This is a genomic window from Roseateles sp. FW301-B2 (assembly GCF_058788955.1).
On the sequence record NZ_JBYTBE010000010.1, the window covers coordinates 112,209 to 156,016 of the forward strand.

Consider the following 43,808-nt stretch of genomic DNA (forward strand, 5'->3'; position numbering starts at 1 on the left):
GAAGGCCACGCCACCCGAGTGACCCGGGCAATGCCAGGAGTAGGAGCCGTCCTGCGCATAGTCCATCAGTGCCTTGAAGAAGGGCGGCGCCAGGCCGTCGAGATAGCTCTTGGCCTCACGGATGATGTGACGCGCCACGAACTCCGGCGTGTCCTCGAACATATGGATAAAGCCATGCAGCTCGCGCAGCACGTCGTTGGGCAGATGCTGGGACGTGCGCGTCTCGCCATAGACGTAGATCGGGATATCGGCGTTCTTGAAGCGGATCTCTTCGATGAACTTGCGCAGGTTCAGCACCGCCGGGTCCAGCTCGGGGCCGGGCGTGAATTCCTCGTCGTCGATCGACAGGATGAAGGCGCTGGCTCGGCTTTGCTGCTGGGCGAACTGGCTCAGGTCGCCGTAGCTGGTGACGCCCAGCACCTCGAAGCCCTCTTTCTGGATCGCATCGGCCAGGGCGCGAATGCCCAAACCCGAGGTGTTCTCGGAGCGGTAGTCCTCGTCGATGATGACGATGGGGAAGCGGAAACGCAGCATCGGGGTGCCTCCGGGAACAGGGCAAGAAATTGGAAGGCGCGAAGTGTAGGGCCAGGGGCTGACAGCGCAAGAGTCAATGGCGCTTTGTCGCACAAACAGGACGGCTGCCGCCCCGTACACTCAAATCACATCATGAACGAGAGAGGGTGACATGGACATGAATCAAGCCACCTTTTGGTGGATCGCCTGCGGCGGGCTGATTGCCGTGGAGCTGGCCACCGGCACCTTCTACCTGCTGATGCTGGCCCTGGGCGCCGCCGCCGCTGCCCTGGCGGCGCATCTGGGCCTGGGCGGCACGGCGCAGATGCTGGTCGCCGCCCTGGTGGGAGGCACGGCCGTGAGCCTTTGGCATGTACGCCAGCTGAAGCAACGCCGCGCACAGCCGCCCGTGTCGGCCAACCCGGACATCAACATCGATATCGGCCAGTCGGTGCATGTGAGCCACTGGGGTGCCGAACGCACCGCCAAGGTCAAATACCGCGGCGCCGAGTGGCAGGTGCGCTATACCGGCAACGGCCAGCCCGGCGCCGGGCGGCATGTGATACGCGGCATCGACGGCGCCTGCCTGCTGGTGGACGCCGCCGAATCCAGTCACTGATCGATCATCCAGAACACCAAACGAGGGGAACAAGCAATGGAAGTCATCGCACTGGTCATCCTGGCCGCGGCCGTCATCTTCGTGATGCAGTCGATCAAGGTCGTCCCGCAACAGAACGCCTGGGTGGTGGAGCGCCTGGGCAAGTACCACGGCACGCTGGCGCCGGGGCTGAACTTTCTGGTGCCCTTCGTGGATCGCCTGGCCTACAAGCATTCGCTCAAGGAGTTTCCGCTCGACGTTCCAAGCCAGGTCTGCATCACCAAGGACAACACCCAGCTCACGGTAGACGGCATCCTCTATTTTCAGGTCACCGACCCGATGCGCGCCAGCTATGGCTCCAGCAACTACATCGTCGCCATCACCCAACTGGCCCAGACCACGCTGCGCTCGGTGATCGGCCGCATGGAGCTGGACCGCACCTTCGAGGAGCGCGACGCCATCAACAGCTCGGTGGTGCAGGCGCTCGACGAGGCCGCGCTCAACTGGGGTGTGAAGGTCTTGCGCTATGAAATCAAGGACCTGACCCCGCCGCCCGCCATCCTGCACAGCATGCAGGCGCAGATCACCGCCGAGCGCGAGAAGCGTGCCCTCATCGCCGCCTCCGAGGGCCGTCGTCAGGAGCAGATCAACATCGCCACCGGCGAACGCGAGGCTGCGATCGCCCGTTCCGAGGGCGAGAAACAAGCCGAGATCAACAAGGCCCTGGGCGCGGCGGCCGCCATCACCACCGTGGCCGATGCCACCAGCGACGCCATCCGCAAGATCGCCGCCGCCATCCAGCAGCCCGGCGGCGAGCAGGCGGTACAGCTCAAGGTGGCCGAGAAGGCCGTGGATGCCTATGCCCAGCTGGCCCAGAAGAACAACACCATGATCGTGCCGGGCAATATGAGCGAGGTCTCGGGCCTGATAGGCACGGCGATGGCCCTGATGCACAAGGTGACGCCCAAGCCCTGAATTTTGCCGAAGGCCCAAAAATCTGCGCTATGATGGCGGGCTTCGGAGAGGTGGATGAGCGGTTTAAGTCGCACGCCTGGAAAGCGTGTGTGGGCTAATCCCCACCGCGGGTTCGAATCCCGCCCTCTCCGCCAGGAATAGCAAAAAGCCCGTGCCAGCCACGGGCTTTTTTTTTGCCCAAACAGCCCAGCGCAGCACGCGCGAGTGTGTCAGTAGACGCGGCGCCAAGCCTGCTCAAGCGTTCGGGCAGCGGTGCGCCACAGTGGCGAAGCCAAGGACACGGCTGTGGACGGCGCCGGCGGATAGATCAAGGGCTCTCGCAAGCCGCGCACATTGAAACAGTCGCTGTTTTTTTCGAGAAACTCGCACAAGCGATGCAGCCGCTTCACCAGCACCTTGTCGACATTCGACAGGTTCGCGTTCAGCAGTTCGAAATTGTGCGAGAGGATGACAAGCGCTGGCATTTGTTGTTCTAGCGCCTGCCATAGCAAACACTCCAACTCATCAGATGAGCACGCCGTCAGCTGGGTATGTCTCAAACCCCGCCCGTCGTTGTAGACGGTCATGGGGAGTTCTTGAACGCCTTGAATCATTGCCGGCCATGCGAGCAGTTGGCCAGGGCTGACCCCGCTGCTGGGGCCGAACATGGAGGCGTTGTAGCTGCTGTCGATGAAAATCTCGTTGCGCAGCAATGCGGTCAGCGTATCCGCGTTGAAGGCAAAGCTTCCGGCTCGAAAAGCGGTGGGACGAGGTGCTCCAGCCCGCATCAGCCATTCAATACCGGTCGCTATCAGGCTAGTTTGCTCTTCCAAACTGTAGTACCTGAGGTGCTGGCGTTTGCCCCGGACGTTGGGTAGCAGCGCCTGCCTCGCCTCGTCCACCCACTCCGGATGCATATGCAACTGCGCCTCATGCCCCGAAGCTTCAATCAGGCCAACCATTTCCTCCAGGGGCCCCATGCCAAAGCGCCCCGCAAACAGCGGCTCGACGAAGCAGACCGATTTCAAGCCGTGCGCGCGGAGCACATCGAGCTGATACGGCAAGCCATATGTTCCAGACAAGCCGTGCACGTAGCGTGCGAAAGCGTCCGGGAATTTTTGATCGATGTTCTCCCAGCCATCGCACCACACTTCAACGTCGATGGTGTAGAAGACATCAAGCATGGCTACTGAGCGCGGAGTGCTTCACGGTCGGCCGAAGCTCGGGGCGGGGCGATATGTCCATGACGTTCCGATTGAGCATTTTCGATATCGCGGTCGTTGAACGAGAAGTACCGACTCTCTTCGCGTGGCCGCAGGGCCACGCCTGTGGGGAACCAACAGATGAGGGGCTCGGCATGTTCAGCCCAGCGCACGCAAGAGACGTCGCACCTGCGCTTTCAAGCCAGCCCTTTCAAGCACCGCGCCGACCGACGAAGAAAACCTGTCCAACAGCCAATGCGCCCGGACCAGCATGCGATGGCGCCAACTCGGCCGGAACAAATAGGCGTCGGCAAACTCATCCACGTCCGTGGCGAACAACTGCTTGTAGGGGGCATCACCGACGCCAAAGTCAAACACCTGGAAGCGCCCGAGGCGAAAGAGATCTTCAACGATCAGGTACAACAGCACCGACCCGGGCGACAGCGCTGCAGCATCTTCGAGATAGCCGATCACATCGTAGGTCAGGCGTGTGCCGGAGCCCGAACACCATGCGAAGGCGATCGCCCGCCCCTGATCCCGCAGCAGATACCCGCGGGCGTCACCGCGGGACGCAAGCGCACGCATTTGCTCAACCAGCTTTTCGTCGTAGTGCAGGCCGGATTGCAGCAGGCGGCTTTGATAAGTCGTCTGTGAGATGGCCGCCGCCTCGCGCAGAAATGCATCCATCGCCTCAGGCGTGCTGGCAATCTCCAGTGCCCCGCCTGGATTGCGATCCTGCAGCTTGCGAACCGAGCGCTTGAGGTTGTAGCGCGCCTTCGAACTCCACCGATTCAAATAGGCTTCAAATGCTCCGGCGATACGCACATAGTGCAAGCGTTCGGTCTTGGGCACATAGCAAATCCACGGCCCCAGGCGGCTCACGCCCACATCGAATTTGCCGACCGCGCCACGCTGCAGCCAGACACCCTCGGCCGCCGCATTCAACTCTGCCGGCGTCAAGATATCTGCTCCGCCTTCGGCCTCGACGCCCATGTGAACGACCTGCAGCCGGGGCCTCCAACTCGCGAGGTGAAACTCACCCAGCAGGTACTTGAAGCGAACTCGACTCAGCGCGCTCATGCCTGCCCTTGCAGCCAGGACCAGGAGCCGTCTCGCAGCACCAAGCAGCCGCACAGAATGCGCGCGTCCACGCGACCCAGGCGGCGAAAGCCGGCCTTCTCAATTGCGCCCATGGACACAGCGTTGTCCTCCAGTACCTCGATGTAGATGGGCTGCTCGCCCGCAGAGCGCAGTGCTTCGACGGTTCGAACCAATGCCCCGCGATACAGGCCGCGCCCGCGGTGGGTGATGTGGGTCTCACATGAGCCGATCAGGTTGGCATCGTCCGGCAAGCCGAGTACGGCGCGCTGACGCGTTTTGAGCGGCACGGCGCCCCAGCTTGCCGCCTCGCCATCGCGCCAAACCACGTACAGCCCATCTTCCGCCGCCAAGTCGGACAGAAAGCCGCTTGCGCCTGCCGCGCGCAGCCGGTCGCACTCGCCCAACGACAGGTCGCGACGTTTGCTGTACCAGCGGTACTCATACCCCTCAGGCATTGCGCCGCCTTCCCTGCCGCTCACAGTATCGGCAGAGAACACCACACTCACCCATCGTTTGAAAACCAGGCGGCGGAACAGCAGCCTGGCAAGCACCAGGGGGCCACCGCTGCGCCAGACGAGAGACAACCTTTGCCAATGGTGCATGTCAGGAGTTGCTAGTTCGGGCGGCGACAGAGCTCGGTCGCCGGAAAGATACTGGCCATGACCAAGGCATAACCGCGCCACACGATACCGCGGGGCGTGCCCTGCGCTGCGCAATTCATGGGTGTGCCAGTTGCGCACACTTTAGACCAAACCTTTGGCGCTCAGGGAGGGCGCAGGTCTGCCATCACGCCCACTGCCGGACACCAGCGACAACGGCCGCTCGACCAGAAGAAACAAGGCAGCCGTCGGTAGCAGGCTCAGGCCGAACATCAGAGGCAGCAGTGTCAAGAAGTACCAAGCTTCGTGCCCGCCCGGAGGCAGCAGCTTGCCCAGCAGCAGGAAGCTGGCTTTGAGTGCCAAGCCGTGCAGCAGGTAATAGGAATAACTCATATTGCCCAGCCATCGCAGCGGGGTCCACGAGAAACGACGCGACAACCACATTGCTGGATCGCGAAAGCAGGCCAAGCACAGAACGAAGAATGTCACGTAGAGGATGCTGATCTTCAACGCGAACGCGGCCGGTCCGCCCCAGGGCAGCCATGTGGCAGCCAAGCCCAACAACAAGGCCAGCAAGCCGGCCGTGCCACCCGGGCGACCAGCGCGAAGAAAGGGGAGTGCCTCGTACACCAGGATGCCGGCCACGAACATGATGAGGCGCACATGGCCACCATAGCTGGCGCAATACGCGATCGTGAGCAGGCTCAGGCCCAAGAAGAATGTGGCACGCCAAGCCGGGCTGCGTTCGCGCAAGCCAAGCGCCCAAATGATCAGCGGGATCACGAGGTAATAGAACATCTCGTAGCTCAGCGACCACGCAACCGTGATCATGGGCTCGATCGGGAACAGTCCGGGCAGCAGCAGCAGGTTTTGCAGCAGGTAGGCCGTTGCACCGAGCGCCGAGCCGGGTATCTTGCTCTCGGCAGGAAATGCAAACGACAAGCCCAGATAGACCGCAAACACCACCAGGAACGCGGGGTAGATGCGCACGACGCGACGCCAGATGAAACGTCCGAAGGCCTGTGGCCGCGCGATCAGCGAGCCATAGATCAGGTAGCCGCTCAACACGAAGAATAGGTCAACGCCCGTGTTGCCCACTGCGTGGAGCTTGCCTCCCAGCCCAAGCAGTTCAGGGCTGTTCGCCACCCACGGCTGGACGAGCGTCACATAGTGCACCAGAAACACCAGAAACACGGCAAGGCCACGCAAGCCCTCCATGGGGCGCACATTCTGAGCGCTGCCCCCGCGGGCAAGTTCAAAGCGACTGGACAGCCAGTTCATCGAACGGGCCCGATACCACGCGCGGTGATGCTGCAAGCGTTGAAAGTCAAAGTTTTCATCTGTTCGTCTGTGCCTAAACGAGCGAGCGGCCCGATGCCGCTGCCACAATGCAAGCCATGGCTTCCCCAACCTGCATTTGAACGCATGAGCGCGAAGATCAAGACCATATTGTTCTCGACCTTGTACCCGAGCAGCGTTCGACCTGGCCACGGGATTTTCATTGAGACCCGATTGCGCGAGCTACTCAAGAGCGGGCAAGTAGAAACCCGTGTGGTTGCCCCGGTGCCTTGGTTCCCCTTCAAGCATCCACGCTTCGGCAGCTACGCCAAGATGGCGGCCACGCCACACTTCGAGGAGCGTCACGGCATTCGGGTACACCACCCACGCTACTTCTTGCCACCCAAGGTCGGGCAGAACATCGCACCTTATGTGCTTGCCGCGGGAGCCCTCCCCACGCTGCGCCAACTGATCCGCGAGGGCTTTGATTTCGACCTCATTGACGCCCATTTCTTCTACCCCGACGGCGTCGCCGCCGCTATTTTGTCGCACAAGCTAGGCAAGCCCTTCGTCTGTTCGGCACGCGGCTCGGACATCACGCTTTACAAGGGCTTCGATCGTGCGCGACTGCTGATCCAACGCACGCTCCGGCAAAGCAAAGCCAATATCGGCGTGAGCGCGGACCTGGTGCAGCAAATGATCGAACTGGGGGCACCGCCAGAGAGCACCCACGTCATGCGTAACGGCGTCGACCTGCAGCGCTTCACGATGCTGGACCGACAGGAGGCCCGCCAAGCCTTGGGCATCACTCATCCAGGACTGCTGCTTGTATCGGTGGGCAACTTGGTGGAGTTGAAGGGGCACGACTTGGCGATCCGCATGCTCGAGGCATTCCCTGATGCGCGCTTGGCGATCGTGGGCTCCGGGCCGGAGCGAGCGCGCCTGGAAGCGCTCACGGCGTCGCTCGGCCTGGGCGAGCGCGTCATGTTTGCGGGCCAGCAGGCGCATGAAAGGCTCAAGCTCTGGTTCAGCGCCGCCAACGCGCTGGTGCTGGCCTCAAGCCGGGAAGGCTGGGCCAATGTGCTGCTGGAAGCCATGGCCTGTGGCACACCGGTGGTGGCCACGCGCGTCAACGGCACACCCGAGGTCGTCGCCAATGACGTGGCCGGGCGGCTCGCTGAGGTCAGAGATGTACCCCACTTGGTGGCGGCGCTGCGCTCGCTGCTGGATAGCTACCCGGAACGCGCGGCTGTACGCCGCTATGCTGAGGGCTTCTCGTGGGACGAGACCACCGAGGCCCAATGCCGGCTGTTTTCCACCATCTCCGGCAAAAGTTTGTAGCGAGCCGCGCGAGCAGCCCCGTCACCTCGGCTAAGCTGCCGGGCGCGTGCCGCACGCTCAATTTACGGTGCGCAAGCAGCTGCTTTCACAGCCCTTGGCCCACCAACAGCCAGCCCAATAGCGAAAGAACAAGCGATGGACGTCTCTGCCGTTGTGCTCTCATTCAACTCGAAGCGCTATATCGAGACCTGCGTGCGCAGCTTGGTGCAAAGCTATGACGCCTGCGCGCTGGCAGGCGAGATCTTGGTGGTAGAGAACGGCTCCATCGACGGCAGCGTCGACGTCCTGCGCGGACTGCAAGCCGAGTTCGGTGCGCGCCTGAAGGTCTTCTATCTGCCTCAAAACACAGGCACCACGCGCTCGCGCAACCTGGCCTTGCGCGAGGCTCAGGGAGCTGCCATCCTGATCCTGGACTCGGACGCCTATATGAATCCGCAGGCGCTGGCGGCGATGCTGGCGTACCAGCGCGCCCATCCGCGGGCCGGCATGGTGGCGCCCAAGCTGATCTATCCCTCGGGCAAGTTCCAGCTCAGCGTGGATACCTTTCCCACCATTGCCCGCAAGGCACAACGCTTCTTTGCGCTGCGTAGCCTGGAGGCACGCGAGCCCCCCAGCGCGGCGGGCCCGGTGGACTACGCTATCTCGGCCTGCTGGCTGCTCAGCAGTGCGGCGGTGCGGGCCACCGGCCTGTTGGACGAGCGCATCTTCTATTCACCCGAGGACGTGGACTATTGCATCCGCCTCTGGCGCGCCGGCTTCCAGGTGCATTACTTCCCCGAGGTCTCGGTCGTGCACGATGCACAGGAAATCTCCCGCCCCAAGGGCCTGGGGATCAACAAGTTCACCATCCGGCATGCCAAGGGCCTGGCGTATTTGTTCGCCAAACATCGCTACTGCTTGTCCCTCGGCGGCCTGTACCGTCGCCTGGGCCGCTTTTCTTGATTCGGGCCGCGCGCAATATGAAGGTTCTCCACGTCTTTGACCACTCGCTGCCCTTGCAAGACGGCTATTCGTCCAGGAGCTGGGCCATCCTCCAGGAGCAGCAGGCGCGCGGCTGGACGGTCTACCCGGTCACGGGGCCGCGCCAAAAGTCCGAGAACAACGGCCAGGAGATCGTGTCCGGCCTGACCTTCTATCGCACCGCGGACCGAACCTCGTTCTGGGGAGTCCTGCCGGTCCTGAAACAGTTCTGGGCCGTGTGGCTGATGTACCGGCGCCTTGCCGAGCTGATTCCGCAGTTGCAGCCCGACATCCTGCACGCCCATTCACCGGCACTGAACGGCCTGGCCGCGCACTGGGCAGCCAAGCGCTTCGGTCTGCCCTTGGTGTACGAGGTGCGTGCCTTCTGGGAAGACGCGGCGGTGGATCAAGGCACCAGCAGCGAGCACGGCCTTCGCTACAAGCTCACGCGCGGCCTCGAGAATTTCGTCTTCAGGCGCGCCGGCCGCGTCACCGCGATTTGCGAAGGGCTGAAGAAGGACATCGACGCCCGCGGCGTCTGCACCGCACCGGTCACGGTCATTCCCAACGCGGTGGAATATGAGCGCTTTGCCAAGGAGCTTCCGCGCGACGAGGCGCTGGCAGAGAAATTCGGACTCACGGCCGGCTACACGCTGGGATTCATTGGCTCCTTCTACGACTACGAGGGCCTGGACGACTTGATCAACGCCATGCCTGCCCTGGTGGCCAGGAAGCCGGCGATCAAGCTGCTGCTGGTGGGCGGCGGCATGCAGGACGAGGCCTTGCGTACCCAGGTGCAGCGCTTGCAGTTGGGCCAGCATGTCATCTTCACCGGCAAGGTGCCGTATGCGGAAGTGGAACGCTATTACTCGGTGATCGATGCGCTGATCTACCCGCGCAAGTCCCTGCGCTTGACCGAGCTCGTCACACCGCTGAAACCCCTCGAGGCCATGGCTCAGCGCAAGGTCTTTGTCGCCTCGGACGTGGGCGGGCACCACGAGCTGATACAGGACCGCGTCACTGGCGTGCTCTACCAGGCTGGCAACGAAGCTTCCCTGGTCGCTGCCGTCGACGAGCTTTTGAGCGCACCCGAGCTGCAGTCCAAGCTGCGTGCAAACGGCCTGGACTTCGTCAAGAACGAGCGCAACTGGCGACGCAGCGTAGAACGCTATGTGGAGCTCTACGGCGCCCTGCTCAAGCCACTCGGCGCCGGGCGCTGAGCCCTGCACCGTATCCAGGCATCAAACCAGCACCTCGACCACGCCGGGGTGCCCTAGAAAGCCCTGCGGGCTGGCACTCGGCCCATAGGCGCCCGACTGGAAGACGACGGCCAAATCACCGGGCTGACCGGTGGTCAATTCCATCTTGTCCGCCAACAGATCCAGCGGCGTGCACAGCGGGCCCACGACCGAGGCACTCTCCAGCGAAGTCTCGCCACGCCGTTGGCTGATCATGGCCGGGTAGTTCTTGCGTATCACCTGGCCAAAATTCCCCGAGGCCGACAGGTGGTGATGCAAGCCGCCATCGGTGACCAGAAAGACCTGACCCCGAGAAACCTTGCGGTCGATGATGCGGGCGACATACACCCCAGCCTCGCCCACCAGATACCGGCCGAGCTCGATCACCAGATGCGCCTGCGGCAGCTCGCGCGCCGCCCGCTCCACCAGACCCTGAAGATTGGCGCCAATGGGCGCAAGCTCCAGGGGCTGCTCACCGGGGAAGTAGGGGATGCCGAAGCCGCCACCTAGATTCAGGAAGCGCACCGGCGCTGGCGCACTTTCGGCCAGGCGGAGCGCGAGTTCATAGGATTTCTGCTGCGCGTCGCAGATCGATTCGGCCTTCAAGTTCTGCGAGCCGGCGAACAGGTGAAAGCCTTCGAAGGCCAAGCCCAAACGTCCGACCTCGGTCAACACGGGCGGCAGCGACTCGGCATCGATGCCAAATTGCTTGGGGCCGCCGCTCATCTTCATGCCCGAACCCTTGAGCTCAAAATCCGGGTTGACGCGCAGGGCCACGCGCGCCGGAAGACCCAGGGCCTGCGACGCTGCGGCCAGCACGGGCAACTCTCGGGCAGACTCCACATTCACCAGCACGCCTGCGGCCACCGCCTGGCGCAATTCGATATCGCGTTTGCCCGGTCCGGCGAAGCTGATTTCGCGAGGGTCAGCACCGGCATCCAGCGCCACCTTGAGCTCGCCGGCCGAAGCCACATCGATGCCATCCACCAGGCCGGCCATCAGGCCCACCAGTGCGGGCATGGGATTGGCCTTCATGGCGTAGTGCAGCTTCACGCTGGCTGGCAGCGCCGTGCGCAACTGCGTCACACGTGCGCGCAGCAGGCCCCGGTCGTAGGCATAAAACGGCGTCTGGCCGACACGCTCAGCCAGCACCGAGAGTCTGTGGCCGCCGACCGTCAATTCGCCGCCCTGTACCGGGAACTGCGCCATCGGGGCATGTACGGGGGGACGGCGCAGCGTCGTGCTTTGATCTGTCATGTTGCTTGGGCTCAGGTGTTGCGTTCCACCCAGGCGGTGGAAAGCAGCTTGCGATCGATCTTGCCGTTCGGGTTGCGGGGCAAGGGCCCCGCCTGTTGCTCGATGCCTGCCGGCACCATATACGCGGGCATCCGTTTGCGACACTCGCTCGAAAGTGCCGCCATGTCGATCTGCTCGGTGCCTGCCAAAGGCGTCGCGATGACCTGGATGGCTTGGCCCATTTGCGGGTGATCCACGCCAAAAGCCACGCATTCGCCCACCAGGCGGGTGGCATAAAGCACCTCCTCCACCTCGGTCGGGCTGACACGGTAGCCCGAGGTCTTCATCATCTCGTCGCGGCGGCCAATGAAGTACAGATAACCCTCGGCATCGCGCCGCACGGTGTCGCCAGAGAACACCGCGTATTCCGGGAGTTGCAGGCCCGCGGCACGGCCGGCAACGCCGGCCGGCAGCAGCTTGTAGCGCTCCGCCGTCTTCTCAGCATCGTTCCAGTAACCCAGGCCCACCAGCGCTCCGCGATGTACCAACTCGCCCGGCTCGTCTGCATCGCAAGGTGAACCGTCCTCGCGCAACACCAGGATCTCGGCATTCGGGATCGCCTTTCCGATCGAGTCGGGCCGGCGGTCAACCTCGGAGGGCGGCAAATAGGTCGAGCGGAAAGCCTCGGTCAAGCCATACATCAGGAAGGGCAAGCTGTGCGGCGCGCGCTGCCTCAACAAATCCAGGGTCTCACGCGGCATGCGGCCACCGGTATTGGCGAAATAGCGCAAGTGCTCTGCCACGGCCGACGGCCATTCCAGCTGCGTCAGCTGGATGTAGAGCGGCGGCACGGCGGTAAGCCCGGTGATCTTCTCGCGCTCCATCGCCTTCAGGACATCACGAGGCAGGAGGTAGTTGAGCAGCACCACGCGCGCGCCCACATGGAAAGCCGTGGTGAGCTGGCTGAATCCCGCATCGAAGGACAAGGGCAAGGCCGCCAGCAGGCTATCGGTCGGCCGGTTGTCAAGATAGCTGGCCACACTCTTGGCTCCGGCCACCATATTGCGGTGAGACAGCACCACGCCCTTGGGCTTGCCCGTGCTGCCCGAGGTGTAGAGGATCGCCGCCATATCGGTATCGATGACGCGGTGGCTAGGCCGAGCGGGACTGGCCAGCAACTCCTGCCAGCTCAGACTCGGCACGACGCTGGCCGCTTCGGATTCCGGTGCCGCTTCGGTCAACACCACTTGGCGCAGGCTCGCGCACTGCGCCAACGCCTCCGCGAGCAGACCCATGCGTTCCGGTGAGGTCACCAGCACACGCACGTCGCAATCACGGATGATGAATGCCACCTGCTCAGGCTTGAGCAGTGGATTCAAAGGCACGAATACCGCGCCCGCGGCGGGAGCGCCGAAACTCGCGATCACGCACTCGAAGCGCTTTTCGAGATAGATGGCCACGCGCTCGCCGCGAGCCAGGCCCAGGGCCATCAAACCGGCGGCAAAGGCCTCAACCGCACCATTCAAATCCGCATAATTCAAATGCGCGCCCCCATAAGACAGGGCCGGGGCGTGCGGGCTGCGCTGAGCCGAAACGGTGATCAATTCGTGGAGCAGCGTAGATTCGAGTATGCGCATGGTGATGGCCACAAGGCGGCATGGGCCGCGGGCAGTTCAGTGCAAAAAGTATCGCACGCCACCGCACCGGGCCAAGACCATGGCGCGCATGCCGCGTGCACAGCCGCCGGCGCGCCAGGGCGCCCCTCCGCGACGAGGCATCGGTGTGATGCAGACGCCATTCGCTGCACCACATGATTCATCTTGAACAACGCGTGCCCGCGCCTGCCCAGCCCCGCAAAAGCGGGGGGATGAGGGGCATTTCGCTCACCTACAATCCGCCCTTCTCTGAAACCGGCTTGAGGATTCGACGCAATGAGTATCAACAACGACGTCCTGCGAATTCTGGACGAAGTACTCAGCCTGAATGGCCGGGCCAGCTCCTTCACGCGTGAAACTCATTTGCTCGGTGCCATCCCCGAATTGGATTCCATGGCCGTGGTTTCCCTGCTCACCGCGCTCGAAGAACAGCTGGGGTTTTCCGTGAGTGACGACGAGATCGATGGCGACATCTTCGCGACCGTGGGCTCACTGAGCGATTTCGTCGACGCCAGGCTTTGAGGCCAGCGCGCATCTGCGAAGCAGCAGCCCCGTGACTTGCCCCGCCCCTCGCGAGACGTTTTTCCTGCCTGCGTCCCAAGGGCAGCGCCTGTGCGTGCACTACCCCGCCGTCGGCACTCCGCGCGGCCGGATGATCTATGTCCATCCCTTCGCCGAAGAGATGAACAAGGCACGCCGCATGGCCGCCCTGCAGGCCAGTGCATTTGCAAGGGCAGGCTACAACGTGCTGCAGATAGACCTGCTCGGCTGTGGCGACAGCAGCGGCGACTTTGGCGACGCGAGTTGGGACGCATGGATTGATGACGTCTTGCTGGCCGAGCGCTGGAGCAAGCAGCACGCCAGCGGCCCGCTGTGGCTGTGGGGTTTGCGCGCGGGTTGTTTGCTGGCCTGCCAGGCGGCTGAGCGCCTGCAGGGCGAACACCATCTCCTCTTTTGGCAGGCCCCTGCATCGGGCAAGATCCTGCTGCAGCAGTTCCTGCGGCTCAAGCTTGCCGGCGAGATGCTTGACGGCGCATCCAAGGGCGGCATGGAGGCATTGCGCCAACAACTGAGCGCTGGACAAGCGCTTGAGATCGCTGGTTATGCCCTGGCGCCAGCGCTGGCCCAAGGCCTTGAGGCCGCGCAGCTGAATCCTCCCAGCACCCTGGGCCGGCTCGAGTGGATAGAACTCTCGACGCGACCCGACGCCACCCTCACGCCTGTGGCAAGCAAGACGCTGGCGCAATGGCAAGGCGCCGGCCATCGTGTTCGCAGCCATGTGGTGAACGGCCCTGGCTTCTGGCAGACCACGGAGATCGAGGACGCACCGGCATTGCTGCAGGCCAGCCTGGCCGCCGTGCAATCGGAGGCCTTGGCGTGAGCGGCCATCATGAGTCGGTGCTGGCTTTTCGCTGCGGCGATGAACACTTGGCGGGCATTCTCAGTACCCCAAGCGTGGCGTCGGATATCGCGGTGCTTGTGGTGGTCGGTGGCCCGCAATACCGCGCCGGCAGTCACCGTCAGTTTGTGCAACTGTGCCGCCGCATCGCCGACGCGGGCCACACTGCGCTGCGCTTTGACTACCGCGGGATGGGTGACAGTGGCGGTCCATTGCGCAACTTCGAGCATGTCAGCGACGACATCGGTGCGGCTGTTGATGCGCTGCTAGGCGCTGCACCTGGACTGCGCCGCGTCGTGCTCTGGGGGCTGTGTGATGGTGCTTCCGCCGCCCTGCTCTACCAACAAGAGCGGCGCGACCCGCGCGTTGCCGGCCTTTGCCTGATCAACCCCTGGGTTCGTTCGGACGCGAGCTTGGCGCGCACGCACCTCAAGCACTACTACCTGGATCGACTGCGGCAGCGCGAGTTCTGGCTCAAGCTGCTGAGCGGCAAGGTGGCCGGTCAAGCCCTCAAAGGGCTGTTTGCCAGCCTACGTGCAGCGCGCAGCGACAAGCAAAGTCAGGCCGGCTCAGTCAGCAGCTATCAACAGCGCATGGCGGCGGCCCTGCGGGGCTTTGACGGCCCGGTGCAGATCCTGCTCAGCGAGCACGACTACACCGCCAAGGAATTCGCGGATTGCGCCAACAGCGATCCCGACTGGATCACCGCCATGCGCCACGCCCGCCCGCTGATACGGGAGATGGCTGGCGCCGATCACACCTGCTCGCAACGGTCCGCGCAAGAGATGCTGGAACGATGGAGTGTGGAGTGGCTGAACGGCGCAATGATGCACAAGCCGCAACAGCAGGCATGAGCAGCGATTCGGGTTTCGCCTCGGGTCTGCGCTGGGTGGCTGCGGGGCGCCTGTCGGCACAATTGATTTCATGGCTCGGCACGATTTACGTGATGCGAACCTTGGTGCCGCAGGACTACGGCCTGGCAGCAATCTGTTCCAGCATCATTGCGATCGTCATGATCGTTGCCGAATTTGGGATGGGCGCCAGCGTCATCCAAGCCAAGAAGCTGGAGGACGCACAGATCCGCAGCATCTTTGGCGCCTCACTGCTGTTCTCGTTTTCCTGCGCGGCCATGCTGGTGTTGGCGGCGCCGCTGCTGACGTGGTTCTTCCGCGCGCCGGAGGCCATCAACCTGATTCGTGCCTCGGCCCTGCATCTGGTGCTCTCACCCTTGAGCACCATTCCCGAGGCCATCTTGCGTCGCGACCTGCGCTTTCGCGGCGTCTCCGTCATCGAATTTGTCACCGGCATTTCGGCAAGCCTGGCAACCGTGGCAATGGCTTGGTATGGCGCCGGCGTCTGGTCTATCGTGACCGGGCCGCTGGTTGGTGCCCTGGCTCGTGTGATCATGATCAATCTGCTGGCGCCACAGCGCCTTGCCCCCAGCCTGAACCTGCGGCCTGCCGCCGGCATGCTCGACTTCGGTTTCAAGGTCGCGATCTCAAGATTGGCCAGCACCGTTTTTGGCCAAAGCGATGTCCTGATCGCGGGACGTTTTCTCTCCAAAGCTGCGCTAGGTGAGTACTCGGTCGGGATGACGTTGGCGATGTTGCCCGTCAGCAAGGCGATGGGCATTCTGAATCAGGTTACCTACCCCACCATCGCCAAGATGCACCGCGAAGGCCAAAGCCTGCAGCCCGTGTTGCTTGAAGGCTTGCGGCTCTTCGCTTACGTACTCGTACCGCTGCTATGGGGAATGGCGGCGGTGGCGCCCTGGTTGATTTCCAGCCTGATCGGCCCGCATTGGGAGCAGGCGGTGCTGCCGATGCAGATCGTCTGCCTGGCGCTGCCGCTGCGCATGATCAGCGTGCTGCTCTCCAGCGTTTTGCAGGGCATGGGGCAGGCGGGCATGGAGGTGCGCAACACCATGACGGGCGTGGTGCTCTTGCCCCTGTGTTTCCTGGCCGGAGCCCCCTTCGGCGCCACCGGCTTGGCCCTGGCCTGGCTCGTCGGCCTTCCCTTGCTCATCGTCGTCAACCTGCACCGCGCGCGCGACGTGATGAAGCTGACGATTCGCGACGCATTGCTCGCGCTGTCCAAGCCAGTCGCTCTGAGCGGCGTCATGGCAGCCAGTACACTCGCGCTCGGTCACGGGCTCGGCCCGCAGCTCTCTGACTGGCTCAGGCTCAGCATGCTGGTGCCATGCGCCATAGCGCTCTATCTGATGCTGCTGTGGACGCTGGACAGACCTTGCGCGATCAAGCTCATTTCTTTGCTCAAGATTGGCCGTTGAGCGGCCAACTCGAGATGACGATTTAAAGGAAGGTACACATGGCGATCTTTCTTGGCGCGATATCCCTGCGCGGTGCGCCACTTGCAGAGCCGCTGGTGCGAAGCCTGCAGAGTGCCATGGCCCGCGCGGGCGATGTGCAAGTACATCAAGACGGCAGCTGCGCCATTGCCTATGTGGACCTCGGCATTTGGCCCGGGGCATCGAGCCGCTCAACAGCGACCGAGTTCGCCGTCGTTGCCGCAGACCCCGTCCTTTGCGAAGGTTCACACGCACTGCGCCGCGGCGAAGCCATTGATCGCTTGATGCAACGGGTACCCACGGAGGGCAGTGCAGCCCTGCGAGATGCCGAAGGCACCTTCGCGGGCTTGATCTGGAGTCGCCCAACGGGCGACCTATATGCGTTCACGGACAAGATGGGCGTACGCCCCTTGTACTGGGCGCAGACCGATGAGCATCTGTTCATAGCGTCGGCATTCTGGGCGTTGCAGGCACTGCCTGCGTTAGCACAGACACCCGACTGGCGCGGCGCCGCCGAGACCGCTGCTTTCGGCTTTCCTTTGGGCAACCGCACCCTGGTTGAGCAAATCTCGGCACTTGCCCCAGGGCATTGCCTGCATATCAGCCGCGCTGGCGTCAGCGATGTCCCCTATTGGAGCTGGGAACAGTTATCCGCGAACAAGCTGCAGGGCGAGCAACTGATAGAGCACATTGAAGCGGCCTTTCATGACGCCATGGACAGGCGCATGCAGGGGCAATCGCAGGTCATGGCCTTTCTTTCCGGCGGTATGGACTCGCGCCTGATCGCGGCTCGCTTGCGTGAGCAAGGCTTGGCTGTGCACAGCCTCAACTTCGCGCCGCCCGGTTCGCAAGACCTGGTGTTTGGGCGGCTGGCGGCGGAGCGCCTTGGCTGCAAGCACTTTGAGTACGCTCAGGGGGCATCGGATTTCGGCGAGCGTCAGACCGAAGCGTTGCAGGCCTGGCGACAAGCCAATCCAGCGCCTGAGGCACAGCCAGATCAACCCGGGCTGATCTGGTCAGGCGATGGCGGCAGTGTGGGTTTGGGTCATGTCTATCTGACCAAGGCAGCCGTTCAACAGGCGCGTACGTCGGGCCTTGAGGCTGCCGCGCGCCTCATGCAGGCCGAAAACAAAAACGTCCTTTCGCCGCGCGTTCTGCGCGCGCGCTGGCGCCACCTTGCGGACACCCCGCTCAAGGGCATTGTGGAAGACTTGCAGTCCCGTGCCGCGCAGGTTGAGGCTGGCCGCAATTGCCATCTCTTCTTTATGCTGAACGATCAGCGCCGCCACCTGGTCAAGTATTTTGAAACGCTGCACATCCGACGAGTGGATTTGGTGCTGCCGTTCTTTGATGCGCGCTTCATCGCCGCCGTGCTGAGCAGTCCGGTGGATGACTTTCTCGAACACCGGCTCTACAACGCGCTGATGTCCCGCCTCCCCATGGGGGCAGGAGAGGTCCCCTGGCAGGCCTATCCGGGCCACCAACCCTGCCCTATTCCCGTCGATGGCACGTTGCGCCGACAGTGGCAGGACGGCTGGTACGACAAGCAGGAGGCAGACGCTATCCACCGGGCCTTCTTCAAGCAGTTTCTACGGCAGGTGATGACCAGCAGTCAGGCCGCCGCCGTGATCTCGCGCACGACTGCCGTGCTCGTCGCCGTGGCGGGCTTGCTTGGCTTCAAAGGCCGGCAGTACCTGGCCAAGAACTGCCTTCCGTTTCTGGCTGCAGCTGAACTCACCATTCGATGAGCACGGCTCGCACCAGCCCGAGTTTGCGTCAGCGCTCATCAGCGCGCCAAGTAGCCGAACGCGATGGGCGCATGCCATGGCGCTGCACCTCACCACCGCCTCTCGCCATGAAGCTGTCGAATCCACCAAGTTGCACCAGATTGGGCCCCGCATGAGTCTGAGGATACGTGTTCTCCGCACGCTGAACGAGTGCCGCGGCATCCGCGCTGATTGGGAACGCCTGGTCGAATTGGAGGGCTCCGGCGTGTCGGGATTCGACGTGTCCGCGACATTCGATTGGACTGCGGCGCTCTGGGAAGGCTTTCTGAACGAAGAGCCGCAGTACGTCCTGGTGGCGGAAGACGAAAGCGGTGTGCGCGGACTGCTGCCTTGCACCATTTCTTGGCAGACCGTCGCAGGCATCCGGCATCGCCAACTCTCGCTCATCAGCGGCAGCGTTTACGAATTGCGAACAGGCTTCCTGGTTGGCGGCGACGCCGAAGTACTCGACCAGCTCCTGGCATTTGCGCGCAAGGAACTGCCCGCGTGGGACAGCTTCACTTTCGCTGTTATCGAAGGCAGCCGCTCGGATCAAGCGCAGCAAGGCGCCTTGCTACGTCAGCGCACCAAGCCGCAGCTCGTGCGCGCCTGGGACTCGGCATACATCGAGGTCCACCAGGATCCTTCGCAGGTGCTGATGGATCTGAAGTCCAATATGCGCACCAAGTTGAAACGTCGCGACAAGGAACTGCAGGCTCTGGGCACGTTTGAAATGCGGGTGTATGAGACGCCCGATCAGGTCAAGGAATTCCTGGAACTCATGATGGTCGTCGAGTCACGATCATGGAAGAGTGATGCCGGCACAGCCATGACGGCAAACGCCAAGCAACAGAAGTTCTACGACGTCGTCACCTCGAGGTTTGCCGAGAAACAGTGGTTTCTCGGCGCCGCGCTGTTGCTGGATGGAGCCCCGCTGGCGTTCCAATACGGCTTCCTGCTGAATGGTGTCTATGTCGGAGAAAAGACCAGCTACGACAAGGACTACAAGGACTACGGCGTCGGCAGCGCACTGACGGCCCGACTGTTGGCAGAATTTGCCCGCCGCGGTATCCACACCTTCGATCTGGCGGGAACTGCCGACTCCAACAAGGCGCAGTGGACCAAGAAGACCTATTCACGCCGCCGCTATCTGGTTTTCAATCAGACCCTGCGCGGTCAACTGCTGCGTTGCAGCCTTGCGCTACGGGCATTCTGGGCCTCTCGGCAAGCGCGCAAGACTCAACCGACAACAGACCTCGCCTAGCGGCCCATCTGCTCGTTCGCCACCATCGAGGTGGCGTTCGGCAGCACCGGCCGTCGACCACGCAACATTATCGTTAGGCACGCATCACGTGGTGCCGCCCGCCACGACCCGCGAGACGGCCTCGATCATCCAGCCTAGCTCTGCGTCGTCGAGTTCCTGGTGGCAAGGCAGCTGAAACATGTGCAATCTGTAGTCGCTGGCTACCGAGCACTCTGATACCGCCATGCTGTCCCAGCGCCAGACTGGCACACCAATCCGTTTGAGTGGCATGAAGTGCGCTTCTGGGCGCTCCATGTAGAGTGGAAACATGTATGGGACACAGTCGTCCGGCAAGTCCGCGTGCAATGGCCGACAGTGCTGCCACGCAGAGGCTGCCCTCAACCACTGCAGATACCGTTGGCGACGACGCTGCTTGATTCGGTCCACCTCTGCGTGCCGGACAATCCAGCGCGAGACCATGGACATACCCGACCGCTCTTGCTGCGGCAGATAGTCCCCTGACGGCGAGCAAGTCGACTCGTCGAGATCAATGCCGCTGTCCAGCGCACCCGTTGGATGCAAGGCGAGCTGATCCTCTAGCGTTGCAAAGCCCGCCTTGTTTTCTGCTTTACGCGAGCGCCTCAACAAGCGGGCCAGGCCCTTTACTTCCGCCCATGCCGACTGCTGTACAAGGCCGCCTGCGGGCACGGCTGCATCCCGATTCACCTGCAAGTACCCACCGTCTTCGCAGGGATAGAACTTGTACGGGCTCCAAACGCTATAGCGCCCCAGTGCACCTAGAACACCACCATCGCCAAGTGTCGGCAGCAAGTGGGAGCAGTCCTCAACCAGGTGAACACCGTGCCGATGACAGCACTCCGCCAGTGCGCGAAAGTCCTGAGTAAAACCGAAGAAATGCGTTGCCAGCACGGCAGACACACGGCCGGACGCTGCAGCCAAAAGACGCTCAACGACCGCCACGTTGACCGTCAGGTCCGCTTCCAGCGGATACAAGTGACACTCGGCACCCAACCTGAGCGCGGGGTCGAGCATGGTCCGGCAATGGTAGGCAGGCGCCAGCAATGCACCGTCTTTACCAACACCGCATAAGCGATACGCGTCAGTCAGCGCATACCGGCTACGCATGTAGGCATGTGCACTTCTTTTTTCTGCAGCGGCGACAGGCGCCAAGCGGCGCCATTGCAAGGACCCGCTGCTGAGGGTGGGGAGGGCCGAAACTTTGGGCGCCGCCAATTTGCACGTGCCGGGGTCAAATCGCTTGAAATGCATCTCGAATAAATAGGCTGGCACAGGCAGCGACTAGACGACGCGCCAGCGCCGCAGCCCCTGCAGAAAACCCGGAGTTCTGGCGCGGAAACTGCGTCGCGATAGGCGATAGCTGACCGCGTTGTCACAGATCGGCAACAAGAAACGCACCCCAAACAGGTGCCGCGACCGTGGAGCATTGCGCCACAGGACGGTGCGAGCGATCCTATCCGATTGCGTGGGGCTGGAACTCCCCCCAGGCAAGCGTCTGGTTGCAGGCGCCCTTGTCTGATCGGCGCTGTGCGCCATGCTGCCGTGCAGCGGCCCGCAACGCGCTTTTCAAGCCTGTTCGCGAGTATCATGCCGCGCCCTCCCCCGCTTTTCCCCCTGCCCGATTTGCATGAAGAGTTACGGCTTAGCGCATCCAGGAATTTGCTGCATGAACTGCACCGCTCATGCCGGACGCCCGTCAATGCTTGCGCGTGGAGTCCCTGGTTGAAGCGCCACGTAGCGACCGATTGCGACCAGCGGCGAAACCGGGGCGCTCAGCCGCTCGATGGCATCGGGCTGCCTGAGCCCCACAGATTGGTTTGGCCGCACAGGACGACTGCCTTCGGCCGCCTGGAACTCACCGGACACGACAACAATCTGCCTTGCGGACTCCTTAGCGAGGGACGACGCCCGCGGACAGCGGTGCTGGATTTTGCTCGCGCAGCAGAGTCAGACTGGTCGCCCGTCAACACCCCATCATGAGCAAACGCGCACTACTGATCGCCTTTCACTTCCCGCCGATCAAGGTCAGCAGTGGCCTTGAACGTACCTTGGCATTGACGCGCCACCTTCCCCGCCATGGCTGGGAACCGCTGGTGCTTTCAGCGTCAGAAAAGGCATACCCGGCCGTCAGCACCGAGCGCATGGCGCAGATTCCTGAGGGAACGGTGGTGCAGCGTTGCTTTGCAAGGGATGCAAGTCGGCTCTTCTCGGTCGCTGGACGATATCCCAGTTGGGTGACTCTTCCAGACAAATGGCAGAGCTGGCTGTTGGGCGCCATTCCAACCGGCTTGGCCATGATTCGTCGATACAAGCCCGACGTGATCTGGAGCACCTACCCCATTGCCTCGGCACACTTGATTGGGCACGCCTTGCATCGGCTCAGCGGTATCCCTTGGGTAGCGGATTTCCGAGACCCTATGGTCGAGTTCGATGATCGTACGAACAGTTGGGCCCCCACGTGGCCGGCGTTGCGCCGCAGCAGGCTCGCCATTGAAGGCATGGCCGCAAGGCACGCTGCAGCCCTGAGTTTTTGCACCGACGGTGCCGCTGAGATTTACCGGCAGCGCTTTCCGGACGCGGTTCAAACCCACTGGTCGGTGATACCCAATGGGTTCGACGAGTCTGCGTTTGCCTCAGCCAGCAAACGCACGCCCGCAAGGCGTCACGCGGATGACATCCTGCTGCTGCACAGCGGCACGATCTATCCCACGCCTGACCGTGACCCAAGCTACTTCTTTCGGGCACTCCGCCGCGTCATTGATCAGCGCCCTTCGGGGGCGAAGCAACTGCGCGTGATCATGCGGGCATCCTCGGTCGACAGTCTCTACGGCCCACTGCTGAAGGAACTTGGGCTGAGCGATCACATCAGCTTTGAGCCTCCCATCCCCTACGAAGAAGCATTGGCCGAAATGATGCAGGCTGACGGTGTGCTAGTCTTCCAGGGCTACACATCCAACCCGGCGATTCCAGCCAAGCTCTACGAGTACTTCCGTGCGGGCCGCCCTATCCTGGCGATGGCAGACGATGAAGGCGACACGGCCAAGCTGATTCGCTCGCTGGGCGCCGGGCAGATTGCGCCACTGGACGACGTCGAGCGAATTGCTGCCGAACTTGCCAGCTATGTGCAGAACATAGAACACCAAGCTTGTGGCGCCCTGTCCTACGATCAAATCGCGGGCTTTGAACGCGCCAAGTCCGCGGAGAGATTCGCAAACTTGTTCGATGTGCTTGCCGCCTCGCGCTCGGCCCGTCCCAATTGAACGCCGCCTAGGAAGCGTTGACCACTCAACCCGACGTTTATCCATCATGCAAAGCACCAGCGCCGCCAGGCTCGGCCAGCCCACGAGTCCTGCCAGCGACGTCATCGAGTTCCACCCTCATCCCAGGGAACTGCCAGCGGATGTATTGGCCATGCTGTCTGCGCATGAGGCCAGTGACATGGAGTTTGGCGCAGACTGGTTCGCAAACCTGATAGACACGGTCTTCCCCCAGGAGCCTGGCGCATGCTTTTGCGTGGTTAGGAATCAGACCCGGCCGGTCCTGGTGCTGCCATTGCTTGTCACGACGCAAGGTCGCTCGCGTCACGCTCATGCTTTGGGAAACTACTACACCACCTTGTATGAACCGGCCTTTGGCCCTGGACTCGATGCTCGCCGACTCGCGCGCGTGTTCCGGGCGATAGTCAAGCAGTTCCCGGGCTTGGCAAGCTTCCGGTTTGCACCGCTGAATCCTGAAAGCCACGCGTTCGCATTGACGCTTGACGCACTGCGACTTGCCGGCCTTCCTCCCTTTACGTTCTTCTGTTTCGGCAACTGGTTCCTGGCCCCGACGCAGCCATGGGCCGAATACCTGATGACTCGCTCGGGCACCCTCAGGAGCACGATACGGCGCATGGAGAAGCGTTTCTCCGGCGACGGGGGGACGCTGGAGATGCTCACCGAGGGTGAGGCGCTGGATCGGGCTATCGCCGACTACGAGACGGTGTATGCCGCCAGTTGGAAAAAGCCGGAGCCGTTTCCAGAATTCGTGCCGGGGCTGATACGTTTATGTGCCAGTAAAGGCTGGCTCAGACTGGGCGTGGCACGACTGAATGGCGCCCCCATTGCTGCGCAGATTTGGATCGTCTCGCATGGCCGCGCAAAAATCTACAAAGTTGCATACCGCGAAGAGTTCAAGAACTACTCGATCGGCACGCTCGTCTCAGCCCTGCTGATGCAGCACGTGCTAGACGTTGACAAAGTTACGGAAGTTGATTTCCTGAGTGGTGACGACCCCTATAAACAGACATGGATGAATCAGCGCAGAGAACGATGGGGCATCATTGCGTACAACACGAAATCCCTGGACGGTTTTGTGGCTTGCTCACGTGAGCGCATCTGGCGTACGGTCAAACCGTGGTATCAAATTGCGGCACAATTTCTGAAGAAGATCAAACCTGCCTCGCGTTGATCTGCCGGGCCTGTCCAAGGGCCCGCTCATGGTATTGCGCTCTCAAGCATGACGGGCGCCTCACAACTCGCTGTTATCCATGAAAACACTGCCTCTCCTCCGGTCAAGTCTGCATCGTGAAATTAACGCTGTTCTTTTCTGTGCAGCGCTGCTGGGCGCACTCCTTCCAGTCACTGCGCATGCCGGGCTGTATGAAATAAGCCGCGCTGAATTGGCCGCGCTGCCCAACTACTGCTTGGATTCCGAGGTAGGCGACAGTTACCAGCAGCACGGCCCGCGCTGGAACTATTGGGTGGGGCGCATGGGCCCGCAATTCAACGCAATCCATCACTACTGTTATGGAATGGTCCTGTTGCAACGCGCGCTCTCGCTACCGGCAAGCGACAAGACGCGTGTCAGGATATCGAAGCAGGCAATCCATGAGTTCGACTATTTGCTCCGTAGCCCCATCCGGAACTTTCCGCTATTGCCCGAAATGCTGACCCGGCGCGGAGACGCTGCCGTTGTGACGGAAAATTGGGGCCTAGCCTATGAGTCCTACGCCGAAGCATGGACGGTGAAGCCTGACTATTGGCCGCCCTACCTCGCCTGGGGCAATGCCCTGGCCAAGGTGGGCAACAAGAAGGACGCATTGAGCACGGTTCGCGACGGCCTCGCCCAGGTCCCGAACGCCGAGCCGCTACGCCGTCTCTATGTGCAGTTAGGCGGCTCCCTCAAGGACATTCCCGAAGCCAAACCAATCCCGCCCGAGGCGGCCGCTTCCGCGGCATCTGCACCGGACGCGGCGGCATCGACGCCCGACCCTGCCGCCAGTTCGTCGGGGTCGACGCCGACGCCGCTGCAGTGAGCAGTTCCAGCGCTGGCAGCACAGCCAACAGGTTCGGTCGGTCCGCTTTGATCTGCAGGCAAAGCGCTGATTTGGCCTTGCCACTGGCGGTCCACGGCGACGATCCGTCGTGATCGGCAAGATGAACTCGCAGCGAGCTGCTCACACCATCAACAAGTCAATCTGCCAACATGCCCGTCGAATCCATGCAAGCCAACGCCGAATATCCAACGCCGATACGCGGGCGGCCGCGCTGGGCCGCGAATGCTGCCCAGCATGGCCTCAACGCTCCATTGCCGGCTCAGGCAGCGGCGCTTCTGGACCCGGCGCTGACGCCGGCACAACGCCGCTCAAGCTTGCGTGCGATCGGCGGCAGCTTCGCGCTGGCACTGCATGACGGGCAGGGCCGCTGCCTGCTAGCAGTTGACCGTTTTGCGATCGAGACTCTTTGCTACCGGGTGGACGGCACGCAGCTGCGCAGCGCGGACAGGGCAGATGCGCTGGGCGACGTTGGCGTGTTGGACCTGCAGGCCGTGTTCGACTACTTGTACTTCCATTGCATTCCATCGCCACGAACCATCTTCCAGTCGGTGTACCGCCTGCCACCGGGTCACTATGTCTGGTTTGACCGGGGCCAACTGACCGTCGAACCCTATTGGGTTGCCGAATTCCAGCCCAACGACAATCTGCAGTTCGACAGTGCACGAAGCGAGTTTCTTACACATCTGGAAACGGCGGTTTCGCGCCAGCTGGATCCGGAGATCCCCACAGCCTGCTTCTTGAGCGGCGGCACGGACAGCTCCACGGTGGCGGGCATGGTTGGACGCGTCACCGGTCGTCCCGCCACCACCTACTCCATTGGCTTCGATGCCGATGGATACGACGAGATGGCGTTCGCCCGCATCGCGGCAAAGCAGTTCGGCACGGATCACCATGAGTACTACGTCACCCCTGACGATCTGGTGGCCGGTATTCCTTTGGTGGCGGCCCACTACGACCAGCCGTTTGGAAACTCCTCAGCGCTACCGGCCTACTACTGTGCATTGAAAGCCCGCAAAGACGGCTACCACCGCATGCTCGCGGGCGATGGCGGTGATGAGCTCTTCGGCGGCAATTCACGCTATGCCAAGCAGCGCGTGTTTTCCTGGTGGAATCACGTCCCCGCGGGTCTGCGTCAATCTTTGCTGGATCCCTTGTTCCTCAGCAAGTTTGCTGCCAACACGCCGGGGCTGAGAAAAGCACACAGCTACGTTGAACAGGCGACCGACCCTATGCCGCAGCGCTTGCAGGCATACAACCTGCTGCTTCGCCTTGGTGCAGACCAGGTGCTGACGCCGGCTGCACTCGCGCACATGGATCCGCAAGCGGCTCCGCGCCATCAACAGAAGGTATGGTCATCAGTAAGGGGTGCCAGCGAGCTCAACACCACGCTGGCGTTTGACTGGCGCTACACGCTGGGCGAAAGCGATCTACCCAAGGTTCGCGAAGTGACCCGTCTTGCTGGCGTCTCGGTGGGATTCCCCCTGCTTGACGATGATTTGCTCGACTTCTCCCTGCGCCTGCCGGATGACTTCAAGCTCAAAGGGCTTAAGCTGCGCTGGTTCTTCAAGGAGGCCTTGCGGGGTTTCCTCCCGGACGAAATCCTGACCAAGAAAAAACAAGGCTTTGGCCTTCCCTTTGGCGTCTGGACGCTCAAGCACGCGGGATTGCAACAGCTCTCGCACGACTCAGTCCGTTCACTCGTCGAGCGTGGCATCGTCAACCCGGCTTTCGCCGATGCACTGCTTGGCCGCCTGCTGCAAGAAACGCCTGGCTACTACGGCGAAATGATCTGGATCCTGATGATGCTGGAACAGTGGATGCGAGCGAAGACGCCGAACTTCAAACTGAGCGCTTGACCCAAGAGCGCGGCGGTGCTCAGCCGCGCCACATGTTCTGCAGCAGCTTCAGGCCAAACCGCGACCGTGTCTGGCCCCAGGGTGTAAAACGAGGCAGTTGAAACGGGTCACTGCCGCGGCTGGCGATGGCCTGCGTGGTCGACACCGCGGCATCAAATCCGCACCCACGCGCCAGCTCGACGCTGGCTGGCGAATAGTCAGTGCCCGGCTTGCCATTAGGATAGGCAAACAGCCCAACACGCTCACCAAGCAAGCTTTCCAAGCTGGCCTTGCTTTGCGCCATCTCTTGCCTGGCCTCGCCGTCGCTCAGGCGCGCCAGGATGGGATGATTGACCGTGTGCGCGCCTATGCCCATACCGCCTGCGTGCAACGCGCGCAGCTGCGTCGAGCTGAGCATCAGGGTGTCAGACAGGCCAGCGGCTCCGCTCTCGCGCGCCACTGCCTCGACCAGCGCCAGGCGATCGCTCGGCGCCAAATATTTGCTGCGATTGATAAGCGCATCGACCGCCATGCGCCGCTCGGCCCAACTGCCCAGCGGCAGCTCGGGCAAGTCGGCATAGCAAGGCGCCAACTCACGCAAATTCAAGCGTTCCCGCGGGGAATGGCGCACTGCCTCGATCAGGGTGTCATTCCACATGCGGCCGCCATCGAGAAAGCCGGTAGCGATGAAGAAAGTCGCCGACATGCCAGCACGCTGCAGCAACGGCATGGCCACGGTGTAGTTGTCCGCGTAGCCGTCGTCAAAGGTGATCGCCGCCGCACGGGACGGCAGGCTGCCATCGGCCAAACGACGCACGGCAGCGTCGAGCGGAAGCACTTCGAACCAAGCCTTCAACCAGTCAAGCATGGTGGCGAACCGCCGTGCATCCACCTCACCGGGAAACAAGGGGTCGACCTCGGGCAATACCCGATGAAAGATGAAGATATTCAACTTGGCCGAAGCACCGGCCGGCGATAAGGCCGAAAAAGCCAGCGTCAAGGGAGTCATGTCGGCGTGCGGGCTAAGTCCATCTGAGGCTGGCGCGGTCCTGCATCGGCGTCAGTCAGCCATAGCTTGTTGTCCATCCAACGACAGCCCATGACGACCAGGGCCATGATGTTGTAGGGCAGGTCGTAATAGGAGAGGCTGAGGAACGCGCCACCAACGGCATAACCAATCAGACTGACCTGGCACATGGCGCCCAGGGAGGAAAGCCACAATGTTTCGGGCCGCAAACGGGCTTGGGTGCGAAGGCGCCCTGCCGACATGAAGGTCAACACGAACAAAAGCAAGAATAGGAAAAGGCCGATGAATCCATGCTCGCCAAGTACCATGAAATAGATGCTGTGCGCAGCGTGCATCCGATCAGGCTCAGGCGCGTACATCAGGAATATCTGCGGCCACGTGACCGAGAAACCGCCCCCGAAGAAGTTGTGGGTCGCCAGATTCCAGGCCATCGCCCAGGCATTCAAGCGCCCCAGCGCTGAGTCATCCTGCTGGTATGTCTTGATGGTGTCCATGCGAGACCACCAGGTTTCGGGCATGAACGACAAGGCGGCCACCGCCAGCACGGGAAGAAGCAGCAAGCCAAGCATTCGCTTGTCACTGCGCCACCACATCACCACCAACATGGCACTGACGGCCAGGAAAGCGCCTCTGGACTGTGTGCCGAGCACCGAAATACCGCAGAGCAACATCGCACCGGTCAGTGCATGACGCTTCCACTTCGCAGTTACGGTCGTCTGCAGGAAGCGCAGCAAAGGGATCGCCATGACAAGGGCTAAGCCAACTTCATTGTTGCCGGTGATATAGCCGCCCTCGGGTCCATTCACCCGATAGTTGCCACCCGTAGCCAGGGTAAACAAGCCGCCTTTGACACCGTAGAAAGCCAGCGAGCCTGCCACCACCCAAGCAAACGCCAGCAGATGTCGGCGCGAATAAAGCACGGCCAGCGTCACGAGCAACATGACATCAATCTTCATGACGCGCTTCCAGAGTTCGAAGCTGTCGTCGAAGACGATTGAAAACGGCAGGGTGATGCACATCCACGTCATGAACAGCATGAACACCACTGTCTCGCGCGTGACGACAAACTCCTTCCGGTCTCGCGAAGCGAGCAGACCGACAAGAGCGCTCAGCACAAACACCATGGCGACTGGCGCGTCGTTCAGGCGGTAACTCAGGCCGTGCGGGTTCATCATGCTCACCCAAGTCCAGCCCAGCACCGCCACCCAAGGCGCGCGCATACCCTTGAGCACCAGCAGCAGGATGATGATCACAAGGGCAATGTCACGCATTCACGGGCGCTCCCATGGCTGCGCTTGAATCACGACGGCGATCGGCTCCGACTTCCAGCACCTTGTGATCGGTGGCGGGTAGAACCTGCCTAAGGAATGCCTCGAACATCATCAGCGTCCAAAGTGGCGCGCTGTAGTCTCTGGCACCTGACAGGTGGGCATCGATCAAATGCTCCAGATAGCCGCGGTTGAACCATCCGGTGCCCTCAAGGCAAGGCCCCAGCACAGCCTGCCGCATGCGGTCTCTGAGCGGGCCGCGGAACCAGCGCGCGAGGGGCACGGCAAAGCCCATCTTTGGACGGTACAGCACATCGTTAGGCAGCTGAGGCTCCATGGCCTTCTTGAGCAGGTACTTGCCTTCCTGCCCCCGAATCTTCAACGACGACGGCAATGTCGCCATCCACTCCACCAACTCATGGTCCATCAGCGGCTCGCGCACCTCCAATGAATGCGCCATGCTGGCGCGATCCACCTTGGTATTGATGTCACCGACAAGATAGGTCTTGGTGTCAAGGTATTGGATCAGCGCCAGCGGATCGTCAGACTCGACGCGCGCCGCGTGACGTTCGAAGACCTCCAGCGCCGAGTAGCCTGCGAGCTCACGCTTGAAGCTGTCGCTGAACAACTGTTCACGCATCGGACCACGCATGATGGACATCGTGTGAAAGTAAGCTTCCACCGAATTGCGCGCGATGCCCTCAAACGTCGTTTTGGCGCGGAACACGCGCGGCGCCCAGTCGGCCTTGGGGTAAATGCGGCCAAGCAATCCGAACAGTGGTCGGCGCAGGAACTCCGGCGTGGAGGAACGCATGCGCTCTTCCAGCAGGTGCAAGCGGTAACGTCGATACCCACCAAAGGTCTCATCACCACCGTCGCCCGACAGCGCCACGGTGACGTGCTTGCGTGCCAACTGGCAGACGCGGTAGGTCGGGATGGCCGAGCTATCGGCATAGGGCTCGTCGTATAGACGCGCCAGGGTGTCGATCAGATCGAAATCGTCGCTCTTCACCATTTCAACCGAATGGGCGGTGCGATATCGGTCCGCCACCATCTGCGCGAACTCGGACTCGTTGTAGGCCGGATCGTCAAACGCGATCGAACAGGTGTTCACGGGCGTGTCCGACAGTCCTGCCATGGTCGCCACGACGGCGCTGGAATCCACGCCGCCCGAAAGGAAAGCACCCAGCGGCACTTCTGAAATCATGCGCAGCTTGACAGACTCCTTCAGCCGCGCCTCCAACTCGCTGCAGGCATCCTCGACACCGATGGGATTGCTGTGGCTGAAACGCAGGTCCCAGTATTCACGCGGCTGCCCCAGCGCGGCGCCGCGTCGTATGCACAGGCTGTGCCCCGGCGAGAGTTTCTTGGCCTGCTTGAAGATGGTGCGGGGTTCGGCCACATAGCCGAGAGAAAAGTACTCTTCCACCGCCATTGGATCCATCTCGCGCCGCAGCCCGCCATGGGCCAATACGGACTTCAATTCAGAACCAAACAGCAGCTGGCCGTCGTCCAGCACGGCATAGAACATGGGTTTGACACCCAATCGATCCCGCGCCATGAAAAAGGTCTGCTGATTGCGATCCCACAGCGCGAATGCAAACATGCCGCGGAATCGCTTTACACAGTCCTCACCCCAAGACTCCCAGGCATGCACGATGACCTCGGTATCGCTCTTGGTGTGAAAGACATGCCCCAGCGCCTGCAACTCGGGGATCAACGAACCGTAGTTGTAGATCTCACCATTAAAAACCACCACCACGCTGCCGTCTTCGTTGAATAGCGGTTGCTGGCCCGTGGCAACGTCGATGATCGACAGCCGCCTATGCCCCATGCCGAGACCCGGCTCTATGTGCACACTGCCTTCGTCGGGGCCGCGATGATGCTGCGACTCGTTCATGCGCTGCAAGGCAGCGGCATCAATATTGCGCTGCTCACGCGTGTCAAAGATTCCGGTGATTCCACACATGATCAGCTTCTCGCTTGTAGTGTCGGCACGCCACGGCTCGACATCAGTTCGTCGTACATGGACATATAGGCATCCACCATGACGGGCAGCGCAAAGCGCCGCTCCGTTTCCGCGCGCGCCGCTCGGCCCATTCGATGACGCAGAGCCGTATCCTCGGCCATCTGCACAAGCCTATCGGCCAGTGCCTGCGGCTGCCCCGCCGGCACCAGCCAACCAGTGACACCGTCCTGGACCAGCTCCACATTGCCCCCCACGGCCGTAGCGATCACCGGCAAGCCACTGGACATGGCCTCGAGAATGGTATTGGAGATGCCCTCGGCAAGCGAGGGCAACACAAAACAGTCCATACCGCGCATCCACAATGCCACATCGTCCCGATCGCCAGGCAGCCAAGCCAGTTCCGCCAGGCCTGCAGCGGCTAGTTCAGCAGCCGCCTGGGCGCGCAAAGGTCCGTCACCGGCCATGACCAGGCGCAGGCGGCCACGCAATCCGGGCCGTGCCTGAAGTGCCGCGATGAAGGCTCGCACCAGATTGAGTTGATCCTTCACGGCTTGCATCCGACCCACGGTGCCGACAAGCAATAGCTCGGGGTCCGTGAACGGACAGCCTGGGATCGGCTCTCGCCCTGACGCCGGCGGATGAAAGCGCATGGCGTCCACGCCGTTGTAGATTTGTTGGATACGATCTGCAGCAATGCCCACGGGCTTGACGAGGTAGCCCGCCAGATCCTGGGACACGGTGACATACCGATGCACAAAGGGACTGTAGACACGGCGCATGACTTGGTAGCGCCGCCGCGTGCCATCCAGATCATTCACGTCCCGTCCATGCTCGCCGTGCACGCGCACAGGCACCCCGGCGGCCCAGGCTGGCACCGCCGCCTCAAGCGCGGCGAAGTTGCGCGTGTGCAAAATAGCGGGCCGCAGTTGCCTGAACAGGCGGAACATGGCCGGGTAAAGGCGAAACCCCTGCCCCGGCGGTTTGTGCAGGGAGATGAATTGCACATCGTCGCGCTGGATGCGCCGCGCAAAGCTTGGGTTAACTTCCGTGAGCGCCACCACGGCATGCCGATACCGCGACGCTGGCATCCGATTGATGAGGTTCACCACACCGTTCTCCAAGCCGCCGATGTCGAAACGGTAGAGCATGTGCATGATCAACGGCGCAAGCGAGGCCCCAGTCTGGCCGACAGCAGATGCCGATGTGGATGTCACAGGGTTCATGGCCTGAGGACGTCAATTCGCTGCGGAGCCGGTGGCGCGCGCGCGCTGCAACTCGCGGTCTATCGCGGTCAAGTTGGCCTTCAGGAATGAGGTGGCAACGGTTTCGCCGTCCACACCCTGGCGCTTCGGGAGGTAGAGCACCACGGTAGCGCCGTCGTCTCCGTGCCCCAGCAAGCGGTACAGCACACCAAAGGCCTTCGCCTCAGCTTTGCTGGCGGTCCAGCGCCCATTCACCCAATACAGCTGCCAAACCTGCAGCCGTTCCTCTGGCGCCCCTTGTCCAGCATTCGATCTCAATTCCGAGGTGTTCAGCGCCAACGCTTGGTCGCCTAGCTCGAATTGTGTGCGGCCAACACTGACCTCAGACCATTGCTTGTTGTCCGTTCTCACCAGTTGGTTCTGATCGCTGACGAGCTTGCGCGACGCGTCCTGATGGCGGTAATACCCGACATACAAACCAAGCACATGGTCGTCCTTGCTGAAGGTCTGCTTCAACACGGCGGAGGGCTGGAGAAAGCTGGGTTCCCATCCGAATGATTCGGGCGAAATCTGCTCAAGCCAGCCGTTGGCGGCAAGGGCGACGGGCGTCAGCACGGGCTCGCCACTCTTCTCCAAATGCTTAAGCGATGTCAACGCAATGTGTGGCACGCCCAGTACCAGCGCCGCCGCCAAGGCAACCATCGTGAAGGTCTGTCGCGCGCTGCGCTCGTTGGCGGCATTGCCGGTGCACGATATCGGCATGCCCAGCGGGCTCGTGCCCTCAGGGTCGGCGAATCTGCTGCCGATCATGAACATGCCCAGGCTGACGATACCGAAGAAGATCCAGCCGGCGATGATGTGGTCGACGCCGGTGCCCAGCTCGTTGCCGGTGAGATGCGCAACCAAGACCACCAGATAGGCACGCACCCAATTTGCAATGATCGGCACCACGATCGAGGCACCTACAAACGCCAATCGCTTGCTCAAACGCTGGTAGTTCAGATACGCAAACAGGGTGCCGACCATCACGGAGGCAATCAGATACCTCAATCCACTGCAGGCTTCGATAACCGACCAGTGGCCTGTCGGTATCACAAACTGCAACCCTTCGCGGAAGACCGGAATGCCGCTAAGCCGCAGCGCCGCTACCGTGACGTCGGCGGTCGCGTAGGTCAAGACGGGAAACAAGAACTCACCGAATGGGACGGCAAAGAAGAGAAACCCCAGCGGGAATATCAGCACCTTCGCAACCTGCATGCCCAGCAAGGCCGGCACCAGCAGGACCAAACTTGAAACAAGCGCAAAGTGCCTGAGCGCGTTGGTCGCTGCCAATTCGCCGATCAACCACATCAATGCAGCTGCCAGCAATGGCAGCAAGAACATCGGCGACGGCCTAATTACGCAGGCGAGCACCTCCCGCCTCTTCTGCCAAATCAACCAGGCCGAAATAGGTGGCACAACGTAGGCGTGCCGGTAATTTTCCGAACCTTCCCACATCCCCACCAGCGAGGTCACAGTCTCCCAATACAGTGCGAAGAATCCGAGCAGGAAGCCAGCCAGCAGCACTGCCGATAGACGCCAGCGCTGCGCGGCCGGGAGGTTGATGGTGTCAGCACTCAGCACGAGGTCTTCTCCAGCACAGGACGAGGTCCGATAAAGCGATCAATAGGTCGCAATTGCTTGTCCCACCGACAATGTTCAAGTACAAATTCTCGCGCAGCAATGCCCAGCCTCCGCACGTCGGCACTGCCCAAACGCAGCAGACGTCCGACCGCCTCCGCAAACGCCTCAGCGTCTGTTGCTCGAAAGAGGCCCTGCTCCGCGGAAGCCCCGACAGCTTCGGCACATGACGGCACCGTCACCACGGCCTGCGCCATCGCCATCGCTTCGAGAATCTTGTTCTGAATGCCTCCCGCAAGGCGTAGCGGCGCCACCACGGCGGCGGCATATTGCAAATAGGGTCGCACATCAGGCACGGTACCGCTGACGACCACGTACTCGCTTGCCAAGGCCAGAACCTGCGGATCCGGATTGCGCCCGACAATGTAAAAGCGCAGTGTCGGCCAAGTATTCAGCAAAAGAGGCAGTATGTCGCTGACGAACCATCTGACACCGTCGATATTGGGCAGATAGTCCATTGAGCCGGTGAACACGAGGGCCAGCTCATCGGACGAAAAGGGACTGGCTCGATCGGCATGAGGCGCGAAAAAGACGGCGTCCACACCGTTGCGCAGCACCCCCACGGAGTCACTGCACTCCGGCGCCGTCGAGCGGAACAGAGCCGCTTCGTGCGGCGTCACAAAGAAGGACTGGCGAGCGCGTCCCGCGACTGCGCGCTCAAAGGCCTGCAGGCGGCGACCTTCGCGCGCATAGACCCAAGACATCGGCCAACCATGCTCCGAGGCATACTTGGTCCACTTTGCGGAGTCGACGTCGACAAAGTCCACCACGGTCGGAATGCCTCGCGGAGCATACGGCGCCATCGCCGAGGTAAACACGACAACAGCATCGATGCGCAGCCGGTCGACGGTGGACTTGACCCAGCGCTGGAGCGCGGCATCGTGAAAGTAACCCAAGGTCAAAGGCTCACCGCGCAAGAAACAGATCAACGACCGCAGCTTTGCCCGCCAAGGCCGGAGACGGCAGACCTGCAGATCTGGGCAGAGACGCTCCAGTTCAGGCAGGTACTCCTCGTCCCCAGGGTCGTCCACAAAGGTGCCGAGAAATACGCGATGGTGTTCTTGCAGATGCCTCAGCAAATGGTACGAACGCAGTTTGTCGCCTTTGAAAAGCGGCAGCGGCATCCGATGCACCAGCATGAGCACATTGGCCATGGCTCAGCCTAGGTTACGCACCAGCATTGGCCCAATCAGCTCGGCTATCGGCAAGGGCAGGCGTTTCCATCCTTCGATGAACAGGTGGTACTTCTTGTTCGTCGGATTGTTCTGCGGAATGCTGTCCCGAGTGATCAGGTCGTACTGATAGTGCAATTGCTGCGGCTCGAAGCCCCAGAGCCGCTTGAACTCGAACGAACCGGTACCCTTCTTGCTGCGTCCCAGATCGAACACGGTGCACCCCCGTTCGGCGGCACGTTTCATCACCGACCAGTACTTGAGATCATTGGCCGCGGTGTTGCGGGCCGCGCGGGACTCGCCCGCGTAATAGGCCAGCACTTCATGCTTGAAGTAGAAGCACAGAATGCTCGAGATGCAGCGGCCTTCCCTGTCGTGGATGGACAGGATCTCGCAGCGCGCTCCGAACACCTGCTTGAGTTCCCGGAAGTACTGCTGCTGCAGCACCGGCGTGCCATGGTTGCGAGCGTTCTCCGAGAAGACGGGATAGAAATTCTCGACGGAGTCGTCAACCACCGCGCGCAAGCCCAGCTTCTCGGCCTTTCTGACCATATTGCGACGCTTCTGCGGAATGCAGAGCATCTTGTCGTCCAGCACCGCCGGTATGTTCAGCTTGAAAGTGACATAGAGTTCTTGGGTAGGCCAATCCCCACGCCGACGTTGCTGATTGCGCAGTTCGAGATAGTCGACCCCAAGTTCCCGCGCCAGGCGCGAGGCCTCGCGCTCCAGGGCTTCGGCGGCGTCGGCATCCACTGCCGCCACGCCACCGTAGACGCCAAACGGCAAGCCTGTCAGCGATTTGCCGAACAGCCAACTGGAAATATGCGCCAAGGGCAGCACTCCCAGTACCTCGCCACTGCCCGACTCGGCGTACAGAAAGTAGGTCGCGTGCCGGAAGGCCTTGCGAATCACCGCCTGCCACCCGGCGAGATGGAAGAAGCTGGCTTGAGGATTGCCTTCAACAAAAGCATCCCAACGCGCTGCGCCTGCGGCGTCACTCTCATCCAGGCGTTTGATCGTGAACGATACGGGCTCAGGCAACCTGCACCTCACGCATCCCGGGCGTCATGAAGATTTCGTCCATGCGGCCCCACGAGAAGTCGCTCAGCAGCCGGTCCAACTTCGCTTCGTTGCGAGGCAGATTCACGTAGTGGCGGAAGCGCGTCCTGGCGTCTATGCCCGCCACGCGCGGCTGTTCCGGATCGATTTCCCAGGGGTGAAAATAGAAGATCGCCGATTGCCGCGCCTGCTCGTTGACGCGCTGAAACATCCAGCGCGACAACGCGTACGGCAGCAAGCGAAAGTAGCCACCACCACTGGCCGGCAAGTTGCGGCCGAACATCTCCAGTGTCGTGATCGGGACTTCCAGCAAGCCGTCGCGCACCGGATGCGCGAAGCGCGGTGCATCAGGCATGCCGTAGTGGTCATGCCGGATCGGATAGACGCTGGAGCTGTAGCGATAGCCCGCCTCCTGCAACACGTCAAACGCCCACAGATTGGCGGTGCCGATTGAAAAGCTGGGGGCGCGATAGCCTTGCACCGCTTGCCCAGCAATGTCCTCGAGCAGTTGTTTCGCGCGCACGACGTCCTGGCGGAATGCATCCACGCTCAGGTCGCTCGCACGCTCATGCCCGTAGCCATGCGACGCCAGCTCGTGTCCGGCATGCGCGATACGCTGCACCAGACCAGGATAGCGCTCAGCGATCCAGCCCAGTGTAAAAAACGTGGCCTTGACTCCATGCCTGTCCAGCATCGCCAGGATACGGTCGACGTTGCGCTCAACGCGACACTCGCACCGCTCCCAATCGCCACGAGCGATGTACGGGGCGAATGCCGAGACCTGGAAATAGTCCTCGACATCAATCGTCATGGCGTTGCGAAGTTGGCTCACGGCTTGCCCTCACCGGAACCACCACGCACCGCCTCAACGAACTTTTGCAGCAGTCCTAGTGTCTGCAGATTGATGCGCTCCAACCTCATGAGGCTGGACTCAAGGCTTTGCAAACGATCCATGACCTGGTGCTGGCCGAGCTGGCCGAAATCGGTAGCAATACCATCCAATGCCCCAGGTTCATGCTCAAACTGAGTCAGGTCGATGCTTACGCCTTCATCGGGCAATGCCGCAAGCGCCCGCTGTGCACCACCTTGCACGGGTGCAATGGCTGGCAGCTCGTTTTCCTTCGCAACGTCTTGGAGCACCTCTTCAACATCGGCGACGGAAAGATGGGTGCGACCGGCCATGAAACCCAGCAAGAGCAGACGATCGCACAGCGAATTGATGCGTCTTGGAATGCCTTGGCTGGCGCTGTGAATGGAGGCGAATGTTTCCGGATCGAAGCTCGGCTTGCCGGTACTGCCGGCACATTTCAGCCGATGCTCGATATAGCGCTGGGTCTCGTCCTCTGCCAGCGGGCCAATGTGGCAGGTCGCCGCCACACGTTGACGAAATTGCTCCATCTCCGGGCTCTGCAGAATTTGCCTGAACTCGGGCTGCCCGACCAGAAAAGTCTGCAGCAAAGACTGATTGCCGAATTGAAAATTCGACAACATGCGCAGTTCCTCGACCGCACGCGAGGTCAGGTTCTGTGCCTCATCCACGATCAACAAGCAACGCTTGCCCTGCGCCACCTGCCCCACCAGGAAAGCCTCCAGCGCCATCAGAAGCTCGGATTTGGAAAGCTCCTTGACGCGTACGCCAAAGGCGGCCCCGACCATGCGCAACGTGTCTTCGGCGTCCAACTGCGTGGTCACGACGTTGCCGATCACCACATTGCTGCGGTTGAGGCTGTCGAGCAGCCCGCGCAGCAAGGTGGTCTTGCCGGCGCCAATCTCGCCGGTGATCACGATAAATCCGTCGCTGCGCAGCACACCGTAATCCAAGTACGCCTTGGCACGGCGGTGCTGCTTGCTGCCGAAATAGAAACTTGGGTCGGGGCTGAGCTGAAAAGGCTTGCTGCTCAGTCCATAGAACGCTTCATACATGGTCTAGAACTGCTGGACCAGGGTGACGGACAAAGCGTTCTCCCGGTAGGGTTTGATGAGGCTGTAGAACTGCGCATGGCGCAATCCCAGTTGACCGGAAAGCTGACGGCCCAGCCGGGCATTCCAATTGGCCGCGATGGCCTTCAAATGCGTACTCTGGCTCGCCAGATCGCCGCGCGTGCGGAGGTAGTTAGTCGTCAGAGAGAGCGAAGACTCCAGCGTCAGCCGGTGGCTCAGGCTAAGCGCTACACCCTGCTGCCTGACGAAGCCGCTGGTGGCCAGATCGTCCGCCCGGCCAGGCTGCGGCCCGAGGCGAACAGAGCGGCTCTGATTAATCGAAGCAATGAGCGCGGTGCGTACGCCGGTCCAGGAAAAAGAGGCGTCCTGGCGACGAGTTCGAAGCGGTGCGCTGCTGATGAATCCGCTGCCGACGATGGCATCGGGTGAGAGCCCATTGGCCTGCAAGTAGGCTTTGACCAGTTCGTCACGTTTGACTGGGTCAGGTTGAATACTGGCGAACTGCTGGAACAACAGTTCATAACTCGTCAACTGCCCACCCGCCCCAGTGACGCCACCGGCGCTTGAATCAGCGCTGTCACTCAGCCGCCAAGCGGAACGCGCCATGCGGTGCTCGAATCGCAGGCTGTGGCTATTACCGTAGACGTGATGTTGCCAGCTGAGCTGCACGTTCGTGCGGGGTGTCGGCGTCCATCCGACGTCAGCTCCATAGGTCGTGCCGGTGGTCTGCGTGATCGATCCCAAATCGCTGCGCTCTGCCCCTGCCAATGCGCCCGCGGTCCAATCGACGTCTGGACGCCAGCGCAGCCCGGCCGTCTGGGACGAGGTCCGGCTGCTGCGGCCGAGCTTGACATCGGTGGCTTGGACTTGCGAATTCAAGTACCAGCTGAGCGGCTGCTGCGCGCCAGTCAGATTCTCAACCCGCAATGAGCTGAGGCGGCCGCTCACGTCACCGCTTGCGCTGTTCTTGGTGCGTGTCTCCGTGAGGCTGCTACGAAGGTCATAACGCACCAAGCCAAAGAGTTGGCCTTTCATGATGGGCGTCAGATTGACCTGGGCTGTCTCGGCCTGGTTCTGGTTCACCAGCGAGTTATTGCCGCCGACCGCACCGAATGCCGACAGCGCCTGTTGCCCCACCTGTGCTCGAGCATCCATGCTGAGCCAGTTGTCCACGAGCTGTGCACTTGCACTGGCTGCAAGCATGTTTTGGGTTCGGGTCTTCTGATCGGTCTTGCTGTAAGCCAAACCGCTCAGGCTGTAGTCCAGGACAAAGCGCGCCCTTGCAGAATTCATCGACATGCTGACGCCAGGCGCCAAGGTCGAGATGATGGCTCGGTCTTTGGCCGCGTCGTCGAGCTGCAGGTTATCCGTCACCATTTCGGTAATGGAAAGGCGCGGCACGACTTTGAGGCCTACTGCCGGCGCCCCCGCCCCCTGTCCTTGTGCCTGCGCAGCACCGGCCAGACACAACAAACTCATGGTCGCAAGCTGGCAAGCGCGCGCACGGCCATGGTTGGTCAAAACAGGCCGACCGAACATTCTTGCGTCAAGCCGCCTTGGCACTGTCGTCATTCGAATATCCGTAGCCATAGCCGTAACCATAGCCATAGCCGTAGCCGGTTGAGGCCCCCCCGCGGGCATGGTTGAGGATCATGAGCTTGAGCGGGCAGGCCTCGATCGTAGCCAGGGCCTGCTGCACAGCGCTTTGCAATGTCGTGTCAGCACGCACAACGACAACGATCTGCCCCATGTGGGACGCCAGCACGCGCGACTCCGTAGTGAGCAGCAAGGGTGGCGAATCGAAAATGATGATCCGGTCGGAATAGCGCTCGGCCATGTCACTCAACAAGGCCGTCATTGCGTCACTGGCAAGCAATTCAGTTGCACGTGGATGGGGAGTGCCGCTGGGCAATACCGTTAGCTTGTCGATATTGGTACGCAAGAGCACATCGGCAATGGAAGCGCGCTCCTCCAGAATGTCGAGCAAACCGGGCCCTGGCGGAAGGCCGAGCATGCGCAATACCGAAGGGCGCGCGACGTCGGCGTCCACCAGCATGACGGTGTTGTCCATCTCCGCCGCAATACTCATGGCCAGATTCAGCGAGGTGAAGCTTTTACCCTCGCCTGGCAAGGCGCTCGTCACCATGATCAAGTTGGCGTGATTGATGGTCTCCGCCCCTTTGCCCATGGCATTCTTGATCAGGGGACGTTTGATGACGCGATATTGGTCCGCCAACATCGAGCGCGGCGCATTCGGCGTCAACAAGCCCTGAGCAAGCAGCATGTCCAAATCCAGATCCACGCGCCGGGATAAGGCGTGACTCTCAGCGCTTGCAACGGGTGGTGCAACTTGCCCGGCTACTGCTGCGGCTTGCACCGCTTGCGGCTCCAACTCAGGAACGCTAACCCCGGATTGGCGCAGCTGCTCGAGGCGCTGCGCGGCTTGTTCAATCAGGCTACTCATCGCTCACCCCACCTGCTTTGCCAACAAAATTGCCATCGCCGTCATTCCCACAGCAAATGCACCGATGAGCCCCAAGGCGGCAGCACCAAAGCGCAGCAAGTCGATGCGTTCGCGCCGCTTCTCACCGACGGTCACCAAACTTGAGACCACCCCAAGAATCGGCAAGCCGCTTCGTGCTCGAAGTTCTGCAGCGTCATGGAACACCGGGCGCAGCTGGCATGCAACGAAGCAAGTAAAAATACCGGCCATCAGCGAGGCCACCAACGCACCGGCAAGGAGAAGTATTCGGTTAGGCGCGACAGGTTTGTCGGAGGCGCGCGGCGGATCAATCAAGCGGAAGTCTGCAACACCGCTGGCGACATCCAGCTCACCCGAAATCGCTGCGGACTCGCGACGCGATACAAGGTCTTCGTAATTCTTCTTGTGAATCGCATAGTCGCGATTCAGCTGAGCCGCCTCCGCCTCCAATTGCGGGGACGTCTTCATGGCGTTAAGCGCAGCTGCGTAACGGCTTGAATACTCTTGAACGCGTGCGCGCAGCGCCGCGACCTGCACCTTGCTAGAGGCCAGCATGCGCTGCAATTCCTGCTGCGCGATGTTGCCGCCCGTCGCATTGCCTGCGGGAGCCGCCAGTGCAGCCTTGCGAAGCTCAGCGACCTCCTTGCGTTTTTGCTCTTCCAGGTCCTTGATCAATTTCCGCGTACTCAATACATCGGGGTGGATGTCGGTGTACCTCTGCAGCAGAACGTCGAGATTGCGCTTCTGCGCATCGATGCGAGCGTCGATCTCCGGCGTAGAGACCCCGAGGGACGAATCCGGCAGCAAATTCGGCATGGCCGAATTCTTTGCATCGCCGGCGAATTGCTGCTCAGCGGCATCTCGCGCATTCTCAGCTTCACGCAGTTCGAGGCGGGCACGATCCAACTGCGCCGACAGCTCAGCCAGCCTTGCAGCCGAGTCCTTGCCATCGGCCGCCGTCAATTCGATATTGCGCAGCCGGAAGGCTTTCAAACGCCCTTCAGCCTCCTCCAGCTTCGCCTCATAGTTCTTGATCTGCTCGTTGATGAAGGTCGCCGCAGTGGCCGTGTCTTTTCGGCTCGCACCCAGGCTTGACTCAACAAATATGGAAACAAACGATTGAACAACTCGCTTGGCAGTTTCGGGATCCTTGTCTCGATACGACAAGGTGTAGAGGTTGTCCCGGGCGGTGCTTTGGATTGCCAACGCCTTGGTCACCCGATCGATTGTCGCTTCTTGCTCTGATTTGGACTGGCTCTTCAGATCCAGATCCGCCATACGCACGAGCTTCTCGACATTTGGTCGACTGATCAGCGTGCGACTGAGCATCACGACCTGCTGTTCAACGTTCGGCTGGATCGCCAGACCGGACATCAGCGGCTTCAGGATCGACTGAGTGTCAACGTAGATACGCGCGCTGGCCTCGAAACGATCCGGCATCAGCAGCACCACGACAGCCAAAATCGCGCCAACAAGCCACGCGACGACCACACCGTACCAACGGTACTTCCACATGCGCTTTGCGACGGAAAGCAACTGGGCTATCAATAAGTCCATCGGAATAACACTTGGTAAGGAGGGGAACCCACATTCACCGACCGGCCCTCACGACCGAAGCGGTCAAGACGAACACGAGGCCGGCAACCGGACAGGAGAACAAGACCAAGCCCGCAGGGGCTCAATCCAATCAGAAAATGCTTTGCGGCACGATCAGGATGTCGCCCGGACGCATTTCAACGTTGGCCGATACGTCTCCGCGCTTGATCAGATCTTTCAATCGCACGGAGTACTGCTTGTTGCCTTCAGACGATCGCAAGATAGTGGCGTCGTTGCCCGCCGCAAAGTCCGTTAAGCCACCCACTGCGATCATCACATCAAGCAGCGTCATCTTCTGCTTGTAAGGCAAAAACTGAGGCTTGGCTGCCTCCCCGACGACGCGAATTTGCTCGCTGTACGGCCCCACGAAGCCCGTCACAATGACGGTCACCACGGGGTCCCGCACGTACTTGGACAGCTGCTTCTCGATGTCCCGTGCAATCTCGATCGAGTTCTTGCCCTGCGCCACGAGTTCATCGATGAGCGGTGTCGCGATCTTTCCATCGGGACGAACCGGCACAGCCATCGAGAGCTCAGGATTACGCCACACGATGATGTTGAGGCTGTCACCCGCACCGACGATGTAGCTGTAATCCTGGCTGGCAACCTTCGCTGGCGCTGCGGGCAACCCACTGCCACCGAAACCTGCGCAGGCAGACAACGCCGACACCACGCAACCCATGATCACAGCTTGCACTGCACGGCGATACGACTTGATTCCAAGCTTCACGACGAATCCTCTCTACGATCCAATTCTTCAGGTCAGGAATCATGGCACATCGACAACGGTCGAGCGGACCAGAAAACCAAACTTGAGCTACCCAACAAACACAAGCGCCCACTGTGAGCAAAGTATCGACAGCTTTCGTGCCGACCACCTGAAGCTCTTGCCTAAACGCGTGACGGACCACACGACATCAGGCCGAGACCGACCGTGCTGATTGGCTGCGCATTGCACCCTAGTCGCCCCGACCATGCAAACCCCCCGACTGAGTGCCGCCCTGCCTCATGGCACGTTTAGCAGCACTACGTCACGCCTGGGCAGGCTTGCCGACATTGCACTTGGTCAGTTCTGAGCCGCTTGCCCGCGCAATACCGGCCTAATAAATGCCAACAACAGCCGCTGCATGGGATTGGCGTTACCCCAAGGGCGCCATGTAAAACGCAGACGCTGATGAAAGGCGTCAAATTGCATGGCCCAGGGGGCGGCGCGAAGTTCGCCACGCTTGAGAATTAGCTTCAAGACCGAAGTTGCCATCACCCCCGCGCATAGATCACAGGCCATCATCGTGGAAGGCCCCCGGCGCTCAACGAAGTTAACAGCTTCCGGGGCAACCATGTAGCTGCGCTGAAGCATCGCCGGAGACAGCCCAGCAATGAAGCGCGCATATTGCTCCTGCACCGACTGCCCTTCAAATTTGAAGTAGTCCTCAAAACTCATCCCACCGGGACGGAAATAAAGCAGCGACACACCCATACCCAGCGGCGCAGCGGTCAGCACAGGAATGCCCCGTCGCTCGCATTCCGAAAAGATCAGCTTGCGCGCATCCATGGCAAAAAAATCAATGCCATCCACATACACATCCACGTCGCGCAGGAAATCACCCACATTATCCGGCAGCACCCCCTCCGGAAAGAGGCGCATCCGCGCCTCCGGATTGACCTCCAGCGCCATGCGCCCAAGCACTTCGACCTTGGGCTGACCCAGCGTAGCCATTTGCGCGCCAACTTGCCGATTGAAGTTATGCACTTCAAATCGATCGAAATCCGCGATATTGAAATTCCCGAGCCCCAAGCGTGCGAGCGTCATGAGGTGGGCCCCGCCCACCC

Annotated in this window: 37 protein-coding genes and 1 tRNA gene (1 of these 38 only partly in view); 16 read left to right on the forward strand and 22 right to left on the reverse strand. The window is 61.5% G+C overall.

The genetic code is table 11. From position 1 onward, the window contains the following. A protein-coding gene (locus AC3WQY_RS09380; protein WP_285232399.1) for an arginine/lysine/ornithine decarboxylase crosses the window boundary here: on the reverse strand, positions 1-534 show its beginning. Its footprint begins 1,722 nt before the window's first position; only the first 534 of its 2,256 coding nucleotides appear in the window; the start codon lies at positions 532-534; its stop codon lies beyond the left edge, outside the window. 151 nt (positions 535-685) lie between these two features. Here AC3WQY_RS09380 and AC3WQY_RS09385 point away from each other — a divergent pair, with 151 nt between their 5' ends. The 3 genes from AC3WQY_RS09385 (at position 686) to AC3WQY_RS09395 (ending at position 2,220) form a co-directional block, all read left to right on the forward strand. Continuing rightward, positions 686-1,132: an NfeD family protein gene (locus AC3WQY_RS09385; protein ID WP_492707722.1), complete on the forward strand. Its 447-nt coding sequence runs from the start codon at positions 686-688 to the stop codon at positions 1,130-1,132. A gap of 36 nt (positions 1,133-1,168) precedes the next feature. Continuing rightward, entirely contained in the window at positions 1,169-2,086 is a 918-nt protein-coding gene (locus AC3WQY_RS09390) for an SPFH domain-containing protein (protein ID WP_285232401.1), read from the forward strand. 44 nt (positions 2,087-2,130) lie between these two features. Then, a tRNA-Ser gene (locus AC3WQY_RS09395) sits at positions 2,131-2,220 on the forward strand. Positions 2,221-2,295: 75 nt separating this feature from the next. On the opposite strand, the gene AC3WQY_RS09400 is transcribed toward AC3WQY_RS09395, so the two are convergent. The 4 genes from AC3WQY_RS09400 to AC3WQY_RS09415 all read right to left on the reverse strand — a co-directional run bounded on the left by AC3WQY_RS09400 (position 2,296) and on the right by AC3WQY_RS09415 (position 6,248). Continuing rightward, the gene (locus AC3WQY_RS09400; RefSeq protein WP_492707724.1) at positions 2,296-3,249 is read right to left on the reverse strand and encodes a polysaccharide deacetylase family protein; all 954 of its coding nucleotides are present in this window, start codon (positions 3,247-3,249) and stop codon (positions 2,296-2,298) included. Positions 3,250-3,426: 177 nt separating this feature from the next. After that, positions 3,427-4,347 (reverse strand): GNAT family N-acetyltransferase, encoded by a 921-nt coding sequence (locus AC3WQY_RS09405; RefSeq protein WP_492707725.1) that lies wholly within the window; start codon positions 4,345-4,347, stop codon positions 3,427-3,429. Then, a complete protein-coding gene (locus tag AC3WQY_RS09410; RefSeq protein WP_492707726.1) occupies positions 4,344-4,970 on the reverse strand; it encodes a GNAT family N-acetyltransferase in 627 nt (208 codons plus the stop codon). The genes AC3WQY_RS09405 and AC3WQY_RS09410 overlap by 4 nt, the downstream gene beginning before the upstream one ends. A 141-nt stretch (positions 4,971-5,111) precedes the next feature. Beyond that, positions 5,112-6,248, reverse strand: coding sequence for an acyltransferase family protein (locus tag AC3WQY_RS09415; protein ID WP_492707728.1), 1,137 nt, complete (start codon positions 6,246-6,248; stop codon positions 5,112-5,114). Between the two features lie 144 nt (positions 6,249-6,392). Between AC3WQY_RS09415 and AC3WQY_RS09420 the strand changes: the two genes are divergently transcribed. The 3 genes from AC3WQY_RS09420 (at position 6,393) to AC3WQY_RS09430 (ending at position 9,766) form a co-directional block, all read left to right on the forward strand. After that, entirely contained in the window at positions 6,393-7,586 is a 1,194-nt protein-coding gene (locus AC3WQY_RS09420; protein WP_492707730.1) for a glycosyltransferase family 4 protein, read from the forward strand. Positions 7,587-7,721: 135 nt separating this feature from the next. Next, positions 7,722-8,528, forward strand: a complete 807-nt coding sequence (locus AC3WQY_RS09425) for a glycosyltransferase family 2 protein (RefSeq protein WP_492707732.1) — start codon at positions 7,722-7,724, stop codon at positions 8,526-8,528. Between the two features lie 17 nt (positions 8,529-8,545). After that, complete coding sequence (locus AC3WQY_RS09430; protein ID WP_492707734.1) at positions 8,546-9,766, forward strand: TIGR04063 family PEP-CTERM/XrtA system glycosyltransferase; 1,221 nt, start codon at positions 8,546-8,548, stop codon at positions 9,764-9,766. 21 nt (positions 9,767-9,787) lie between these two features. On the opposite strand, the gene AC3WQY_RS09435 is transcribed toward AC3WQY_RS09430, so the two are convergent. Both AC3WQY_RS09435 and AC3WQY_RS09440 read right to left on the reverse strand, forming a co-directional pair. Then, on the reverse strand, positions 9,788-11,041 hold the full coding sequence (locus tag AC3WQY_RS09435; protein ID WP_492707735.1) for a pyridoxal-dependent decarboxylase, exosortase A system-associated: 1,254 nt from the start codon (positions 11,039-11,041) through the stop codon (positions 9,788-9,790). 11 nt (positions 11,042-11,052) lie between these two features. Beyond that, positions 11,053-12,657 carry an acyl-CoA ligase (AMP-forming), exosortase A system-associated gene (locus AC3WQY_RS09440; RefSeq protein WP_492707737.1) on the reverse strand — a complete coding sequence of 535 codons (1,605 nt, stop codon included), beginning with the start codon at positions 12,655-12,657 and terminating at the stop codon, positions 11,053-11,055. Positions 12,658-12,951: 294 nt separating this feature from the next. On the opposite strand from AC3WQY_RS09440, the gene AC3WQY_RS09445 reads away from it, so the two are divergent. The 6 genes from AC3WQY_RS09445 to AC3WQY_RS09470 all read left to right on the forward strand — a co-directional run bounded on the left by AC3WQY_RS09445 (position 12,952) and on the right by AC3WQY_RS09470 (position 19,412). Then, positions 12,952-13,197: an acyl carrier protein gene (locus AC3WQY_RS09445; protein ID WP_492707739.1), complete on the forward strand. Its 246-nt coding sequence runs from the start codon at positions 12,952-12,954 to the stop codon at positions 13,195-13,197. A gap of 31 nt (positions 13,198-13,228) precedes the next feature. Beyond that, the gene (locus AC3WQY_RS09450) at positions 13,229-14,056 is read left to right on the forward strand and encodes a hydrolase 2, exosortase A system-associated (protein ID WP_492707741.1); all 828 of its coding nucleotides are present in this window, start codon (positions 13,229-13,231) and stop codon (positions 14,054-14,056) included. Beyond that, positions 14,053-14,928, forward strand: coding sequence for a hydrolase 1, exosortase A system-associated (locus AC3WQY_RS09455; RefSeq protein WP_492707743.1), 876 nt, complete (start codon positions 14,053-14,055; stop codon positions 14,926-14,928). The genes AC3WQY_RS09450 and AC3WQY_RS09455 overlap by 4 nt, the downstream gene beginning before the upstream one ends. Next, on the forward strand, positions 14,925-16,364 hold the full coding sequence (locus AC3WQY_RS09460; protein ID WP_492707745.1) for a lipopolysaccharide biosynthesis protein: 1,440 nt from the start codon (positions 14,925-14,927) through the stop codon (positions 16,362-16,364). The genes AC3WQY_RS09455 and AC3WQY_RS09460 overlap by 4 nt, the downstream gene beginning before the upstream one ends. Positions 16,365-16,402: 38 nt before the next feature. Then, complete coding sequence (locus AC3WQY_RS09465; protein WP_492707747.1) at positions 16,403-18,130, forward strand: asparagine synthase-related protein; 1,728 nt, start codon at positions 16,403-16,405, stop codon at positions 18,128-18,130. A 76-nt stretch (positions 18,131-18,206) separates the two neighbouring features. After that, entirely contained in the window at positions 18,207-19,412 is a 1,206-nt protein-coding gene (locus AC3WQY_RS09470; protein ID WP_492707749.1) for a GNAT family N-acetyltransferase, read from the forward strand. Positions 19,413-19,496: 84 nt separating this feature from the next. Here AC3WQY_RS09470 and AC3WQY_RS09475 read toward each other — a convergent pair whose 3' ends face one another. Beyond that, positions 19,497-20,681: a DegT/DnrJ/EryC1/StrS family aminotransferase gene (locus AC3WQY_RS09475; protein ID WP_492707751.1), complete on the reverse strand. Its 1,185-nt coding sequence runs from the start codon at positions 20,679-20,681 to the stop codon at positions 19,497-19,499. Positions 20,682-21,406: 725 nt separating this feature from the next. Here AC3WQY_RS09475 and AC3WQY_RS09480 point away from each other — a divergent pair. From AC3WQY_RS09480 to AC3WQY_RS09495, 4 genes are all read left to right on the forward strand, one after another. Beyond that, a complete protein-coding gene (locus tag AC3WQY_RS09480; protein WP_492707753.1) occupies positions 21,407-22,690 on the forward strand; it encodes a glycosyltransferase in 1,284 nt (427 codons plus the stop codon). A 46-nt stretch (positions 22,691-22,736) separates the two neighbouring features. After that, complete coding sequence (locus AC3WQY_RS09485) at positions 22,737-23,879, forward strand: GNAT family N-acetyltransferase (RefSeq protein WP_492707755.1); 1,143 nt, start codon at positions 22,737-22,739, stop codon at positions 23,877-23,879. Positions 23,880-23,958: 79 nt separating this feature from the next. Then, positions 23,959-24,726 (forward strand): hypothetical protein, encoded by a 768-nt coding sequence (locus tag AC3WQY_RS09490; RefSeq protein WP_492707757.1) that lies wholly within the window; start codon positions 23,959-23,961, stop codon positions 24,724-24,726. A 170-nt stretch (positions 24,727-24,896) separates the two neighbouring features. After that, complete coding sequence (locus AC3WQY_RS09495) at positions 24,897-26,603, forward strand: asparagine synthetase B family protein (RefSeq protein WP_492707759.1); 1,707 nt, start codon at positions 24,897-24,899, stop codon at positions 26,601-26,603. Positions 26,604-26,622: 19 nt separating this feature from the next. Here the strand turns inward: AC3WQY_RS09495 and AC3WQY_RS09500 are convergent, their stop codons facing one another. The 14 genes from AC3WQY_RS09500 to AC3WQY_RS09565 all read right to left on the reverse strand — a co-directional run. Continuing rightward, on the reverse strand, positions 26,623-27,582 hold the full coding sequence (locus AC3WQY_RS09500; RefSeq protein WP_492707761.1) for a polysaccharide deacetylase family protein: 960 nt from the start codon (positions 27,580-27,582) through the stop codon (positions 26,623-26,625). A 5-nt stretch (positions 27,583-27,587) separates the two neighbouring features. Then, the gene (locus tag AC3WQY_RS09505) at positions 27,588-28,880 is read right to left on the reverse strand and encodes a putative O-glycosylation ligase, exosortase A system-associated (RefSeq protein ID WP_492707763.1); all 1,293 of its coding nucleotides are present in this window, start codon (positions 28,878-28,880) and stop codon (positions 27,588-27,590) included. Further along, the gene (locus AC3WQY_RS09510) at positions 28,873-30,846 is read right to left on the reverse strand and encodes an XrtA/PEP-CTERM system amidotransferase (protein ID WP_492707765.1); all 1,974 of its coding nucleotides are present in this window, start codon (positions 30,844-30,846) and stop codon (positions 28,873-28,875) included. The genes AC3WQY_RS09505 and AC3WQY_RS09510 overlap by 8 nt, the downstream gene beginning before the upstream one ends. A gap of 2 nt (positions 30,847-30,848) precedes the next feature. Further along, on the reverse strand, positions 30,849-32,000 hold the full coding sequence (locus AC3WQY_RS09515) for a TIGR03088 family PEP-CTERM/XrtA system glycosyltransferase (RefSeq protein ID WP_492707767.1): 1,152 nt from the start codon (positions 31,998-32,000) through the stop codon (positions 30,849-30,851). 81 nt (positions 32,001-32,081) lie between these two features. Continuing rightward, complete coding sequence (gene xrtA, locus AC3WQY_RS09520; protein ID WP_492707769.1) at positions 32,082-33,671, reverse strand: exosortase A; 1,590 nt, start codon at positions 33,669-33,671, stop codon at positions 32,082-32,084. Beyond that, the gene (locus tag AC3WQY_RS09525) at positions 33,665-34,882 is read right to left on the reverse strand and encodes a TIGR03087 family PEP-CTERM/XrtA system glycosyltransferase (protein WP_492707771.1); all 1,218 of its coding nucleotides are present in this window, start codon (positions 34,880-34,882) and stop codon (positions 33,665-33,667) included. Before AC3WQY_RS09525 ends, xrtA begins: the two co-directional genes overlap by 7 nt. A 3-nt stretch (positions 34,883-34,885) precedes the next feature. After that, on the reverse strand, positions 34,886-35,941 hold the full coding sequence (locus AC3WQY_RS09530; RefSeq protein WP_492707774.1) for a FemAB family XrtA/PEP-CTERM system-associated protein: 1,056 nt from the start codon (positions 35,939-35,941) through the stop codon (positions 34,886-34,888). Further along, complete coding sequence (locus tag AC3WQY_RS09535; RefSeq protein WP_492707778.1) at positions 35,934-36,770, reverse strand: XrtA system polysaccharide deacetylase; 837 nt, start codon at positions 36,768-36,770, stop codon at positions 35,934-35,936. Before AC3WQY_RS09535 ends, AC3WQY_RS09530 begins: the two co-directional genes overlap by 8 nt. Before the next feature lie 17 nt (positions 36,771-36,787). Then, entirely contained in the window at positions 36,788-37,882 is a 1,095-nt protein-coding gene (locus tag AC3WQY_RS09540; protein ID WP_492707782.1) for an XrtA/PEP-CTERM system-associated ATPase, read from the reverse strand. Positions 37,883-37,885: 3 nt separating this feature from the next. Beyond that, entirely contained in the window at positions 37,886-39,379 is a 1,494-nt protein-coding gene (locus AC3WQY_RS09545; RefSeq protein WP_492707787.1) for a TIGR03016 family PEP-CTERM system-associated outer membrane protein, read from the reverse strand. Between the two features lie 67 nt (positions 39,380-39,446). Then, positions 39,447-40,364, reverse strand: coding sequence for an XrtA-associated tyrosine autokinase (locus AC3WQY_RS09550; RefSeq protein WP_492707792.1), 918 nt, complete (start codon positions 40,362-40,364; stop codon positions 39,447-39,449). Between the two features lie 3 nt (positions 40,365-40,367). Continuing rightward, positions 40,368-41,939, reverse strand: coding sequence for an XrtA system polysaccharide chain length determinant (locus tag AC3WQY_RS09555; RefSeq protein WP_492707796.1), 1,572 nt, complete (start codon positions 41,937-41,939; stop codon positions 40,368-40,370). A gap of 130 nt (positions 41,940-42,069) precedes the next feature. After that, positions 42,070-42,660: an XrtA/PEP-CTERM system exopolysaccharide export protein gene (locus tag AC3WQY_RS09560; protein WP_492707805.1), complete on the reverse strand. Its 591-nt coding sequence runs from the start codon at positions 42,658-42,660 to the stop codon at positions 42,070-42,072. A 384-nt stretch (positions 42,661-43,044) separates the two neighbouring features. Next, positions 43,045-43,808: ThiF family adenylyltransferase (locus AC3WQY_RS09565; RefSeq protein ID WP_492707800.1), on the reverse strand; the 764-nt coding region annotated here is incomplete at its 5' end.

Coding starts and splice junctions, on each gene's coding strand:
- AC3WQY_RS09385 (WP_492707722.1), top strand. CDS start 686: ATGGACATGAATCAAGCCACCTTTTGGTGGATCGCCTGCGGCGGGCTG.
- AC3WQY_RS09390 (WP_285232401.1), top strand. CDS start 1,169: ATGGAAGTCATCGCACTGGTCATCCTGGCCGCGGCCGTCATCTTCGTG.
- AC3WQY_RS09400 (WP_492707724.1), bottom strand. CDS start 3,249: ATGCTTGATGTCTTCTACACCATCGACGTTGAAGTGTGGTGCGATGGC.
- AC3WQY_RS09405 (WP_492707725.1), bottom strand. CDS start 4,347: ATGAGCGCGCTGAGTCGAGTTCGCTTCAAGTACCTGCTGGGTGAGTTT.
- AC3WQY_RS09410 (WP_492707726.1), bottom strand. CDS start 4,970: ATGCACCATTGGCAAAGGTTGTCTCTCGTCTGGCGCAGCGGTGGCCCC.
- AC3WQY_RS09415 (WP_492707728.1), bottom strand. CDS start 6,248: ATGAACTGGCTGTCCAGTCGCTTTGAACTTGCCCGCGGGGGCAGCGCT.
- AC3WQY_RS09420 (WP_492707730.1), top strand. CDS start 6,393: ATGAGCGCGAAGATCAAGACCATATTGTTCTCGACCTTGTACCCGAGC.
- AC3WQY_RS09425 (WP_492707732.1), top strand. CDS start 7,722: ATGGACGTCTCTGCCGTTGTGCTCTCATTCAACTCGAAGCGCTATATC.
- AC3WQY_RS09430 (WP_492707734.1), top strand. CDS start 8,546: ATGAAGGTTCTCCACGTCTTTGACCACTCGCTGCCCTTGCAAGACGGC.
- AC3WQY_RS09435 (WP_492707735.1), bottom strand. CDS start 11,041: ATGACAGATCAAAGCACGACGCTGCGCCGTCCCCCCGTACATGCCCCG.
- AC3WQY_RS09440 (WP_492707737.1), bottom strand. CDS start 12,657: ATGCGCATACTCGAATCTACGCTGCTCCACGAATTGATCACCGTTTCG.
- AC3WQY_RS09445 (WP_492707739.1), top strand. CDS start 12,952: ATGAGTATCAACAACGACGTCCTGCGAATTCTGGACGAAGTACTCAGC.
- AC3WQY_RS09460 (WP_492707745.1), top strand. CDS start 14,925: ATGAGCAGCGATTCGGGTTTCGCCTCGGGTCTGCGCTGGGTGGCTGCG.
- AC3WQY_RS09465 (WP_492707747.1), top strand. CDS start 16,403: ATGGCGATCTTTCTTGGCGCGATATCCCTGCGCGGTGCGCCACTTGCA.
- AC3WQY_RS09470 (WP_492707749.1), top strand. CDS start 18,207: ATGGCGCTGCACCTCACCACCGCCTCTCGCCATGAAGCTGTCGAATCC.
- AC3WQY_RS09475 (WP_492707751.1), bottom strand. CDS start 20,681: ATGCATTTCAAGCGATTTGACCCCGGCACGTGCAAATTGGCGGCGCCC.
- AC3WQY_RS09480 (WP_492707753.1), top strand. CDS start 21,407: ATGAGCAAACGCGCACTACTGATCGCCTTTCACTTCCCGCCGATCAAG.
- AC3WQY_RS09485 (WP_492707755.1), top strand. CDS start 22,737: ATGCAAAGCACCAGCGCCGCCAGGCTCGGCCAGCCCACGAGTCCTGCC.
- AC3WQY_RS09490 (WP_492707757.1), top strand. CDS start 23,959: ATGAAAACACTGCCTCTCCTCCGGTCAAGTCTGCATCGTGAAATTAAC.
- AC3WQY_RS09495 (WP_492707759.1), top strand. CDS start 24,897: ATGCCCGTCGAATCCATGCAAGCCAACGCCGAATATCCAACGCCGATA.
- AC3WQY_RS09505 (WP_492707763.1), bottom strand. CDS start 28,880: ATGCGTGACATTGCCCTTGTGATCATCATCCTGCTGCTGGTGCTCAAG.
- AC3WQY_RS09510 (WP_492707765.1), bottom strand. CDS start 30,846: ATGTGTGGAATCACCGGAATCTTTGACACGCGTGAGCAGCGCAATATT.
- AC3WQY_RS09515 (WP_492707767.1), bottom strand. CDS start 32,000: ATGCACATGCTCTACCGTTTCGACATCGGCGGCTTGGAGAACGGTGTG.
- AC3WQY_RS09525 (WP_492707771.1), bottom strand. CDS start 34,882: ATGGCCAATGTGCTCATGCTGGTGCATCGGATGCCGCTGCCGCTTTTC.
- AC3WQY_RS09535 (WP_492707778.1), bottom strand. CDS start 36,770: ATGACGATTGATGTCGAGGACTATTTCCAGGTCTCGGCATTCGCCCCG.
- AC3WQY_RS09540 (WP_492707782.1), bottom strand. CDS start 37,882: ATGTATGAAGCGTTCTATGGACTGAGCAGCAAGCCTTTTCAGCTCAGC.
- AC3WQY_RS09545 (WP_492707787.1), bottom strand. CDS start 39,379: ATGAGTTTGTTGTGTCTGGCCGGTGCTGCGCAGGCACAAGGACAGGGG.
- AC3WQY_RS09550 (WP_492707792.1), bottom strand. CDS start 40,364: ATGAGTAGCCTGATTGAACAAGCCGCGCAGCGCCTCGAGCAGCTGCGC.
- AC3WQY_RS09555 (WP_492707796.1), bottom strand. CDS start 41,939: ATGGACTTATTGATAGCCCAGTTGCTTTCCGTCGCAAAGCGCATGTGG.
- AC3WQY_RS09560 (WP_492707805.1), bottom strand. CDS start 42,660: ATGGGTTGCGTGGTGTCGGCGTTGTCTGCCTGCGCAGGTTTCGGTGGC.